The organism is Pseudomonas sp. SMSB3, from assembly GCF_052041965.1.
Taxonomy (GTDB): domain Bacteria; phylum Pseudomonadota; class Gammaproteobacteria; order Pseudomonadales; family Pseudomonadaceae; genus Aquipseudomonas.
Window position 1 is genome coordinate 395772 of record NZ_JBKGGV010000001.1, and the last position, 56673, is coordinate 452444.

Consider the following 56673-nt stretch of genomic DNA (forward strand, 5'->3'; position numbering starts at 1 on the left):
TCTGCCACCACCAGCCCGTCGGCGTTCTGATACACACCTTCAAGCATGACTTTTGCCGAGCTGGACGGGGCGAGTTCGGGTACTGCCGGACGCTCGGGCAAGGTCGGGTCGGCAAGGAACTGCGCTGCATCTGTCGCCAGCTGCGTGCGCCTGGCGCGAAACTCGGCCAGGGCGGCTTCGCGCTCAGGGTGGCCGATATCGACATGGGTGCCGCTGAGCACGTTGGAACTCGACGGGCTATTGGCCAGGCTGCTGAGGTCCGGGCGCAGAGCTTCGGGGATTTCGTAGGGCGAAAGTGGCAGCGGCGCCATTCGGCTGCTTGTCGAAGAGCGGCCCCAGACCTTCAGCCAACTCATCCCGCCGCCGTCGAGTTTGGGACGCGGCACCAACTGCCAGTTGCCCTCGCCGTCCAGGCGAATGATGTGGCAGTTATAGAAGGAGTAGGGGTTGGCGGGGTCGACGATCACCCAATGCTGCAATTCGGCGACGTAGCGCACCTGGTAGGGCAGCGAATCGACCAGTGCGTAGAACTTGCCTTGTTGGGCGTAGATGCCGGCCAGCCTGCCGCTGCCCGCCTGGGTGCTGAGCAGGACATTGGTTTCGAAGGGGGCCAGCAGACGCGAGGTCTGCGTCGGCCAGAACGGCTTCGGTACCCAGGCCTGGGTTTCACTGCGCGCGGTGGCGTCAGGTTCCAGGGGCGCAGGCTCCTGCGTGTCAGTGAAGGGGATTTCGCCGTCCGGCGGCGCCGGACGCGGGGTTTGCGAGGGTTCGGCAAGCTCGCCGGGCGCGCCCAGCAGGAACGTGGCGTTAAACAAGGTTCCGACCGCGGCGAGGATGGCGCCGGTGATGGCAGCTTTGCGCTGCGCGGTAGTCCGAGCATGCACCGCCTGGTCGATGTCCAACCCGACTTCGGCAAGCCCCGCCCCTACAGCCACCAGCGCCACGGGCCAATCAAGCGCAGCGAGCGGGCCGAACACCTGGTCGAAGGCACCCAGGTAGCCGATCCACAGTTGTTTGCGCAGGTCGGCATTGGACTGCAGGGCATGCTCGGCATCATCGCGCATGCGTTGCCGGGCCTGGTCGCGCAGCCAGGTGAACGGGTCTTCGTTCAAGGTCTGGTCGCGCAGGTTGAGCCCGGCATAAGTGTGTTTGCCCCAGCCCTCGTAAAGCAGGTCGGTAAGGGGGTCGAGCCCGACCAGGTCGCCACGTTGGCCGCGGTCTTTTAGGGCGAAGTGGCTGCTGAAACGGGCGCGGTTTTCATCGTAGTTGTTGTTGATCAGCACCCACCAGTACAGCTCGGTGCTGTCAGCGAACAGGTGCAGTGCATCTTCGGCGCCTGGGGTATAGAGCAGCTGTCGCCCGTCCTGCAGGACGATGCGCAGGATGTCGGTGGCCACATACCCGCCGATGTCGAAGGTGCACAGGCGCATGCCTAGCGGTGCGGTCACCGAAGCCTGCAACTGCGCCAGCGAAGGCGGCCACGGGGCCCCTGCGAGCAGCGCCTCGGCGACTTCGCCGCAGCATTTGGCAAGCGCGCTGCCAGGCGCCTGGTGTCGGACTTCCAGGACTTTACTCAAGAAGTTGACCTTGCTCAGCGTGCGAAAATCATCCGCATGGCTGGCCCAGAAGCTGTCCACCCGCTGGTTGTAATCGGTACAGAAGTCGATCTGCCAGAAATAGTCGAGCACATCGGCGGGCTTGAGCGCCACCTCGTTATGGGCGTCATAGCTGGCCGCGCCTGGCCCGTCCAGGTAAAAGCCGGTGAGGTAGCTGAGCAAGTCGGCGTTATCGGCGTCTTCGGCGTTGAAGCGGTGCAGGACCAGCTGCGGCAGTGTGAAGGATTGTATGGGCTGCTGGCTGTGGGCCCAGCCGCTGAACGTCGGGGCGCTGTGGGCATTGGCGAAACGGTGCAGGTAAACGCTGTCAGGCTCCAGGTGGCCGAGGCGGTGCTGACGCAGAATGTCCAACGCGACTTCCCGCGCCTGCTGGCGCATGTCCGGACAAGCAGTTACCAGGTCGTTGGCCAGTTGCTGCAAGGTGTGTCGGTCGCTTGGAGAGACCATCGATGTTTGGCTCATGGGGGCGTTGCCTTGGCGGTGAGGAGGGCGCCAGCGTAGGCAGCGCGCCGGGTCGGCGCGCTTCAACTATGTAGTGCCTGGCGGCCGTTGCGCCGTGCTGTGACAACACTTCACTTAATCTTTCGCATTTGCAGGTGTATCGTATTCGCCCTTCATCGCCAGCTAGCTGGCCGCTTGATTGCACAGCACACGAGGTACCCGCACCGATGTCCTTCACCCGTCGACAAATGCTCAAAGGCCTGACCGGGCTGGTAGTGGTGGGCCTGGGCGCCGGTGGCGCCGCGCGCTATTGGCTGGGCAAGGTCGAGGACGACAACGCTGGGCACGACTACGAGCTGATCGCCGCCCCGCTGGACGTCGAGCTGGTGCCCGGCTACAAGACCGAAGCCTGGGCCTTCGGTCCCTCGGCGCCCGGCACCGAATTGCGCGTGCGCCAGGGCACCTGGCTGCGGGTGCGCTTCATCAACCACCTGCCGGTGGAAACCACTATTCATTGGCACGGCATCCGTCTGCCGCTGGAAATGGACGGCGTGCCCTATGTATCGCAGTTGCCGGTCAAGCCGGGCGAGTACTTCGATTACAAGTTCCGCGTGCCGGATGCCGGCAGCTACTGGTATCACCCCCACGTCAGTAGCTCCGAGGAACTGGGGCGCGGCCTGGTCGGCCCGCTGATCGTCGAAGAGCGCGAGCCGACCGGTTTCGCCCATGAGCGCACCCTGAGCCTGAAAAACTGGCACGTGGACGAGCAGGGTCGCTGGCTGCCGTTCAGCATTCCCCGCGAGGCGGCGCGCAACGGCACCGCCGGGCGCCTGATCACCATCAACGGCCAGGCCGATGCGGTCACCGAATTGCCGGCGGGTCAGGTGGTGCGGGTGCGCCTGCTGAACCTCGACAACACCTGGACCTACCGCATCAACCTCAAGGGCAACTGCGAGGCGCGCATCTATGCGCTGGACGGCAACCCGGTGACCCCGCGGCTGCTGGAGGACGACTATTGGCTGGGTCCTGGCATGCGCGTTTGCCTGGCCATCCGCATTCCCCAGGCAGGCGAGGAGATTTCCTTGCGGGACGGCTTCGTGCGTTTGGGCACCCTGCGCTCGGTGGCCAGCAACCAAGCGCCCGGCCCTTGGCCACCTGCTCTGCCAGCCAACCCCATCGCCGAGCCTGATCTGGAAAACGCCGAGAAGCTGAACTTCAATTTCGAATGGGCGGCGAAGGTGTCGGTCACCACCGACCAAGACCGGCCACCGAGCCTCTGGCAGATCAATGGGCAAGCCTGGGACATTACTGACAAGACCTGCGCCGACCGGCCGATCGCCACGCTCAAGAAGGGCCAGAGCTACATCTTCGAACTCAAGAACATGACCCAATATCAGCATCCCATCCACCTGCACGGCATGAGTTTCAAGGTAATCGCCTCGAACCGCCATGACATCAAGGAACCGTGGTTCACCGACACCTACCTGCTGGGCAAGAATGAGCGCGCTCAGGTCGCATTGGTGGCGGATAACCCGGGTACCTGGATGTTCCACTGCCACGTCATCGACCACATGGAAACCGGCCTGATGGCCGCGATCGCGGTGGTCTGATGCGCCCGCAGATCGTCGATCGCAGCCGCGATCAGGAATTCATGCGCATGGCCCTGGCCCTGGCCGCCGAGGGCGCGGCCTTGGGTGAGGTACCGGTTGGGGCGGTGCTGGTGCAGAATGGGCAAGTGCTGGGGCAGGGCTTCAACCGGCCGATCATCGACAGCGACCCTAGCGCCCACGCGGAAATGGTGGCAATTCGCGCAGCGGCAAACGCCGTCGGCAATTATCGACTGCCGGGTAGCACGCTGTATGTGACCCTGGAACCGTGCAGTATGTGCGCAGGGTTGATCGTGCATGCGCGGGTGTCCAGGGTGGTATTCGGCGCTCTGGAACCCAAGGCGGGTATCGTGCAGAGCCAGGGGCAGTTTTTCGGGCAAGGATTTCTCAACCATCGGGTAATGGTCGAGGGCGGGGTGCTTGCCGAGGAATGCGGCCAGGTGCTCAGTGACTTCTTCAAGGCTCGACGCGCCAGCAAGTCCAGCAATGCCGCTGCCGACTGACGGCGCCATGCTCACATCGGCGGCGATTGCTCCGCCGGTTTGTCTTTGTTCACCCCAGGCACATGCAGGTTGCCTTCGGCGACCTCGCCTTCGAGCTGTGGCTGGGTCACCCAGGTGAGGATGTCGTAGTAACGGCGAATGTTGGCGACGAAGTGCACCGGCTCGCCACCACGCGCATAGCCATACTTGGTCTGCCGATACCACTGCTTCTGCGCCAGGCGTGGCAGCATCTTCTTCACGTCGAGCCATTTGTTGGGGTTGAGCTTTTCGCGCTTGGCCAAGGTCCGGGCGTCTTCCAGATGGCCTGAGCCAACGTTGTAGGCGGCCAGGGCGAACCAGGTGCGGTCCGGCTCCTGGATGCTGTCATCGAGCTCGGCCTTGATCTTCATGAAGTACTTGGCGCCGCCTTGAATGCTCTGCCGCGGATCCAGGCGGTTGGACACGCCCATGGCCTGCGCGGTGCGCTGGGTCAGCATCATCAGGCCGCGTACGCCGGTCTTGGAGGTGACCTCCGGCTGCCACATCGATTCCTGGTAGCCGATCGCAGCCAGCAGCCGCCAGTCCACCTGTTCGACCTTGGCGTAGCTCTTGAAGTGTTTTTCGTACTTGGGCAGGCGCTGCTGCAGATGCTGGGCGAAGGTGTAGGCACCGACATAGCCGAGCACATCCACATGCCCGTAGTAACGGTCCTTGAGGCGCTGCAAGGTGCCGTTTTTCTGCGACTTGTCGAGAAATTCGTTGATCTCGTTGAGCAGGCTGTTGTCTTCGCCAGCAGCCACCGCCCAACGTTGATCGCGGCTTTCGCCGAGGTCGAAGGCGACTCGGACGTTGGGGAAGTACACCTGGTTCATCGCCAGTTCGTTGGAGTCGACCAGGGTCAGGTCGATCTGGCCCTCATCGACCATGCGCAGCAGGTCGACCACCTCGACGGCGTCGGACTCTTCGTATTGCAGGGCGGGATACTGTTTTTTCAACTCGGCCAGTTGATCGGCGTGACTGCTGCCCTTGAGCACCATGATCTTCTTGCCGACCAGGCCCTTGGCCTCGGTTGGCCGCGGGCGGCCGTTGCGGTAGATGACCTGCGGCGTCACTTCCAGGTAGGGGTGCGAGTACTTGACCTGGGCCTGGCGCCGCGCACTGCTGACCAGCCCTGCGGCTGCCAGCACCGGGCCGGCGGGCTTGCCCAGCGAGCCGTACAGTTCATCGAGGTTGTCAGCGGTTTCGATCTGCAACTTGACGCCCAGATCGTCCGCAAAATGCTGCACCAGTTCGTATTCGAAGCCGGTTTCGCCGTTGCGGTCCTGGAAGTAGGTGGCCGGGCTGTTGCGGGTGACCACGCGCAGCACACCGTCCTCCTTCACGCGCTCGAGGGTGCTGGGTTTTTCAACGCAGGCACCGAGCAGCAGAAAGAGACCGGTTGCGAAAAGCCATTTGGCGCAACGCTGGCGCAAAGCAGTGTGGGCGAACATAGGGTGCAGTATACGCAAAGCACTGCCCAAGCCATATCTCTGAATACCTAGCTACAAGAAATGGCAGGTCAAGAGGCGGACGGCGTTTCCCGAAGTTTGCGCTGAGCCAATTGCCTTTTTTTTGACCTGCAAGTCCGGTTCTGCCGCCCGGCAGCCGTGGCGTAGAGCGGGTGCCGAAAGCTTGCGAATTAGGCTAGAATGCACGGCCTCTAAGCACACCCCTTCCTGAGGCTGTCCCGACGATGTTGATCCTGCGCGGCGCTCCTGCCCTTTCTGCCTTTCGCCACGGTAAATTACTCGAGCAACTGAGCCAGAAAGTTCCCGCTGTTACTGGTTTGTATGCCGAATTCGCCCACTTTGCCGACGTTGACGGCGAACTGACCGCCGACCAGCAGCAGGTGCTGGGCCGTCTGCTCAAATACGGCCCGAGCGTGCCGGTGCAGACGCCAACCGGTCGCCTGTTCCTGGTGGTGCCGCGCCTGGGTACCATCTCGCCATGGGCCAGCAAGGCCAGCGACATCGCCCACAATTGCGGGCTGCAGTCGATTCACCGCCTGGAGCGCGGTATCGCCTATTACGTTGCCGGTGACCTCAGCGAAGCTGACGCGGCGCAGGTCGCCGCCGAATTGCACGACCGCATGACCCAGCGCGTGCTCGCCGAGCTGGAGCAGGCAGCCGACCTGTTCAGCCACGCCCAGCCCAAGCCGATGACCTCGGTGGATATCCTCGCCGGTGGCCGCGCCGCCCTGGCCCAGGCCAACATAGACCTGGGCCTGGCCCTTGCCGAAGACGAAATCGACTACCTGGTCAACGCCTTCCAGGGCCTCAAGCGCAACCCGAACGACATCGAGCTGATGATGTTCGCCCAGGCCAACTCCGAGCACTGCCGCCACAAGATCTTCAACGCCAGTTGGGACATCGACGGCCAGGCCCAGGAAAAAAGCCTGTTCGGGATGATCAAGAACACCTACCAGATGCACAGCGAAGGCGTGTTGTCGGCTTACAAGGACAACGCTTCGGTGATCGTCGGTAATGTCGCCGGGCGCTTCTTCCCGAACCCTGAAACCCGTCAGTACGGCGCGGTGCAGGAGCCGGTGCATATCCTGATGAAGGTCGAAACCCACAACCACCCGACCGCCATCGCCCCGTTCTCCGGCGCCTCCACCGGCTCCGGCGGTGAGATTCGCGACGAAGGTGCCACCGGCCGTGGCGCCAAGCCCAAGGCTGGCCTGACTGGCTTCACCGTGTCCAACCTGCGTATCCCAGGCTTCGAACAGCCATGGGAGCAGGCTTACGGCAAGCCCGAGCGCATCGTCGACGCCCTCGACATCATGATCGAAGGCCCGCTCGGCGGCGCGGCGTTCAACAACGAATTCGGCCGCCCGGCGCTGACCGGCTACTTCCGTACCTTCGAGCAGTCCATCGAGACCCCGCACGGTGAAGAAGTACGCGGTTACCACAAGCCCATCATGCTCGCCGGCGGCATGGGCAACATCCGTGAAGACCATGTGCAGAAGGGCGAGATCACCGTCGGTGCCAAGCTGATCGTGCTCGGCGGCCCGGCCATGCTGATCGGCCTGGGCGGCGGCGCGGCCTCGTCGGTGGCCACCGGCGCCAGCTCGGCTGACCTGGACTTTGCCTCGGTACAGCGCGAAAACCCGGAAATGGAGCGCCGCTGCCAGGAGGTCATCGACCGCTGCTGGCAGCTGGGCGACGCCAACCCGATCGCTTTCATCCACGACGTGGGCGCTGGCGGTATTTCCAACGCCTTCCCGGAGCTGGTCAACGACGGCGGCCGCGGTGGCCGCTTCGAACTGCGCAATGTGCCCAACGACGAGCCGGGCATGGCTCCGCACGAAATCTGGAGCAATGAATCCCAGGAACGCTACGTGCTGGCCGTCAGCGCCGCCGACTTCGAGCGCTTCCAGGCCATCTGCGAGCGTGAGCGTTGCCCGTTCGCCGTGGTTGGCGAAGCCACCGAGGAGCCGCACCTGACCGTCAGCGACAGTCACTTCGGCAATACCCCGGTCGACATGCCGCTGGATGTGCTGTTGGGCAAGCCGCCGCGCATGCACCGCTCGGTCACGCGCGAAGCTGAATTGGGCGACGATTTCGACCCCAGCCAGCTGGACCTGGACAACGCCGTGCAGCGCGTCCTCAGCCACCCGGCAGTGGCCAGCAAGAGTTTCCTGATCACCATCGGCGACCGCACCATCACCGGCCTGGTCGCGCGCGACCAGATGGTCGGCCCTTGGCAGGTCCCGGTGGCTGACTGCGCGGTCACTGCCACCAGTTTCGACGTCTACACCGGCGAAGCCATGGCAATGGGCGAGCGCACCCCGCTGGCCTTGCTCGATGCCCCGGCTTCCGGGCGCATGGCGATCGGCGAGACCCTGACCAACCTCGCCGCCTCGCGTATCGACAAGCTGTCCGACATCAAGCTGTCGGCCAACTGGATGTCTGCCGCCGGTCACCCCGGTGAAGATGCCCGACTGTACGACACCGTCAAGGCGGTAGGCATGGAGCTGTGTCCGGAGCTGGGCATCACCATCCCGGTCGGCAAAGACTCGATGTCGATGAAGACCAAGTGGAGCGAGGAGGGCGTCGAGAAGAGCGTGACCTCGCCGCTGTCGTTGATCATCACCGGCTTTGCCCCGGTCACCGATATCCGCAAGACCCTGACCCCGCAGTTGCGCATGGACAAGGGCGAAACCGACCTGATCCTGGTCGACCTTGGCCGTGGCAAGAATCGCATGGGCGCCTCGATCCTGGCGCAGACCTACGGCAAGATCGCAGCGCAAGCCCCGGACGTCGACGACGCCGAAGACCTCAAGGCCTTCTTCGCCGTTATTCAGGGCTTGAACGAAGACGGCCACCTGCTGGCCTATCACGACCGCTCCGACGGTGGCCTGATCACTACCGTGCTGGAAATGGCCTTCGCCGGTCATTGCGGCCTCGATCTGCAACTCGACCCATTGACCGACGACAAGGCCGAAGTGCCGGCCATCCTGTTCAACGAAGAACTCGGTGCGGTCATCCAGGTGCGCCAGGACGCAACGCCCGACGTGCTGGCGCAATTCAGCGCCGCTGGCCTGGGCGAGGAGTGTGTGGCCGTCATCGGTAAGCCGGTCAACAACGCTGAAGTCTCGGTCAGCCTCAATGGCGAAGTGCTGTTCGACGACGACCGTCGCATGCTGCAGCGCCAGTGGGCGGAAACCAGCTACCAGATCCAGCGCCTGCGTGACAACGCCGACTGCGCCGATCAGGAATTCGACCTGCTGCTCGAAGAAGACAACCCGGGCCTTTCGGTCAAGCTCGGCTACGACGTCAACGACGACATCGCCGCGCCCTACATCAAGAAAGGCGTGCGCCCGCAAGTGGCGATCCTGCGGGAGCAGGGCGTCAATGGCCAGGTCGAGATGGCTGCCGCGTTCGATCGCGCAGGCTTCGCCGCCATCGACGTGCACATGAGCGATATCCTCGCGGGTCGTGTCGATTTCGAAGCCTTCAAAGGCCTGGTCGCCTGCGGTGGTTTCTCCTACGGTGACGTGCTCGGTGCCGGTGAAGGCTGGGCCAAGTCGGCGCTGTTCAACAGCCGCGCGCGCGATGCCTTCCAGGCCTTCTTCGAGCGCACCGACAGCTTCGCGCTGGGCGTGTGCAACGGTTGCCAGATGATGTCCAACCTGCACGAGCTGATTCCAGGCACCGAGTACTGGCCGCACTTCGTGCGCAACCGCTCGGAGCAGTTCGAAGCGCGTGTGGCGATGGTCGAGGTGCAGAAATCCAACTCGATCTTCCTCGACGGCATGGCCGGCTCGCGTATGCCGATCGCCATTGCCCACGGTGAGGGGCATGCCGAGTTCGCCAGCGAAGAGGCACTGCTGGAGGCCGATGTGTCCGGTTGCGTGGCGCTGCGTTATGTCGACAACCACGGCAGGGTCACCGAAGCGTATCCGGCCAACCCGAACGGTTCGCCGCGCGGGATCACCGGCCTGACCAGCCGCGATGGCCGAGTGACGATCATGATGCCGCACCCGGAGCGGGTGTTCCGCGCCGTGCAGAACTCCTGGCGTCCAGATGAATGGCAGGAAGATGCAGCGCTGATGCGCATGTTCCGCAACGCACGTGCCTGGGTGAACTGATCGCGTGTACAAGCTCGCCTTCTTCGTTCCGGCCAGCCATGTCGAAGTGGTCAAGGCCGCCGTATTCGCCGCGGGTGGTGGGCGTATCGGCGGCTACGATCACTGTGCTTGGCAGACCCTTGGCCAGGGCCAGTTCCGCCCGCTGGACGGCAGTCAGCCGTTTCTCGGGCAGGCCGGTCAGGTCGAGCGAGTCGAAGAATGGAAGGTTGAGCTGGTAGTAGCCGACGACCTGATCGCTCAGGTCGTCGCTGCGCTCAAATGCAGTCACCCGTATGAAACGCCGGCCTACGAGGTGTGGCGTTTGCACGCTATCTGAACTCGACAGTTGCCTGGTGACGTGTGCTGCGCCTGGAATTCAGCCAAACGGTAGCAAGTTTCTCAGCGCTTCATGCTGTTGGGTCAAGGAGGGCGAATCAGATTTGTCCATCTCCTTGAGTCGTTTTTTAGCGGCGTCGATGTAGGTCTGGCGGCGCTCGGCCAAACTTCCACTCGAACTTCCCGCCTCGATGTTGTGCGCGTTGGTCATCGCCCATGCCTGCACGATATCGTCCTGCCAATCAGACGCTGCGGGATGGATGAAAAAGCTCTTGGCCAAAGTCGCCGGGTCGCGGCTGGTGTCGCCCTGCCAGTACGCGTACATCGCGCGACCCACTTGCTCGACCGCATATTGCGACAAGTAGGCCGACAACTCATGGAACGGGTGAGTGTCGTGGTCCTTGGCCAACTGCGAGTGCGTCGGATGTACGTCGTCGTCGAAGTTGGGGTCTTTACCCAACAGCAATTGCAGATCATCAACCTGATCGCCTGCCCATTTCAGCAGTTGCTGGAAGACCAAGTCCACTAGATGGCTCACTGCTTTGAGCGGAAGGTTGGTGTAGTGATTGGCCAGGCTGATGGCGGTGTACCACGGCCGTGCAGCGGCGTCGTCGCGAAGTGCCAAATATCCTTCAAGCGCACTCAGCCAGTCTGTATTCTCATGCTCCTTGAGCAGGATCAACAACATGCGCTCGGCATCGCTGCGCTCGCCTGGCTTAACAGGCTTGAAGGCAAAGCCCTCGGCAGGGAACAGAAACTTGCCAACAGGTTCGAGCACGCTGGCCAGCACATCGGTCCCGGCGAAGAGGCCGGTGACCAAAGGCACCTTGTGCAGGCAGTCTTTCTCCTTGGTCCACACCAGCACATTACTGTGGCCAATCTTGCGTAGGCTGAGCTCGGCGAAATTGGAGTGGGCGAATAGATCTTCCAACACATGCAGCCCCTCGCCAAACGTGCGCATGCCCTCGGGTGTCGGCCCAGCATGGGCGGCATCGATCAGCTTCCGATACATGAAAGCCTGGGCACTGGCGCAATAGCGGTAAGTGGATGGCTCATAGTCCAGCGCCATCGTGGCATGCTCGGGCCCGACGATGGGCTCGAAGCTGGGATCGATCGAGGTCGGATCGACACTTGCATCCAACGTCAGCGGATTGTCGATATGCTCCGAGGGGCGATAGACGCCCAACATCTCTTCGCTGACGGTATAGGCGCTGCGGCCTTCCGGTGTTTCCTGAAGGCTGTTGAACTCCTTCAGGGCGAGCAAATCTACCAACGCGGTCAACGAGGCCCGGGATAGTTTGCTCGGAAAGTTCTTGGGCGCGTCTACGGCGCGCACTATCTTCGGATCGATCAGTTGCGAGTAATCACGTAGCCAGTTGCCAAAATAGATGGCTTTGCGCTGTTCTTCGGTAAAGCCCGCACTGCTCAACGCTTTTTCGATCGATTCATGCCCATAGGAGTTTGCAGCGCCATTGCCTCGTCCTGCCGAAAACATCATGGCTTCTCCTGATCGACCGCGACGTGAGCGGGAGTCGGTAGTTCAAGCGTGATGGTGTGCGACGCACCTTGGACTTCGATCACAGCGATCACCGTGCCGGTGTTGGTCAGGCGGTCGAACAGCGCCATTGTGCCGACATAGTTTTCGCAGGCTTCTGGCCAACGGCTTTCATCGAGCTGCGCATTGGCAAGGTAGGCAATATGACGGGCATAACATTTCAATAGCGCGAGCAGTAGCGTGAGGGTGGCGGACGCTTGGCTCTGCGCTTGTTCGACAGCAGCTGCGCTGATTTGGATAGTCTGCGTATCGCCATCGTAGCGCGCGATATCGTCCATTGCGTTGAGGATCTGATAGGTTGGGCTGCCGGCCGTATCGGCACACAATTCGGCGTGCAATTTCAGGTAGTCGGCGGAAGGGGATGGGCCATAAATGGCACGCAGCACGTTTTGGAAAAACGGTGCGTCGTGGCGCTTTGCAAAAGCAGCTAGTTGATCACTGGGGTGGCTGCATCGAACAGACGCTTGCACCAGCGCGTCGAGAGAGAGGGGCATGCTGTTACTCCACTGATGTTGGACGAAACAACAGCATGATCAGTGCGTCTGCTGGCAGGCATCCGGGATGCCTTCCTGCCGTGGTGAAAGCGCCCCCGGCGCGCTATGTCGTCGATCAACCGGTGCCGATTGCACCGCCGTCATCACGCTGGATGACCACCGTCGCGGCGCGCGGTCGCAGCGTCACCCCTGCGGGCGCGGCATCGGTAGCACGATCGGTTGCGGGCCAGTTGGCCGGATGCTGGATGTTCACGAACAGGGTCCGGTTGTCGGGCGTGAAGGTGATCCCGGTCACTTCGCAGCCATTCGGGCCGACGAAGAAGCGGCGTAACGCTGTCTGATTGTGCGCATTCAGCGGCAGCGGATTACCGCGCGCATCGACGAGGTCGGTTGGAATCACGGCCAGCAGTTGATCGTTGGTATAGTCAGCGACGCTTGGTTCGCTGTTGTCGGTTTCAAACCACAACACGCCCCGGCTATCGAAGCGCATGCCGTCGGGGCTGGCGAACTGGTTCAACTCGGTCAGCCCCGAGCGATTGATGTCGGCCGTCGCGCCAGCATTGGCTCCGAACACGAAGATGTCCCAGCGCAAGCTCAACTGATCGTCGCTGTCGTGCCAGCGAATGATATGGCCATGACGGTTCGGCCCGCGTGGGTTGGCGGCATCGACCTGGTGGGGCGTGCGCACGCTGTTGTTGGTCAAGGTGAGGTAGGCATCGCCATTGAGTGGGTTGACGGCAGTCCATTCTGGGCGATCCATGGGGGTAGCGCCCACGGCATCGGCCGCCCCGCGGGTGTTGAGGATGATGCCTGGCAGATCGCCGTACAGCTCGCCCAGCGTGCCGCCGCCAGTGGTCACACTGTCGACGTCGAGCAGCAGCCATGCGCCGCTGCCGTCGGCGTCAAAGCGGGCCACATACAAGTTGCCATGGTCCAGGTACTTGGCCCCGGTCTGCAGGCGGTCGGCCGGGTGAGCATCGGCGCTGTCCCACACGGCTTCGGACACCCATTTGTAGAGGTATTCGTTGTTCGAGTCATCGCCCATGTACCACACCAGCGGCTTGCCCGGCACTGCCAGGCCTGGGCAGCAGCCTTCGTGGCGCATGCGTCCCAGCGCCGTGCGCTTGGTCGCCAGGGTGCTGCTGTCGTAGGGGTCGATCTCGACGATGTAACCGTACGTGCTGGCCTCGTTGCGATAGTCGTCGGTGGCGCTGGCAGCGTGGGCCGTCACATCGAAACGGGCGAACTCATCGGCCACTTCGGTGCTGTCACCGGCTGCGCTTTCCCAGCCGAATTGGCCGCTGGAGTTGCCGACGCCGATGCGCCGCTGGTCATCGGGGCGCGAACCCTTGTTGACGAAGATGCCGGGCCAGTTCTCTTCGCAGGTCAGGTAAGTGCCCCATGGGGTGAAGCCGTTGCCACAGTTGTTGTTGGTGCCGCGGCAGTGGGTGCCGTCGGCTGAATAGCGCGTTCTGACGTGATCGGTACCGCGCAGCGGCCCACTTAGCGCCATGCGCGAAGCGCTGGTGAAACGGCGGTTGAGCGGGTCGTTGTCGACCACTTGCCAACGGCCATCGACCTTGCGCAACCGCACCACGCCAGCGCCATGGGCGTTGATCTCCTTGCGCACTTCTTCGGCGGGTCGCTTGCCGTTGGCATCCCGCGTCGGGCCATTGGGGTGCAGGGCGGCCTGATCGATGTACTCGAAGTTGATGGCCAGCAGGCCATCCTCGGAGCTCCCTTCGATAGGGAAAAAGTGCATGCCGTCGTGGTGCATGCCCATGGCGTTGGCCTGGTCGGTGGCGCTGTTGCTGCCGTCGGCTTGCCAAGGGCTGGCGGCGCTGTTCAAGGGCGTACCCCATGGCGCCAGTACATACGCGCTGTAGCCTGCGGCGACGACGCAGGCGTCGGTTCGCGAGCCGGGGATGGAGGTGAAATCCAAGGCCAGCTTCGTCTGCTTGGGCGTGTGAGGCGATGGTCCTGAGGGCGACTCAGAGGCGGCGGCGCTGCTGTCCAGGCAGCCGCCCAGACCGCTTGCAGCGATCATGGCGATGGCGGCGCCCAAGCTGCCGCGCAGCATGCTCCGGCGACTCAGGTAGGCATCCATCACGCTGGTCATCGGCAGGTTGCCGCTGTGGTTGCGGTCCAGGTTATCGCCAGTGTCTCGACTCATCAGGGTGTCCTTGGAATGCTGAGTAGAAGAGCCGCAACCATAGGGCTGAAATGTGACGTTCATTTGGCATTATTGTGAATGGCCCTGCAGACCTTGAATCTCAATGCCGCGCGCGTCCCGCGATCGCTCGATGTCGAGCGCGGGGCCACGCGCGGTAGTAGCGCTGGTCGGACGGGTGCGCGCGCGTTTACTCCCCCCGGCCTTGCACACTCGAAGCCCACTGCTCACTGCGGTTATGCCCGCTGGTGCGCAGCAAGCCAAGGTCGAGGGCATTTTCGCCACTGGCCGCGCCTTTGCCTTTGGCAATGTCGGCAATGGCGCTGCCCAGGTCGACCAGCGAGTTCGAGCCATCGACCGAAACATCACGGCGATAATCCGTGCCGCTCAGGGTTTCCCGGCGGGTGGCGGCGGCGTCCAGTGCCACCGTGCCCTGGGCCGATTGCAAGCGCGCGCCAACCAGATGCGCCTCGCCGCCGACGCTCAGGGCAATGCCATCACTGGCCTTGAGCAGTGTCTGCTGGGCGACGCTATCGCGCACCTGGTGCGAGACCTCAAGCTCCAAGGTCGGTGAGAACCCCGGGTCGGCCTTGCCCAAGGCTGAGCCGGCCTTTTCCTTGACCTTGCCGCCCAACGGCCCGGCTACCGCGGCGGCAGCATTGATATAGCCCTGCGGGTTACGCTCGTGACTCAGCCGCGCATCGCCTGCAACGGTCACCGTGTTGACATTGTCCTTGCGGCTGGCGACGCGCAGATCACCATCGATGGCGCCAGTGATGCGCCCGGCTTCAAGATTCGCCGCCTCGATACGGGTATCGCCCAGGCTCTGCAAGGCGATGTCGTCGGCGCGCAGGGTGCTGTTGTTCCAGGTGAGGTTGTCGCGCTTGTCCAGATCGACCTTGGCCCGGGCATGCAGGCCGCGCGTGTCGGTGCCGCCTTTGGCCATGTCGAAGCCTGCGCCGGCACTGATCTCCAGGTTGTCGACCCGCTGCTGACCCGACGAGCCCTCGATCAACATGCCACCGGCGCCGGCGTCGAGCTCGATACGCTCGGCCGACGCCTGCAGGCCTTGCAGGTGGACGGCGATGTCGTCGCGGGCAGCGCTGCTGACGGTCAGCGTGGCGCGGCTGTCGAACAGAGCATCGACCGCTTGTCGCGCTGCTTCGTCCTGCTTGCCGTGGGTGAAATGGCCGCCTAGTGCGCCACCTTTGGTCTCGCCCAGCTTGGCCGACAGCTCAAGGCCACCGCCCAGTTTGCTGCCGGAGGCCGTCTGGCTGTTGCTGGCAGCCAGGACCTGCACACGGGCTTGGCTGTGCAGCGCGATATCGCCTACCTGGGCTTCCCGGCTGCCAATGCGTGTGCCTTCGAGCACCAGGTCGCCGACGCTGCTCAGGCGTACGTCGCCCTTGGCATCGATTTGCGCGACCTGGGCGCTCTGTTGCGCGGCCTGCTGCTTCTCCTGATCCAGGTAGCCTCGACCGTCCAGCCCGGTGCCGGCAGGGCGGTTGCCGACCTTGGCCCAGGCGTTGCCGTCGAGCTGGCTGGCTTGTCGCTCGGTGCTGTCATTGGCCTGAGACAACGAGAGGGTCCCGCCACTGTGCACCACCACGTCCCCGGCACCGCCATCGAAGCGGGTGCCTTCATAGCGGCCATCGCTGCCCAATTGGATCTGGATCCCCTGTTGGCCATACAGACTGCCGGGCACTGCGGTGCTGCTGGCCGTTCGCTGATCCAGCGAGCCGCCTTTGCCGGTGGCGCGCACGTTGACGTCACTGCCCGTGCTGGTGTCGACGCGCAGATCGCCAGCGAAGGCCAAGCGGTCGATGCCATGGCCCTGAGTATTCTCGGCGGCGCGCATGCTGTGCTGGTCGGCTGCGATCTGCAACGTGCCGGCATTGGCCCGCCACGCGGTGCCCTGGTCGTCGATGCTGCTGGCCTGCACGTGCACCTGCGCACCACCCAGTTCGCTGACTTGGGCAATACCGCGGCGTTGGTTTTCCAGGCGCTTTAAGTGTTCGACCGTCATGTCGGCGCCGACGCTGGGCGCGACCATGGCATCTTCGGGCGCCGCCTGCTGGAAGCGGGCCGCTTCTTCGCCCATGACCAGCCGTTCGATCGGCCGGGTCACGTCGCGGTATTCGACGCTGGCGCCAAGGCTGGCGGACCAATCGCTGCGGACTTCTTCGCGCTCGTGGGTGTCCTGCACCGCGCGGTTCTCGATGCGTTTGGCATTGACCTGCAAAGCCTCGCCTGCGTTGACACGCGCCGCTTCGGTCAGCAACGCATCGGTGTCGATCGTCAGGTTGCCACTGGCCTGCACTTCGCTGCGCTGGACGCTGCTGTCACGCTCGGTCAGCTGGGTACTGTTGTGATGGCCCTCGAACAGGCTGCCCAGCCGATCGATACCGCCGGTCACGGTCAGGCCGCCGCCACTCTGGCTGGTACGAGTGACTGCCTCGCGTTCGTTGCGCGTCGCGCCCAGGGTCACCTGCTGGCCCTTGAGCGCCAGATCGCCAGCGCTGGCCTCAACCTTGGAACCGTCGATGCGCAGGTGCGCTTGGCTGGCGAGCGCCACCGTAGCGCCTTTGAGCACGCCGGCGGTGTGCGTGGTCTCGCGGACCTGCCCGTTCTGGTTCGTGACCTCATAACCGACGCTTGCCGCGTATTGCCGCGAGTCAGGCTTGCCATCTTGTGCCGATTGGGTCTGCTTGGCGCTGGCAGTCAAGCCTCGCTGATGATCGCTGCTCAGACGTTCAGTGACAGCCTGCGCGCTGCCTAGCGACACATCGCCCTTGGCCTCGACCTGCAGGTGCTTGCCGGCTTCGACCTTGGCGCCTTGGATGCGCAGCTCCTCGGCACTGGCCAAGCGCAGGTTGCTCGCCGAGGCAATGTCGCTGACCAGCAGCTGCTGTTGCGCCTGGGTGTTCTCGCGCTTGCTCGCGAACAGGCCGAACAGCTTGCTGTCGCTTTCGCGTGCGGTGGTGCGGCTGTTGGCGTGCTCGGCCTCGATGGTCAATGCGCCTTGCTTGCTGTACAGCACGGCGTCCTGCTGGCCATGCACGGTGCTGCCACTGATGGTGACCTGGTCTGCGCTGAGGTCCAATTTGCCACCGACGTTGATGCTGCTGCCGGTCAGGCTGTTGCCTTCGCTGTCGTGGCCCTTGCGGGCGCCGAAGAAGGTCCCGGAGAGCAGGTCGCCGCGATAGCTCGTGTCATCGCTGCGGTGCTGCAAGGACGTCGCGCCGACCTTCACCTGCTGGGCCTCGAGGGTCATGTCGCCGTCGCTGTGCAAGCGGCTGCCTTCGAGGTTCAGGGTGTCCTTGGCGCTGATGTTCATGCGCTCGGCCGTCAGGGTGCTGGGGCGGGCGAACTCGGTATAGCGTTCGGTATCTCGGTCGCCGCGCCACAGGTCCTTGCGGTGACGCAGCTGCTCGCTGACGTGCGCGCTGTCGACGCCCGCGACGATGTCGAGGTTGCCGCCGCTGGTCATGGTCAGCCCGGCACCGGCCCGCACGTCCGCGGCGCGCAGGCGCATATCGGCACCCGACTGCATTGCCAGGCTGTCGCTGGCCTGCAGTTGCACGCCGCGTTGCTGGCGCTCGGTCGTGGCGGTGTCGCGCGCGTAGGTTTCGCGGGTAATGAAAAGGAACTTCTTGCTCCAGTTGTCACGATCGTGGGCGATGTTTTCCCGGGTCTTGGCATCCAGGGTCAAGGCCTTGCCAGCCTTGACCTCGATGGTCCCAGCCCGGCCTTGCACGGCACTCATGCGCAGGTCGTCGGCAGCGCTGAGCTGCAAGGCGCCGTGGTCGCTGAGCAATTCGGCGGCGTCACCCGCGTCTCCTGCGATTTCCAGCGAGCCCGCCGAATGAATGGCGATGCCGTCGTCGGCCTTTAACTTCACCGCACCGGTGCGCACCCCGGCACCCTCGGCGGTGCTGACCACACGAATGCGCCCCGCCCGCATGGCGCCGAACAGGCTGGCATCGATGCTGGAAGCCGTGCCCGGCAAGTGCTCGAGGACCTGCCCGTCGGCGTGGGCGATGCGATTGCGCCCGGCGATCAGGTTCAGGTCATCCTTGGCGCTGAGCAACCCATGTTGGGTCACTTGCGGGGCGATCAGATCGAGTGCGCCCGCGGCGTTGCTCTGCCCGCCGTGCAACACGTGCAGGGCGCCAGTGGCGCTTAGGGTCGAGAAATGTCGCAACTGTTCTTCCTGCAGCTCCGGCGTGCCGACCACGAACCCGGCCCGGGTGGTGTTGATGAAACTGCCGCCGTTGAGCGTGATGCCATTAGGGTTGGCCAGAATGTAGTCGGCCGGGCGGCCGAAAATTTCCTGCGGGCCGGCGATCAGCGAGGCGTTGCTGCTGATGACTTCGTTGAGAATGGTCGAGGCCGCCTGGCCCTGGAACTGCGGATTGGCGGCCAGCGCCCCGGCCAGTTGCGAATGGCCGTCGTGCAAAGCGTTGTTGAGCACCACGCCGGCCTGGGCCACGTTGTAGTCATGGAACTGGTTGTGCGAGAGCCCGCTGGCGTTGGGCGGAACGATGTCGATCACCGGCACGCCGTGGTCGTTGTTGATCAGCGGGGTGCCCGCAGGGCCGGTGGCGGGCTCCAGGCCAGCCTCGGCGAACGCACCGGCAGGGGCAAGCAGGGCGAGGAAGATGGCCCAACGCAAGGTATCGGGGCGAACGGCCGGCAACGGCGAATGGTTGTGCATGGTGCGCTTCTCTTTGTTGTTGTGTGGATCAAATGCTCAAGGTGCAGTCGAGCACCCAGAAACCGGGTTCCAGGGCGGTGCGGGGTAGGTCGCTGGACCACAAGGCGCGCTGGTAGTCCAGGCGCAGGCGGGCCTGGGGCAGGGTGAGTTCGACGCCGATCGCGGCGCCGGCAAGGCGCTGTGAGGGTTTGTCTGCGGCCAGCTGAGCCCAGCCGAGATCCAGGCCAAGGTAGGGACGGATGTTCACGGCGCCGGTCCAGGTCGCCGGCAGCGGCCGGCTGAAGGTATTGCGCCAGGCCGCGCCATTGGCGCCGGAGTAGGTGCGCTGGCGGTAGCCGCGCACGGTCGAATCATCACTGAGCAGAAGCTGCTCGACCGCAGGCAAGGGTTGCTCGCTGTACTGCAGGGCCAGCTCGCTCTGCCAGCGCCAAGGGGCTTCGGCCGGCCCTTGGCGCAGGTGCAGAAGGTTGGCGCGGTACTTGCGAAAATCCGGACGCAGGCGCTCCACGCCCAGGGGCGCCTGGTCGGCGGCGAACCAATCCACACCCTGGGCAACGCCGATGTAGCCGTTCCAGAGCCCGCCTTCGAGCCACAGCAGGTTGAGGCCGGCCTCGATGCTGGTCAGGGTCGGGCTCTGCTGGGTGACCACGGCGCCGGCACTGCGGTTGACCAACTGCTTGCGGTCGAGCCTGAGGCTGGCGCTGAGCAGGCCCTGCTGGTTGCGCCACAACAGTCGCTCGGCGCTCAGGCCCTGGTAGCTGCTGTGGCCATCGCTGCGTTTGCGGCTGTGGGGCAGGGGGGCGCGATAGCGCAGCTGGCTGGCGTTTAGGGCAAAGGTCCAGGCGCCGTAGGGCACGCTGTAGTACAGGGTGACACCCTGACTTTGCCCGGGTGCGTACAGCACGCTGGATTGCAGCGATACCCGTAGATCGTCATTGATGCCCAATGGGCTGTCCACGCCCAGGCTCAGGGACATCCGGTGGCGGCCGGTCAAGTCGCTGCCACGGTTGTCGAAACGGCTGTCCAGATGCCAACGTGAGGCCACCGTGCGTGGTCGCAGCAGCACCCGTGTGCCGCCTGGCAGACTTCCAGGCAGCAAGTCCAGGCTGAGTTCATAGGCGCGCAGGCGGTTGAGCTGGTCCAGGCCTTGTTCCAGCTTGGGAAGATACAGCGGCTGGCCGAGCACGCCAGGAAACGCGCCACCGAGCGAGAGCGGCAGCGAAGGGTCGGCAAGGGCGATGGATTCGACGAAACCCTCGACGATGACGATGTCCAGGGGCGCTTGATCCTGGGGCTGCTGGCGCAAATAGGGGCGGCTGGTCGGCAAACCTGCCCGGACATACAGCTCGGTGATGCCGCGCAGCAGGCGATTGATGTCGCTGACGCCCATGCACGGCTGCATCCACTTGCGCAGCTGCGGCGCCAAGGCCCGATCGCTCACCAGCCGATTGCCAGCGACGCGCAGCCCCGACACCGCCCAGCACGGGCTATCCGGCGCCGCAGCGGAGGCCTGTGCGTGGGGCTGGGCCGTGGTTGGCCGCTGCCAGCGCTGTAGCCGTTGCTGTTGCTCGAACTGGCGCTGCGACTGCTGCTGGTCGCGCAGTTGCAGGCTGGCCGGATCGTCGGCCATGGCCCTGGCGCTACACAGCAGCGCCGCAAGGGCACAGGCGCGCAGCGCGCAGCAGGCCTGGTCGAAACGGCATGGCATTGAACACCCCGGCAATTGGCGTACGGATCACGTACTCGATTGCATGGATGCTAGGGAAATACCCACCTGTTTAGATGCAGGATTCGGCCTACACAGCGCGTAGGGCAAATGTGTATTTTGGGTATGAAAGGTCTTACAGCACAGCGTCGCTCGCGCGACTCGTCAAGGGCGAATCTCGATCAACGTGCCATCGCGCACCAGGCTCCACACCTCGCGCATGTCCGCGTTGCGCATGGCGATGCAGCCGTCGGTCCAATCGAGCGTATGGAAGTACCACTCCGGGTAATTTTCGTCGATCGGAGTGCCGTGGATCATGATCATGCTGCCGGCGCTCCAGCCCTCGCGAGTAGCACGGGCAGCGTCGCTGATGTTCGGATAGGTGATGTGCATGGCCAGGTTGAACCGGTCGCTCTGCTTGCGCCAGTCCAGCCAGTAGAAGCCTTCGGGGGTCTTCTTGTCGCCCTCGCGCTCCTTGGCGCCCTTGGGTTGCTTGCCCAGCGAGATGCGGTAGGTCTTCAACGGCTCGCCACGGCTGATCAACTGCAAGCGGCGTTCGGACTTGATGACCAGCACCTTGTCGATCAGCGGCTGCATGGCCGTCTGCGATTGCGACTGGAGCGGCGCCGCCGCTTGCGGCTTGCGAATGATCACTTCGGTGAAAGCCGCTTGGGTCAGCGTGGTGACGCAAAGGCAGCAAAGGGCGAACAACCAGCGCATGAAACAGTACCTGCAAGCTCAAGGGGTGGGCGCGACGTTCATCGGCGGCAGGTACTCATGGCCTATCGGGTAATGCTGCCTGACGCGGTCGCGATAGTAGCATTCTAGTGTGCGGGTGACGGTGCGAAAAGCCAGCTCGCCCCAGGGGATCTCATGCTCCTCGAACAAGCGCACTTCGAGGCTCTCGACCCCGACGGCGAAATCCCGATCGGCCAGCTCGGCGCGAAAGAAGACGTGCACCTGGTTGATGTGCGGCAGGTCGAACAGCTGATACAAGGCCATGTCGCCGACCTGGGCGCAGGCCTCTTCGACGGTCTCGCGGCGAGCGGCCTGATCCAGGGTTTCGGCGTTTTCCATGAAACCTGCCGGCAGCGTCCAGAAGCCACGGCGCGGCTCGATGGCGCGGCGGCACAGCAGCACCTGGCTACCCCAGGTCGGCAGTACCCCGGCGACGATGTTCGGATTCTGGTAATGAATGGTCTGGCAAGACTCGCAGACAAAGCGCAGGCGGCTGTCGCCTTCGGGGATTCGCTGGGTGACCGGGTGGCCGCAGGCGCTGCAGAATTTCATGCTGTTCTTCCCTCTGTTTCAGCTTATCTTGGCGTGCCCGGCAGGCTTGCCGCAAGCGCGCAGGGCTTGGGTGCCGCGCAGCTTTTGGTGCATCATGCACGGCAGGCCTTGGAAACGAGAGTGCGCGATGCTGGACGAGCTACTTCGCCGAATGAGCAATCATCAACCTGCTTCGTTGGAAACCGACCGACGGTTCCCCGAGGCAGCGGTACTCTTGCCCATCACCCGTCGCGAAGCGCCCGAGCTGGTCCTGACCCTGCGTGCCCAAGGCCTGTCGACCCATGGCGGCGAAGTGGCGTTCCCCGGAGGGCGTCGCGACCCCGAAGACCCGGACCTGGTGTTCACCGCCCTGCGCGAAGCCGAAGAGGAAATTGGCCTGCCGCCAGGCTTGGTCGAGGTGATCGGCCCGCTTAGCCCGTTGATTTCGCTGCATGGCCTGAAGGTAACGCCATTCGTCGGGCTGATCCCGGATTTCGTCGAGTACCGCGCCAATGACGCCGAGATTGCCGCGGTCTTCAGCGTACCGCTGGAATTCTTTCGCCAGGACCCGCGCGACCATACCCACCGCATCGATTACCAGGGCCGCAGCTGGTATGTGCCCAGCTACCGCTATGGTGAATACAAGATCTGGGGGCTGTCGGCGATCATGATCGTCGAGCTGGTCAACCTGTTGTACGACGCGCGAATCAGCCTGCATCATCCGCCTGAGCGCCACATCGAGAAATGAGCAGGGCCGACCCTGCCCTCTGCGTGAACCCTGAGGAGCAACCATGAAATACCGCCTGGGCGACCACCGCGTCGAATGCCATGCCACCAGTTGGGCCGCACCTAACGCGACCTTGATCGGCAAAGTCCGCCTGCAGGCGCGTGCCAGTGTGTGGTTCGGCGCCGTTCTGCGCGGCGACAACGAGCTGATCGACATCGGTGAAGACAGCAACGTCCAGGACGGCAGCGTCATGCACACCGACATGGGCTCGCCGCTGACCCTGGGCAGGGGCGTGACCATTGGCCACAACGCCATGCTGCACGGTTGCCAGGTCGGCGACTACAGCCTGATCGGCATCAACGCGGTGATCCTCAACGGCGCGCGCATCGGCAAGCACTGCATCATTGGCGCCAACGCGCTGATCCCAGAAGGCAAGGAAATCCCCGATGGCTCGCTGGTGATGGGGTCTCCCGGCAAGGTGGTGCGCGAGCTCACCGAGCAGCAGAAGCGCATGCTCGAAGCCAGTGCCGCGCACTATGTGCACAACGCCGAGCGTTATGCCCGCGAGCTGGTGGCGGACGATGAGTGAGGCTGTCCGGGAGCGGCCGGTAGCCTCGCCTTGCGTGAGCATCTGCGCGCTGGACGAGCAGGACGTGTGCACCGGCTGCCAGCGCAGCGTGGCCGAGATCGGCGCTTGGGGACGCATGGACAATGCTGAGCGCCGGCAGGTGCTCGAGCGCTGTCATCAGCGGGCGCTGGCCGCCGGGCTGATAATCGGCGCTTGAACCTCGCCGCGTGGCGAACGGGCTTGTCCGACTGGGGGGCTCGCCGTTAATCTAACGGGCTTGCCCACAGATCACTCGCCATGTTCTATCTCATTGCCTACATCAGCAGCGTCGTGCTGATCAACTACGCCTTCTCCAGCGCCCCGCACCTGGACATCATCTGGTCGTGCTGGGGTGGCCTGGTGTTCATCCTGCGCGACATGGTGCAGACCCGTTATGGTCACGGCGCGCTGGTCGCCATGCTGGTGGCCCTGGTGCTCTCGTATGTGACCTCGGAGCCGGCCATCGCCCTGGCCAGCGCCACGGCCTTCTTCGTTTCCGAGCTGATCGACTGGCTGGTGTTCACCATCACCCGCCGGCCATTGCGCGATCGCCTGTGGTTGAGCTCGGCGTTGAGCATTCCGGTGGACACGTTGATCTTCTTCGGCATGATCGGCGCCCTCACGCCGGTGGTAATCGGCACCGCCATGGCCTCTAAATTCGCCGGCGTCACCGCGGTCTGGCTGGCCATGGCATTTCGTGCGCGGCGGGCTGCCGTAGCGGGCTGATGGTGTAGAATAGCGGTCCTTTTTCAGCGGGTCATGCCGTGCCTGGCGTGGCCCCGGATGCCTTCGAGGACCTGAAATGACCCGTATCGGAACCCCATTGTCGCCAACCGCGACCCGTGTGCTGCTCTGCGGCTGTGGCGAGCTGGGCAAGGAAGTGGTGATCGAGCTGCAGCGCCTGGGCGTCGAGGTGATCGCCGTCGACCGCTACGCCAACGCCCCGGCCATGCAGGTGGCGCACCGCAGTCATGTGGTCAACATGCTCGATGGCGTCGCCTTGCGGGCTATCATCGAAGCGGAAAAACCGCACTACATCGTCCCCGAAATCGAAGCCATCGCCACCGCGACCCTGGTCGAACTGGAGAGCGAAGGCTTCACCGTGGTGCCTACCGCTCGCGCCACCCAGCTGACCATGAACCGCGAGGGCATCCGCCGCCTGGCGGCTGAAGAGCTGGACCTGCCGACCTCGCCCTACCACTTCGCCGACACCTTCGCGGCCTACGCCAAGGCGGTGGCCGATGTCGGCTATCCGTGCGTGGTCAAGCCGGTGATGAGCTCCTCGGGCAAGGGCCAGAGCCTGCTGCGCAGCGACGCCGACCTTCAGCAGTCGTGGGATTACGCCCAGGAAGGCGGTCGCGCCGGCAAGGGCCGGGTGATCATCGAGGGCTTCATCGATTTCGACTACGAGATCACCCTGCTGACCGTACGCCATGTCGGCGGCACCACGTTCCTCGAGCCCGTCGGCCACCGCCAGGAGAAGGGCGACTACCAAGAGTCCTGGCAGCCGCAGGCAATGAGCGCGAAAGCCTTGGCTGAATCGCAGCGGGTGGCCAAGGCGGTGACCGATGCCTTGGGCGGCCGCGGCCTGTTTGGCGTTGAATTGTTCGTCAAAGGCGACCAGGTATGGTTCAGCGAAGTCTCGCCTCGCCCGCATGACACGGGCCTGGTCACCCTGATTTCCCAGGACCTGTCGCAGTTCGCCCTGCACGCCCGCGCCATCCTCGGCCTGCCGATTCCAGTTGTGCGCCAGTTCGGGCCGTCGGCTTCGGCGGTGATTCTGCCCGAAGGCCAATCGCAGCAGACCAGCTTCGCCAATCTCGGCGCTGCGCTAAGCGAGCCAGACACCGCCATTCGCCTGTTCGGCAAGCCAGAAATAAACGGCACCCGGCGCATGGGTGTGTGCCTGGCGCGCGATGAGTCGGTGCAAGCCGCCCGCGCCAAGGCGACCCGTGCTTCGCAGGCGGTCAGGGTCGAGTTTTGAGCGTGAAGCGGCAAGTTGCAAGCAAGTGCCTGCGCTTGTAGCTTGCCGCTTGCCGCTCAAAGTTCCGTGTCGCGGGTCTCTTTCAGGCACAGCACTGCGATCAGGCTGATCACAGCCGCCGCCGAGACATAGCCGCCCACCCAGCTCAAGCCACCCATGCTCACCAGCTTCTGGGCGAAGAAAGGGGCGGCCGAGGCGCCGACGATGCCGCCCAGGTTGTACGCCGCCGATGCGCCGGTGTAGCGCACATGGGTCGGGAACAGCTCTGGCAGCAGCGCGCCCATTGGCGCGAACGTCACGCCCATCAGGAACAGCTCGATGGCCAGGAACAACGCCACCCCGGTGGTCGATCCGGATGTCAGCAGCGGCTCCATGAGAAAGCCCGAGGCCACCGCCAGCAACCCGCCGACGATCAGTACCGGCTTGCGTCCATAGCGGTCGCTGAGCCAGGCCGACAAGGGCGTCGCCAGGGCCATGAACACCACCGCAAAGCACAGCAGGCCGAGGAAGGTTTCGCGGCTGTAGCCCAACGTGCTTACGCCGTAGCTCAGCGAGAACACCGTCGAGATATAAAACAGCGCATAGCACACCACCATGGCCGCTGCGCCCAGCAGGGTCGGTAGCCAATATTTGGCGAACAGGTCGACCACCGGCATCTTCACCCGCTCGTGGCGGGCGACTGCCTTGGCGAATACCGGGCTTTCTTCAAGCTTCAGGCGCACATACAACCCGACCAACACCAACGCGGCGCTGAGCAGGAACGGGATGCGCCAGCCCCACTCACGAAATTGCTCGTCGCTCAGCGACAAGGCCAGGGTCAGGAACAGCCCGTTCGCCGCCAGGAAGCCGATCGAGGGGCCCAGCTGCGGGAACATGCCGAACCAGGCGCGCTTGCCTTGCGGGGCGTTTTCCGTGGCCAGCAGTGCAGCGCCGCCCCACTCGCCACCCAGGCCCAAGCCCTGGCCGAAGCGCAGCAGGCAGAGGATGATCGGCGCCCACACGCCGATGCTGTCGTAGCCAGGCAGCACACCGATCAGCGTGGTCGACACGCCCATCAGCAGCAGCGAAGCCACCAGGGTCGACTTGCGTCCGATGCGATCGCCAAAGTGACCGAACAGCGCCGAGCCCAGCGGGCGTGCCAGAAACGCGATGCCGAAAGTGAGGAAGGCTGCCAGCATCTGCGCGGTGCCCGACCCGGACGGGAAGAATACCGGGCCGATCACCAACGCGGCGGCGGTGGCATAGACATAGAAATCATAGAACTCGATGGCGGTGCCAATGAAACTGGCAGTGGCGACGCGCGCGGGCGAGTTGACCGGCGCGGTAGGCGCCTGGGCATAGGTGCTGCTGGTTGTCATCAGTAGGTCCCTAACAGTCTGGTTCGCTCCATGGCACTGCGCGCAGGCATAGCCTGGCTTGGCGCTGGAGCGTCTTGTTGTTGTGTCGCTGGACTGACGATAGCCCAAGGGGGATAGGGGCGGGGGCGGGGACTGTTCGGGGTGGTGAAGCAGCGCCGCGGGGCGTGTCAGTACAGCGGACTGGCCGTGTGACGCCGGGTGCGGGTAGCAGGCGGTACGGCGGGGCTGGGTAAGCGTGACCGGAGTATAGCTACCGGGTCACGGTCCACACCAGTACCTTGCTCGCGCAATTGTCCTCGGTTTCGAGGATTTCCAGGCGATAGCGGCCGATTTTCAGGCATACGGCGCTCGCAGGGATGCTCTCCAGGGCTTCGGTGACCAGGCCGTTGAGCGTTTTCGGGCCGCCGTCGCAGGGCAGGTGCCAGCCCAGGGTGCGGTTGATTTCGCGCAGCGAGGCATTGCCTTCGATGACGAAGGTGCCATCGGGTTGTGGCTGTACGTGCGGGTTGTCAAGGCTTTGCTCGTCCTCGAACTCGCCGACGATCTCTTCCAGGATGTCTTCGAGGGTGACGATGCCCAGCACTTCGCCATACTCGTCCACCACCACACCCAGGCGCCGCTGTTGTTTGTGGAAATTCAGCAGCTGCATCTGCAGTGGTGTGCTTTCCGGTACGAAATACGGCTCGTAGCAGGCGCCGCGCAGTTGCTCCAGGGTCAGTTCGGCCTTGGGCAACAGGTGGCTGATGAGCTTGGTGTTGAGTATCGCTTCGACCTGGTTGATGTCGTTATGGTAGACCGGCAGGCGGGTGTGGCGGCTGACGATCAACTGCTCGATGACCTGTTCGATCGGGTCGTCGAGGTTGATGCCATCGACTTCGTTGCGTGGCACCAGGATGTCATTGACGGTGATCTTGTCCAGCGACTGCAGGCCATCGAGCAGGCCCGGGCGTGGCGGCTCGGGGTCATCGTCGGCATCGAAGCTGTCATCTTCCTGTGGATGCAGGGCGACTGCCGCAGGCTGCGCGCGCAGCGGGCGCTGCAGCAGCTTGGCGACGCCGTCGAACAGGCAAGCGAAGGGTTGCACGATGGCCAGTGGAAACAGGCGCAGGCTCAGGCCCAGGTTGATGAAGGCGTGCGGGTTGCGGCGGGCTAGGCGTCGCGGCAGGAATTCGGTGAATACCAGCAGGGCTGCCACCGCGGCGCCAGACGCCAGCCAGAAGCCGTGCTCGCCGCCCTGGCGCTGGCCGACCAGGCAGGCCAGGCCCAATACCGCCAGTTTGCCCAGGCTGGCGCACAGCACCACGGCTTGCGCTGGCAGCCTGGGTTGGGGTTCATCGCTGCTGCGCGGCACGCCGTGCAGATACAGGCGCGCAGCATCGACCGCGCTGAACAGCGCCGCCCATACCAGCGCCAGCGCCAGGGTCCCGAGTAACGGTGCGTATGGCAGTGTATCCATGGCCTTCGATCAGATATGCAGGATGAATTCGCGGACCAGCTTGCTGCCGAAATAGGCCAGCATCAGCAGGCAGAATCCCGCCAGCGTCCAGCGGATCGCCTTGTGTCCGCGCCAGCCCAGGCGGGTGCGGCCCCACAACAGCACGCTGAAGACCACCCAGGCCACGCAGGCCAGCGAGGTCTTGTGCACCAGGTGCTGGGCGAACAGGTTTTCAAGGAACAACCAGCCTGAAATCAGCGACAGCGACAGCAGGCACCATCCCGCCCAGAGAAACCCGAACAGCAGGCTTTCCATGGTTTGCAGCGGCGGGAAGTTGCGGATCAGCCCTGAGGGGTGCTTGTGCTTGAGCTGGTGATCCTGCAGCAGCAGCAACAGCGACTGGAATACGGCGATGGTGAACAAGCCATAGGCAAGGATCGACAGCAGGATGTGCGCGAGAATACCCGGCTCTTCGTCGATCAGCGGCACCGTGCCGGCCGGGGCGAATTGCGCCAGCAGGGCGGTGATGGCGCCCAGCGGGAACAACAGCACCAGCAGGTTTTCCACCGGAATGCGCAGGCAGGCCAGCAGGGTGAGGGTGATCACGGCCACGGCGATCAGGCTGGCGGCGCTGAAGAAGTCCAGGCTCAGGCCCAGTGGGGTGATCAGTTGGAAGAACAGCGCGCCGCCCTGGGCGAGCACTGCAACCGCACCGAGCAGGCCCAGCAGGCGTTTGTCGGCCTTGCGGCCCTGGGCCAGATTGGCGCCTTGATACAGGGCCGCCGCCATGTACAGGCCGGCAGCGATCAGATTGGGGATGAGGCTTGGAGAAGAGACCATAAGTCCTGGGGTGCAGAGCCCATAAAGGAGTGGAGTTTGGCATAGAGCGCCGCGAGCGGCTAGCGGCTAGCCGCTCGCGCGTGGCTTGCCGAGCGGTTACCGCTCGCGGGCGGACTCGGCTATAATCGCCGCCTTGCTGTGCCTTGGGGGTGTGCATTTCCTCCCGCGGCGCCTGACAAACCTCGGCTTTACTGGGCCTGAAAGGATCACCATGTTCGAAAACCTGACCGACCGCCTGTCACAGACGCTGCGCCACGTCACCGGCAAGGCCAAGCTGACCGAAGACAACATCAAGGACACCCTGCGCGAAGTGCGCATGGCCCTGCTCGAGGCCGACGTTGCCCTGCCGGTGGTCAAGGATTTCGTCAATAGCGTTAAAGAGCGCGCCGTCGGCACCGAAGTGTCGCGCAGCCTGACCCCCGGCCAGGCCTTCGTCAAGATCGTCCAGGCCGAGCTGGAAAGCCTGATGGGCGCAGCCAACGAAGACCTCGCGCTGAACGCCGCACCGCCAGCCGTGGTGCTGATGGCGGGCCTGCAGGGTGCCGGTAAGACCACCACCGCCGGCAAGCTGGCGCGCTTTCTCAAAGAGCGCAAGAAAAAGAGCGTGATGGTGGTATCCGCCGACGTCTACCGTCCAGCGGCCATCAAACAGCTGGAAACGTTGGCCAACGACATCGGCGTGACCTTCTTCCCGTCCGACATCAGTCAGAAGCCGGTGGCCATCGCCGAGGCGGCGATCCGCGAAGCCAAGCTCAAGTTCATCGACGTGGTGATCGTCGACACTGCCGGTCGCCTGCACATCGATGCCGACATGATGGACGAGATCAAGGCCCTGCACGCCGCGGTCAAGCCGATCGAAACGCTGTTCGTGGTCGACGCCATGACCGGCCAGGACGCCGCCAACACCGCCAAGGCCTTCGGTGAAGCACTGCCGTTGACCGGCGTGGTGCTGACCAAGGTTGACGGTGATGCCCGTGGCGGTGCTGCGCTGTCGGTACGCGCGATCACCGGCAAGCCGATCAAGTTCATCGGTATGGGTGAGAAGAGCGAAGCCCTCGAACCGTTCCACCCCGACCGCGTCGCCTCGCGCATCCTCGGCATGGGTGATGTGCTCAGCCTGATCGAGCAGGCCGAGCAGACCATCGACAAGGCCAAGGCCGACAAACTGGCCAAGAAGCTCAAGAAGGGCAAAGGCTTCGATCTCGAAGACTTCCGCGACCAGTTGCAGCAAATGAAGAACATGGGTGGCCTCGGCGGCCTGATGGACAAGCTGCCGAGCATCGGTGGGGTCAACCTGTCGCAGATGGGCAATGCCCAGGGCGCGGCAGAGAAACAGTTCAAGCAGATGGAGGCGATCATCAACTCCATGACCCCGGCCGAACGCCGCGATCCCGACCTGATCAGCGGCTCGCGCAAGCGCCGCATCGCCCTGGGTTCCGGTACCCAGGTGCAGGACATCGGCCGGCTGATCAAGCAGCACAAGCAGATGCAGAAGATGATGAAGAAGTTCTCCACCAAAGGTGGCATGTCCAAGATGATGCGCGGCCTCGGTGGCATGCTGCCAGGCGGCGGCATGCCCAAGCTGTAAGCGCTATTCCGGGTGCCTGCCTGCTGTGCGGGCAGGCCCCAGAACCCCCGCCCCGGCGGGATAACCGCCGCCAAACGCGCGGCTCAACCGGCAAATCTGGACGCCACGGCAGGGCCATGGCGAAAAAGGCATTTGCAAATGTCCGTGTATTCCCCGAGAATATGCGGCCTTTTGGGCACCCATGTGCCTATTTGGCATTCAGATTCGCAGTACCGACTATAGGAACAATGTTCACATGGTAACCATTCGTCTTGCCCGTGGCGGCTCGAAAAAGCGCCCGTTCTACCACCTGACCGTGACCAACTCGCGTAACGCCCGTGACGGCCGTTTCGTTGAGCGCGTAGGTTTCTTCAACCCAATCGCTTCTGGCGCTGAAGTCAAGCTGTCGGTCAACCAAGAGCGCGTCACCTACTGGCTGAGCCAGGGTGCACAGCCGTCTGAGCGCGTTGCTCAGCTGCTGAAGGACGCTGCCAAGGCCGCTGCCTGAACAGTATGAACGCGACGCCAGAAAAGGCTGACGACCTCATCGTTGTCGGCAAGATTTTTTCGGTTCACGGCGTTCGCGGCGAGGTGAAGGTGTATTCCTTTACCGATCCGATTGAAAACCTGTTGGATTATCCACGCTGGACGCTTCGGCACGAAGGCACGGTAAAACAGGTCGAGCTGGTCAACGGTCGTGGCTCCCAAAAGGGCCTGGTCGTGAAGCTCAAAGGCCTCGAGGATCGCGACGAAGCCCGTCTTCTGAGCGGTTACGAAATCTGCATACCGCGGAGCCTTTTGCCCAACCTGGCCGCTGACGAGTACTACTGGTACCAGTTGGTAGGTCTGAAGGTCATCAACCAGGACGAACAGCTGTTCGGCAAGGTCGATCACCTGTTGGAGACCGGCGCGAACGATGTAATGGTGGTCAAGCCCTGCGCAGGCAGCCTGGATGATCGCGAGCGTTTGTTGCCCTATACGGCGCAGTGCGTGCTCGGTATCGACCTGGAGGCAGGCGTGATGCGAGTCGAATGGGACGCGGACTTCTAAACGATGGGTAACCTTCGCGTAGACGTCATCACGTTGTTCCCCGAGATGTTCTCGGCCATCACGGAGTACGGCATTACCAGCCGCGCGGTGAAACAAGGGTTGCTTCAGGTGACCTGCTGGAACCCGCGGGACTACACCACAGATCGCCACCATACCGTGGATGATCGGCCGTTTGGCGGTGGTCCGGGCATGGTGATGAAAATCAAGCCTCTGGAAGATGCCCTGGTTAGCGCCAGGCAGGCGACCGGAGCATCGGCGAAGGTGATCTACCTCTCGCCGCAAGGCCGCAAGCTGACTCAGCAGGCGGTCAAAGGCCTGGCCGAACAGGAATCGTTGATCCTGATCGCCGGTCGTTATGAAGGCATCGACGAGCGCTTTATCGAGGCTCATGTTGATGAGGAGTGGTCGATTGGCGACTATGTGCTTTCCGGTGGCGAGCTGCCGGCCATGGTACTGATCGATGCGGTTACACGGCTGCTGCCCGGAGCTTTAGGGCATGTGGACTCGGCGGAGGAAGACTCCTTCACCGACGGTCTGCTCGATTGCCCGCACTACACCCGGCCTGAGGTGTATGCGGATCAGCGTGTTCCCGACGTGTTGCTAAGTGGCAACCATGCACATATCCGGCGTTGGCGGATGAAGCAGTCCCTTGGTAGGACCTTCGAACGGCGCGCCGATCTTCTGGAAAGTCGCTCGCTTTCTGGAGAAGAGAAGAAGCTGCTCGAGGAATATCTCCGCGAGCGGGACGATAGTTAAACGTATCGATGGTGGATCACGTATCCATCTTAGGAGCACAGCATGACCAACAAAATCATCCAGCAGCTCGAAGCCGAGCAGATGAGCAAGGAAATCCCGACCTTCGCGCCAGGCGACACCGTTGTCGTTCAGGTTAAAGTGAAGGAAGGTGATCGTTCCCGTCTGCAGGCGTTCGAAGGCGTTGTCATCGCCAAGCGTAACCGCGGTCTGAACAGCGCCTTCACCGTGCGCAAGATCTCCAGCGGCGTAGGCGTTGAGCGTACCTTCCAGACCTACAGCCCGCAGATCGACAGCCTGGCCGTGAAACGTCGTGGTGACGTGCGTAAAGCCAAGCTGTACTACCTGCGCGACCTGTCCGGCAAAGCCGCTCGCATCAAGGAAAAACTGTCCTGAGTACAGTTTGCCCGGTGGCCGAGGCCGCCTAGCGAGAAAAAGCAGCCTTCGGGCTGCTTTTTTGCGTTTGAAAACCTGTTAAAAGTGACAGCCATGACCCCTCGAGACCTGGAAATTCAACGCCGCACCGCGTTGTCGGTAACGCGCGTGACCAAGGCGGTGTTCCCCAATACCACCAACCACCACAACACCTTGTTCGGCGGTACCGCACTGGCGTGGATGGATGAAGTGTCATTCATTGCGGCCACGCGCTTTTGCCGACTGCCGCTGGTGACCGTGTCCACCGACCGCATCGACTTCAAGCACCCGATACCCGCGGGCTCGATCGTCGAGCTGGTAGGTACGGTGGTGAAAGTCGGCAATACCAGTTTGCAGGTCGAGGTCGAGGTGTTGGTCGAGAACATGTACCTGGACGGGCGCGAGCGGGCCATCCATGGCGTGTTCAGCTTCGTCGCCATTGACGAAGACAAGCGCCCGGTGCCGGTGCTGCCACAGCGCTGAGCCAGACGCGGGCCTTGCCGAGCCGCGCCTGCGGTGCAAGGCCCGATTGATCACGACAACCCCAAGCCGCTGTGAAACACTACGCCCTCTCCAAGAACCAGCTGCCCCGAATGCCTGCCCTAGACCATCCTCTGATCGACCAATTCCTCGACGCCCTGTGGCTTGAAAAAGGCCTGTCCGACAACACCCGCATGTCCTATCGCAGCGACCTGGCCCTGTTCAACGGCTGGCTGGAGGAGCACGGGATAAGCTTGCCCGATGCCGGTCGCGAGCTGATTCTCGATCACCTCGCCTGGCGCCTGGAGCAAGGCTACAAGCCGCGCTCGACGGCCCGTTTTCTGTCCGGTCTGCGTGGCTTCTTTCGCTATCTGCTGCGCGAGAAGCTGATCGCCGTCGACCCCACCTTGCAGGTCGACATGCCACAGCTGGGTCGGCCGTTGCCCAAGTCATTGTCCGAGGCCGATGTCGACGCGCTGCTGCAAGCGCCGGAGCTGGGCGAGGCGATCGGCCAACGTGACCGCGCCATGCTCGAGGTCCTCTACGCCTGCGGCCTGCGGGTCACCGAGCTGGTCAGCCTGACGCTCGATCAGGTCAATCTGCGCCAGGGCGTAATGCGGGTCATGGGCAAAGGCGGCAAAGAGCGCCTGGTGCCGATGGGCGAGGAGGCCGTGGTGTGGCTGGAGCGCTACCTGCGTAATGGCCGCGCCGAACTGCTCAATGGTCGTCCCAGCGACGTGCTGTTCCCCAGTCAGCGAGGCGAGCAGATGACGCGCCAGACGTTCTGGCACCGTATCAAGCACCACGCGCGGGTCGCGGGGATCGACAAGCCGTTGTCGCCGCATACCCTGCGACACGCCTTCGCCACCCACCTGCTCAATCACGGCGCAGACCTGCGGGTGGTGCAGATGCTGCTCGGCCACAGCGACCTGTCGACCACGCAGATCTATACCCATGTGGCCAAGGCCCGCCTGCAGCAACTGCACGCCCAGCATCACCCACGTGGATGAATGTTTTTCATGTTCCGCCGACCGGTCCATGCCGAGCCCTTCATCGTCAGCGCGATGTGGTAGGCTTGGGCGGTTTGCACCAGGGCCCGTACGGTTGCCGCGTTTTTTCCGCAGGCAACACCCTCCGGCCCTGTTCGCCCTCAGGAGTTTCCCATGCGCGTGACCCAGTTGTTCGCCGCCGCCGCGTTGGCGCTGGCCAGTACCTTTGCCTTTGCCGCAGCCGACAGCACTGCCGGTGCCGAACAGGCGATCCGCAAGTCGTTGCAGAACCTGGAGCTCGACGTGCCGGTGGAAAGCGTGGCCAGCAGCCCGCTCAACGGCCTGTATGAAGTCAAGCTGCAAGGCGGGCGCGTGCTGTACGCCAGCGCTGACGGCCAATACGTGATGCAGGGCTATCTGTACCAGCTGCAGGATGGCAAGCCGGTCAACCTCACCGAGAAGACCGAGCGCGCCGGCGTTGCCAAGCTCATCAATGGCATTCCGGCAGCCGAAACCGTGGTTTACCCGGCCAAGGGCCAGACCAAGTCGCACATAACCGTCTTTACCGACACCACCTGCCCGTACTGCCACAAGCTGCACGCCGAAGTGCCTGAGCTCAACCGCCGCGGTATCGAAGTGCGCTACGTCGCCTTCCCGCGCCAGGGCCTGGGCTCGGCAGGTGACCAGCAGTTGCAGGCGGTATGGTGCTCCAGCGACCGCCGCGCAGCCATGGACAACATGGTCGAAGGCAAGGAAATCAAGGCCGCCAAGTGCGCCAACCCGGTTGGCAAGCAGTTCGAGCTGGGCCAGCAGATCGGGGTCAACGGCACGCCGGCCATCGTTCTGGAGAGCGGTCAGGTGATCCCGGGTTATCAGCCGGCGCCGCAGGTCGCCAAACTGGCCCTGGCCGGCGCTCAGCAAGCCGCCAAGTAATCAATTCAGTACGCCGTCGTCATGGGGTGACGGCATGTTTCACGGCCGGCGAAGGCGCCGTCCGTTCAATGGGGAGTTCACAGTGAAACCGGTCAAAGTAGGCATCTGTGGGTTAGGGACCGTCGGTGGCGGTACCTTCAATGTACTTCAGCGCAACGCCGAGGAGATTGCCCGCCGTGCCGGGCGCGGTATTGAAGTGGCCCAGATCGCCATGCGCTCGCCCAACCCGAACTGCCAGATTACCGGTACCCCCATTACCGCTGATGTGTTCGAAGTGGCGTGCAACCCAGAGATCGATATCGTCATCGAGCTGATCGGTGGCTACACCGTGGCCCGTGATCTGGTGCTCAAGGCCATCGACAACGGCAAGCATGTGGTCACCGCGAACAAGGCGCTGATCGCCGTGCATGGCAACGAGATCTTTGCCAAGGCTCGCGAGAAAGGCGTCATTGTCGCCTTCGAGGCCGCTGTCGCCGGTGGCATTCCGGTGATCAAGGCAATCCGCGAAGGCCTGTCGGCCAACCGCATCAACTGGCTGGCTGGCATCATCAACGGCACCGGCAATTTCATCCTCACCGAAATGCGTGAAAAGGGCCGCGCGTTCCCGGACGTGCTGGCCGAAGCCCAGGCCCTGGGTTATGCCGAAGCCGACCCGACCTTCGATGTCGAGGGCATCGACGCCGCGCACAAGCTGACCATCCTGGCATCCATCGCCTTTGGTATCCCGCTGCAGTTCGACAAGGCCTACACCGAGGGCATCACCCAGCTGACCACTGCCGATGTGAACTACGCCGAAGCCCTGGGCTATCGCATCAAGCACCTGGGCGTGGCTCGCCGCACTGCCGAGGGCATCGAGCTGCGCGTGCACCCGACCCTGATTCCCAGCGACCGCCTGATCGCCAACGTCAACGGCGTGATGAACGCGGTGATGGTCAACGGCGATGCAGCAGGTTCGACCTTGTACTACGGCGCGGGCGCCGGCATGGAGCCAACCGCTTCGTCGGTGGTTGCAGACCTGGTCGATGTGGTACGAGCCATGACGTCGGACCCTGAGAACCGCGTTCCCCACCTGGCCTTCCAGCCAGACTCGCTGTCGGCCCATCCGATCCTGCCGATCGAGGCGTGCGAAAGTGCCTATTACCTGCGCATTCAGGCCAAGGACCACCCTGGCGTGCTGGCGCAGGTGGCGAGCATCCTTTCCGAGCGCGGGATCAACATCGAGTCGATCATGCAGAAAGAAGCTGAGGAGCAGGATGGCCTGGTACCGATGATCCTGCTGACCCACCGTGTTGTCGAGCAAGGCATCGATGATGCGATCGTCGCTCTCGAGGCGCTGCAGGATGTGGTCGGCAAGGTCGTGCGCATCCGCGTCGAACAGCTTAACTAGCGGCAGGCTTCAAGCTGCAAGCTGCAACTAAAGGCAGCGCGCAGTCGAGGCTACGAACAGATTTCATTTAGCGGCAGGCAAGGAACCGCAGCCTCCGAGAGCAACGCCACCGGCTTGTTCCTGTAGCTTGCAGCCCGCAGCTTGCCGCTCAAACCAAAGGTTTGCACCCATGCGCTATATCAGTACCCGCGGCCAAGCACCGGCCCTGAATTTCGAAGACGTGCTGCTCACTGGCCTAGCCAGCGATGGCGGCCTGTATGTGCCTGAAAACCTGCCGCGCTTCACCCAGGAAGAAATCGCTTCCTGGGCCGGCCTGCCATACCACGAGCTGGCTTTCCGGGTGATGCGCCCGTTCGTCGAAGGCAGCATCGCCGATGCCGATTTCAAGAAGATTCTTGAAGAAACCTACGGCCAGTTCGCCCACGCCGCCGTCGCGCCGCTGCGCCAGCTCAACGGCAACGAGTGGGTGCTGGAGCTGTTCCATGGCCCGACCCTGGCCTTCAAGGACTTCGCCCTGCAGCTGCTCGGCCGCCTGCTCGACCATGTGCTGGCCAAGCGCAACGAGCGCGTGGTGATCATCGGTGCCACCAGCGGTGACACAGGTTCTGCGGCCATCGAAGGCTGCCGCAGCTGCGACAACGTCGACATCTTCATCCTGCACCCGCACCAGCGTGTGTCGGAGGTGCAGCGTCGGCAGATGACCACGCTGTTCGGTGACAACGTTCACAACATTGCCATCGAAGGTAACTTCGATGACTGCCAGGAGATGGTCAAGGCCAGCTTCGCCGACCAGTCGTTCCTCAAAGGCACGCGTCTGGTCGCGGTGAACTCGATCAACTGGGCGCGGATCATGGCCCAGATCGTCTACTACTTCCATGCCGCCCTGCAGCTCGGTGGCCCGGCGCGCTCGGTGGCATTCTCGGTGCCGACCGGCAACTTCGGCGACATCTTTGCCGGCTACCTGGCGCGCAACATGGGCTTGCCGGTCAGCCAGCTGATCGTCGCGACCAACCGCAACGACATCCTGCACCGCTTCATGAGCGGCAATCAGTACGTCAAGGAAACCCTGCACGCGACCCTGTCGCCGTCGATGGACATCATGGTGTCGTCCAACTTCGAGCGCCTGCTGTTCGACCTGCACGGTCGCAACGGCGCGGCCCTGGCCGAGCTGATGGCCAGCTTCAAGCAAGGCGGTGGCTTCAGTGTCGAACAAGACCGTTGGACCGAGGCGCGCAAGCTCTTCGATTCGCTGGCGGTGAGCGATGAGCAGACCTGCGAAACCATCGCCGAAGTCTTTGCGGCCACCGGTGAAGTGCTCGACCCGCACACCGCGATCGGCGTCAAGGCCGCCCGCGAATGCCGGCGCAGCCTCGATACACCGATGGTGGTGCTGGGTACCGCGCATCCGGTGAAGTTCCCTGAGGCGGTCGAAAAAGCCGGGGTGGGCAAGGCCCTCGAGCTGCCGGCGCACTTGAGCGATCTGTTCAGCCGCGAGGAGCGTTGCACCGTGTTGGCCAACGACCTCAAAGCGGTGCAGGCCTTCGTCAGCCAACATGGCAACCGCGGCAAGCCATTGTAAGCCGCAGGACCACCCCTGCAGGTGCATTGGCGCCCGCAGGGGCACGCGGGTGACGAGGGGGCTGCAAAGGCCTCGTCAGTCGTTTACCGCGCCATCTTCAGAAATGTCCTATATGAGTGCCTAGGCAACCTGCCTAGAGTGGCCGGTCCTTCCCCCCAAGGAGCGGTGCATGCGCCAGCCCTACGTACTGATCTGTCAGGCACGCCCATCCCACCAGATACTCCTGCACCAGGCGTGTAACGCCCTGGGGCTGTTCAATGTGCGCGTGGTCAATGGGCTTGTCGAGCTCGACAGCTGCCTGGCGCATGGGGCTCGCGCCGACGTGCTGATCATCGATCACGCCGAAGCCGATGGCCCGGCGCTGCTGGCGCGGGCAGCGGGCAGTCGTGCCGTGGTGTTCGTTGGTCGCGCCGGTGAGCAAGACCTCGCCGATGAAGCCCGGCGCCTTGGCTTGTGGGTGCTGGCCGACTTGCCATGGCCATTGCCGATCGAGCCGTGGCGCGCCGCGCTGCAACGTATCAAAACTGTCACATCGGCCACGCATGCTGGCTGAAACACTGATGGCGCAACGAACTTTCCGTTGCGCTTGTTGGTCAGTTCATTCATATCCCACTACAAGACAAAGCGAGTGATCCGGATGGAAAGAATCTGCAGACTGCTCAACGATGCGCTCAGCCCTTATCAGGCCAGCCTGGACGTCGAGGATGCCAACGGCAACCGTCAGTTGACCGTGTACAACACCCTGGGTGTCGCGGCCTTGCGCCGCACGGTAAGCCAGTACCAGCTACAGGAACAACGCTTGCTCATCGATCTGGTCGACGGCCTGCATCGTGACCTGCAGATCGTCGAAGGGCGCTTGCAGCCGTGTGTGATCGCGGCCCTGCAACAGCGTCAGCAACCCCAGGGAACCTTTGCTTGAGGGCTTGCTCTTAAACAGTAGGGGCAGCCTGCCAGCGCACCGCTCCGGCACTGGCAGGCTGTCACCGAGAGTCCATGATGACTTTCGATTGGCCCCGGGCGTCCTCCCCAGCGTCCGGGGTTTCTTTTGTCTGCTGTTCACGACCGTCGACGAGCCTCCCGCTGTCCTGCAGATCGGCAGCACGCATTTGCGGGTCAGCCAGTACGCGTACAGGACCGGCAAGCTGTTACAGCGCAAGGCCGGCAGCAATTCTGCAGCCCGCGCGCACGGTTCACTCGCACAATGGCATGCTCGTCCCCGGCCATCTGTGCAATTAGCGACGGCAGCACTTGGTCAATGACCCCTGTCCCAGGCTGGCCCCGCGCCGCAGCTTCAGACAGTGCCCGCCTGGCGCAGGCTGGCGATGGCTGCCGGGTCATAGCCCAGGGAGGCCAGCACCTGGTCGGTATGTTCACCCAGGCTTGGCCCGACCCACTCGGCCGAGCCTGGGGTTTGCGACAGCTTGGGCACGATGCCGGGCATCTTGAACGGCTTGCCGTCGGGCAAACGCGCGTGCAGGAACATTTCGCGCGCCAGGTACTGCGGGTCGCTGAACATGTCTTCGGCCGAATAGATGCGGCTGGCCGGTACTTCAGCGTCGGTGAGCACCTGCATCAGTTGCTCCAGCGCCAGGCCATTGGCCCAGCGGTCGATGACCCCATACAGCTCGTCACGGCGGGCGTCACGGCCATCGTTGCTGGCCAGGGCAGGGTCGTCGGCCAGGTCGTTGCGGCCGATGGCCTGCATGAGCCGCTTGAAAATGGCATCGCCATTGGCACCGATCTGCACATGCTTGCCATCAGCGCTGGTATGGATGGAGGAGGGCGTGATACCCGGCATGATATTGCCGGTGCGTTCACGAATGAAGCCGAACACATCGAACTCCGGAACCATGCTTTCCATCATCGCGAAGATCGCTTCGTACAGCGCCACGTCCACGACCTGGCCCTGGCCGCCGTTGACTTCGCGATGACGCAGAGCCATCAGCGCGCCGATCACGCCCCACAGCGCCGCGATCGAGTCGCCGATGGAGATGCCCGTACGCACCGGCGGGCGATCGTCGAAACCGGTGATGTAGCGCAGTCCGCCCATGGATTCGCCCACCGCACCGAAGCCCGGCTGGTCCTTCATCGGCCCAGTCTGACCAAAGCCGGACAGGCGCACCATGACCAGGCGCGGATTCAGCGCGTGCAGCACGTCCCAGCCCAGGCCAAGTTTTTCCAGCACGCCAGGGCGGAAGTTCTCGATGAGGATATCGGCTTCGCTGAGCAGGCGCTTGAGCACCTCGCGCCCTTCAGGGTGCTTGAGGTTAAGGGTGAGCGATTGCTTATTGCGCGCCTGCACGAACCACCACAGCGAGGTCCCCTGGTACATCTTGCGCCATTTGCGCAGCGGGTCACCGCCGTCCGGCGATTCGACTTTGATCACTTCGGCACCGAACTCGGCGCAGATGCGCGCGGCGAACGGCCCGGCGATCAGGGTGCCGAGCTCGATGACTTTGAGGCCGGCGAGGGGTTTGCTCGGGGTAGACATGTGGCATCCGTGGCAGCGGGTCAGAGGCGTGGTTTTAGCACAGGTGCGCAGCGGCCGAAACGGGTGCGGCGCACGCGTGGGCAGGATCGGGTAGACTAAGCCACTTTTCTTTCCCCACGAAGCCCCTTCGACCATGGCCCAGCCGTCCACGACCTACAAATTCGAACTCAACCTGACCGACCTCGATCGCGGCGTGTACGAAAACGTCCGCCAGACCATCGCCCGTCATCCTTCGGAAACCGAGGAGCGCATGGCCGTGCGCCTGCTGGCCTACGCCCTGTGGTACAACGAGAACCTGGCGTTCGGTCGTGGTCTGTCTGATGTCGATGAAGCTGCATTGTGGGAAAAGAGCCTGGACGACCGCGTTCTGCACTGGATCGAAGTGGGCCAGCCGGACGCCGACCGCCTGACCTGGTGCTCGCGCCGCACCGAGCGCACCAGCCTGTTGACCTACGGCAGCCTGCGGGTGTGGGAGGGCAAGGTGCTGAGTGCGGTCAAGGGTCTGAAGAACCTGAGCATCGCCGCCGTGCCGCAAGAGGTGCTGGAAGTACTGGCCAGCGAGATGCCGCGCACCATCAAGTGGGATGTGATGATCAGCGAAGGCACCGTCTTCGTTACCGACGACCGCGGCCAGCATGAAGTGCAGCTGCAATGGCTGCTCGGTGAGCGTGGCTGAACCCACTGATTTTTGACTGCTGAAGACCCCATGCGTATCGAACCTCGCCCGCTGCCTGAAACCCTGCCATTACTGGGTAACCTGCCCCCGCTGCTGACCCGTCTGTATGCCGCCCGCGGCGTGCAGTCCGAGGCCGAGTTGGACAAGAGTCTGGCCCGGCTGCTGCCTTACCAGCAGCTCAAGGGCATCGAGGCGGCCGTGGACCTGCTGGTCACGGCGCTGGACCTGCGCCAGCGCATCCTGATCGTCGGTGACTTCGACGCCGATGGCGCGACGGCCAGTAGCGTCGGCGTGCTGGGCTTGCGGCTGTTGGGCGCAGCCCATGTCGACTACCTGGTGCCCAACCGCTTCGAATACGGCTACGGCTTGACCCCGGAAATCGTCCAGGTGGCGCTTGAGCGCCAGCCTGATCTGCTGGTGACCGTGGACAATGGCATCTCCAGCGTCGAAGGCGTCGCCGCCGCCAAGGCCGCTGGGCTCAAGGTGCTGGTGACCGACCACCATTTGCCAGGCCAGCAATTGCCCGAGGCCGACGCCATCGTCAACCCCAACCAGCCAGGGTGCGCATTCGCCAGCAAGTCGCTGGCCGGCGTCGGCGTCATTTTCTACGTATTGATGGCCTTGCGCGCACGTCTGCGCAACCTGGGGCGCTATGTCGATCGGCCACAGCCGAACATCGGTGAGCTGCTCGACCTGGTGGCCTTGGGCAGCGTGGCTGACGTGGTGCCGCTGGATGCGAACAACCGCATCCTGGTGCACCAGGGCCTGGAGCGCATCCGCGCCGGCCGTGCCCGGCCCGGCTTGAAGGCGATCCTGGAAGTGGCGCGGCGCGACCACCGACGTATCACCTCCACCGACCTGGGCTTCATCCTCGGCCCGCGGCTCAACGCTGCTGGCCGGCTCGACGACATGAGCCTGGGCATCGAATGCCTGCTCTGCGAAGACCCGGCGCTGGCCCAGGACATGGCCCAGCAGCTCGATGACCTGAACCAGGACCGCAAATCGATCGAGCAGGGCATGCAGCGCGAGGCCTTGGCCCAGCTCAAGGACTTGCCGGTCGAGTCGATGCCCTACGGCCTGTGTCTGTTCGATGCCGAATGGCATCAAGGCGTGATCGGGATTCTCGCCTCGCGCTTGAAGGAGCGTTACCACCGCCCGACCATCGCGTTTGCCGACGCAGGTGATGGCATGCTCAAAGGGTCGGCGCGTTCGGTACCCGGCTTTCATATCCGCGATGCGCTCGATGCCGTCGCCGCCCGCCATCCGCAGTTGATCAGCAAGTTCGGCGGCCATGCCATGGCGGCGGGGCTGTCCTTGCCCGAAGGCAATTTCCCGGCGTTCGCCGAGGCCTTCGATGAGGAGGTTCGGCGCCAGCTGCGCGAGGAAGACCTCACCGGCCGGCTGCTGTCAGACGGTAACCTGGCTGTCGAAGAGTTCCACCTGGACCTGGCCAAGGCCTTGCGTCACGCCGGGCCTTGGGGCCAGCACTTCCCCGAGCCGCTGTTCCACGGCGTTTTCCAGTTGGTCGAGCAGCGTGTGGTGGGGGAGCGGCACTTGAAGGTGGTGCTCAAGAGCGAGTGCGGTTCTGTGCGCCTGGATGGCATCGCCTTCGGCATTGATCGCGAGGTCTGGCCCAATCCTACGGTGCGTTGGGTGGAGTTGGCCTACAAGCTGGATGTGAACGAGTTTCGGGGCAACGAGAGTGTGCAATTGATGATTGCGCATATGGAGCCGCGCTGAAGTGGTGGGGTGTCACAGATGTGCAGAGCGGCGAATCTGAATGCTGGGGCGCGCTGTGCACGCCCTTTGTGCCCGGTCAGGCGCCAAGTCACGGGCGTCCTACAAAAGCCGATCCCGTTCAGGCTGATCTCCGAGCCTTGCAATACCGTCTTGGTAGCTCCTGTCTCATTCAAACAGCGCTCGCAATCCCCGGCGCTGCACATGCCCGGCCGTGCAATCACCGAATGGCGAGTTAGTTTGGATCAATGCACGGCTGCTGACTTCCGCCGATTCAGGCAATGGATAGCGCCAGCCCCTACAAAGCAAAGTGCACCGAGAGTGCTGAACCAGAATAGGGCCTTCAGCACTTTTCGATCATTCACGCTGTTAATATGTTCTTGAAGTAACGAGTTCGAAAGTTCGATAGTACCTGCTAGCAAGCGCCTGACAGTTATTCCAGTTGGTGTATGTTGAATTTCTACAAATAGCGGAGTTGATTTATCGATGTTATAAAAGTCATAGGTAGACCTATAAAGATAGATGTAGCGCTTCGTGCGGCGTGCGCCTGGCACTTGGAAGTAGATACTTGTTTCGTAGATCCGGTCATCGTACTTCCACGCATTCATTTCGGAAGCCAGCGTTGCTGGGAGTCTTATCGATGGCAAGTTGGCGGGCTCAGTGGGTGTGCTCAGAAAAGCTAGAAAGGAGGGTGCTATGCAAGTGAAAACCGACCCGGCTAATAATAAGCTCCTCACTTGCTCTAGAGGAGACAGGCTGCGCATCAACTCGATCCAGGCTGGCCATGAAAACATTTATCCCTCTCCAGATTCAGTGGTAGTTTACTTATACTTATCTTGTTGAGGGGCAGAGCAGCAAGCGTACTTGTCCTGACCGCTGCCAAATACAGTAGTTAAAGAGGGTGTCGGGCCAGAGTTGGGTCTTCCGTTAAGACTTTCAACTGAGCCGGTTATAGACACTCCGTCGTCCTGATGGGGTGGATCATTGAAGGGGACTTGCGGTGCTGTGGATAAGGGTGGAGGCAGACTGCCTTGTACCCTCTTCTGCTCATTTAGGAAGTCTAAAAGTGGCTTTGTGTTAATAGTTATCTCCGTTGTGTCAGGATGCCAATTAAGGACATGGATAAGCCCACCCAAATTAGTACTAGTCGTTTCCGTATTGGTCAGAAGCATTGACGGAGTAAAGACGGGAGTGAGATTTTCTTTGGTGGAATCGTTATTTATCAAAGTTCGAAAATAGGTTGCAACTTTTCTTGAATATTATTGGCTAGGTCGGAATTGTATGTGCCAAATAAACTCGAGCCCAATGCGATGGCAGTGAAGCCCGCTGCGGTCCATGGGGCGCTTGTCAATAACGCAAAACTTGCTAAAACTCCGGCTACGTTGCCAATCAGACTCATGTAATCGCCGAGTTCGGGCGTTTTACCATCTTTATAATCTGCAGTGATTTTCAAGAAGGTCACTGTGCCGGCAAGGGTGTTCGTGACAATATTGATAAAGGGGCTGCCCCCGCCGTCATCATTCCAACCGAGAGGACAGAGGCGATAGCTGTACTTGTCTGGGCACCCTGTACAACGAGCGAAAAGCCGTCCTTGTTAGTTTTGAATTGGTCGTGGATAGCTGAAGCGGCCCCGGCCTGAAATCCTGGTTTTCCGACCCTGTCAACTATAGCGACGAAGATTTCAACTCGGTTAGTCATTGTGGTGTCCCTCTGTGATCGTCTTGAACGCGATGGTGACGCGAAGCTGGTCACACTCGATAGATGTAGATTTGGCTCGGTGCGGGATTTGTCCATCAAAGACAACGATGCGCCCTGGCCTTGGTATGACTGCAGCAATAATGTCACTCTTTGTTTCATTAAAAAATATAAGCTCACCTCCCCAGTTAACGGCCCAATAGTCGTTGCAGAAGATGACCAGGGTTTTTCCTGGTTCGCTTGCTAAGTTATCTCTGTGGATGGGGGCGTCCTGTCCTGAAGTTTGCCCGTTAGCGTAAACGCCTACTAGTTTTGTGTGAGGCATGTATCGGCTGCTGGCCCGGGTCCAGATATCCGCTAGGAAGCCCCAGTTTGTGTGCGCGGCAAGTTCGGCCTCGCAGCAGCCGCCAAGCTCACGATTTGTTCCCGCAATAAAAAAGTGCCAGCATGGCCGAGAAAATGGGGTTGAGTTAACCGGCCAATCGTATCTCCAACGGGCTTTGGATAACGCATGGTTGATTCGAAACTGCTCCTCCTCAGTAATAAAGTGGTCGATCGTGCTGGGGTGTTCGCTTTTGAGTTGAGTGGCCATAAGTATGCTTATCATGCAAGAGGTGTAGGCTGATGCATGCCAGGATAATGTTGTAAGATCGGTGCGGCACTGACAATAGATGTTTGACGCGGTAACTGCTGTCAGATAATCATATCGCTAGTTGTAGTCCGCCTCTCGTGTAGCTGTAGGAAAAGTCGTTATTATAAGTCAGGTGTGAGCATTTATAAAAAATCTCTGCGGATGTGCACCTCTGACTTACGTTTAATCGCGAAAAATAATTCACTGGACAGTTGCCTGCTAGTCAACTGATGGGGCTCTTGGGTTTTGTTGGTCTGGTCTGGCTACACGTCTCGCCATTTAAGAACGTCCATATTGTGGTTTGCATATGAAGCCTGCGCGCTATGAATGGGCCTGGTGGGGAAATTGCCCATCAGCTTCTGATGTTGGCGAAGTGATGCCTATCACCGGCTGGGTGAATGCAGATGGGGCAAGCTTGCTGATGCAGGCCACGCTAGCGATGGAGAAGCAACATATTTTCATATTGCGATCGCTGGTCCCGCTGGCAAGTCAGGCCCAACTGCCGTTACTCATCCGTGCTTTGAGCGAGTCGCTGAATTAAAGAACCGCGATCATCGGTTTTTCTTTTGTACGCCTTAGGATGGCGCCTTGCGAGCATACCCTTTCGAGTCCTGAGGCTGCTCGTGAGTGCGCGGGCACGGGGATCTCGCTCGGTGCGGAAGAAGGATAGATCTGCTTCAGCCCTTGTTTCGCTGAAAAGCCTGACGAGCAGCGCTTGCGCAATGATCAGACGTGAAGCAGCCCGGGGCATTTCTACCCCCAAGCCCTGTTTGGCCAGTTTTGGCAGACCCCCTCATCTGTTGTTTCACCGCAATGCAATCCCTCGGAACCATCCCCCCCACCAATCTGGTCTAGTCTGATGAATGACCGGTACCGGGCCAGGGATGTGCAATTGAGTGCCCGGGCCGGATCGCCATTGGAGTTCCTCGGAGGTGTCCTCATGAGCATGCTGCTCGAGCCTTACACCCTGCGTCAGCTGACGCTGCCCAATCGCATCGCCGTATCGCCGATGTGCCAATATTCCGCAGTCGATGGCCTGGCCAACGACTGGCACCTTGTTCATCTAGGCAGCCGCGCCGTGGGTGGCGCAGGGCTGGTCATCACCGAAGCCGTTGCGGTGACTGCCGACGGTCGTATCACCGCCGAAGACCTGGGCCTGTGGGACGACGCTCAGATCGCGCCGTTGCAGCGCATTACCCGCTTCATCACCGCCCAAGGTGCGGTGCCGGGTATCCAGCTGGCCCACGCCGGGCGCAAGGCCAGTACCTACCGGCCGTGGCTGGGCAAGCACGGCAGCGTGAAGGTCGAGGAGGGCGGCTGGCAACCGGTGGGCCCGTCGCCAATCGCTTTCGACCCGCAACACACTCCGCCGCGAGCGTTGCACGCCAGTGAAATACAGGATGTCGTCGAAGCCTTCGTCGCCTCGGCCAAACGGGCGCTGGAGGCGGGCTTCAAGGTGGTCGAGGTTCACGCCGCCCATGGCTACCTGCTGCATCAGTTTCTCTCGCCACTGAGCAACCAGCGCCAGGACGAATACGGCAGCTGCTTTGAAAACCGCATTCGCCTGACCCTGCAAGTGGTCGAGGCCGTCCGTGAGGTGTGGCCTGCCGAGTTGCCGCTGTTCGTGCGGGTATCGGCCACCGATTGGGTAGAGGACGGCTGGAATCCGGATGAGACCGTGGAACTGGCCCGCCGCCTGCGGGCATTGGGCGTGGATCTGATCGACGTGTCGTCGGGCGGTACCTCAGCCAATGCCGAAATTCCGACCGGGCCAGGCTATCAGACGCGTTTTGCCGAGCGTGTGCGCAAAGAGGCGGAAATCGCCACCGGCACCGTTGGCATGATCACCGAACCCGCCCAGGCCGAGCACATTCTGCGCACCGGCCAGGCCGATGTCATCCTCCTGGCCCGCGAGCTGTTGCGCGACCCCTATTGGCCACTGCACGCCGACGATGACCTGGGCGGTCACAAGGCCACCTGGCCTGCCCAGTATCAACGCGCCACCAGCCGTGCAAGCCCGATTCACGAGTCGGATCTGCGAGATTGAGTCAGTACCAAGGCGCTCCCCCCCCGTAGGAGCGAGCGCAGCTCGCGATGCGCCGCGCAAGCGGCGCTCGATCCCCAAGGCACCCGCTCCCCAAGGCGCTCGATCCCCACTGCACCGCCCCCCCCCAGGCGCTGCCCCCAGCCCTAACCCCACCCACCACACCTCAATGCTTGATCATCACATGCCGCACGCAGGTGTAATCCTCCAACCCATACATCGACATATCCTTGCCATACCCCGACTGCTTCTGTCCGCCATGGGGCATCTCGCTGACCAGCATGAAATGCGTGTTGACCCATGTACAGCCATATTGCAGCCGCGCAGCCAGGCGATGGGCGCGGCCGGTGTCGCGCGTCCACACCGATGAAGCCAGCCCGTACTCGGAGTCATTGGCCCATCCCAAAGCCTGCTCCTCGGTGTTGAAGCGAGTCACCGAGACCACCGGCCCGAACACCTCGTTGCGCACGATCTCGTCATCCTGCAAGGCGTCGGCCAACACCGTGGGCTCGAAGAAGAAGCCGTCTCCGGCAATCGCCTTGCCGCCGGTGACCAGGCGGATATGCGCCTGGGCGATGGCGCGTTCGACCAGCCCGGCGACCTTGTCGCGGTGCTGGGCGCTGATCAGCGGACCGAGTTCGGTATCGGCGCTGTCCTGTGGCCCGGCCTTGAGAGTGGATACCGCCGCGCCCAGGCGCTCGACGAAGTCATCGTAGATGCCCGCCTGCACGTACAGGCGGCAGGCGGCCGTGCAGTCCTGCCCGGCGTTGTAGAAACCGAAGGTGCGGATGCCTTCGATCGCGGCGTCGATGTCGGCATCGTCGAACACCAGCACCGGGGCCTTGCCGCCCAGTTCCATGTGCATGCGCTTCACGCTGTGGGCGGTGGCGCCGATGATATGAGCACCGGTTGGAATCGACCCCGTCAGCGACACCATGCGCACCTTGGCGTGGCTGACCAATGGGTTGCCGACCGTCTGCCCGCGGCCGAACAGAATGTTGAGCACGCCAGGTGGCAGCAGATCCTTGGCCAGCTCTCCCAGGCGCAGGGCGGTCATGGGCGTCAGCTCCGACGGTTTGATCACCACGGTATTGCCCGCCGCCAGCGCTGGGGCGATTTTCCACGCCAGCATCATCAGCGGGTAGTTCCATGGCGCGATCGAGGCCACCACGCCGAGCGGGTCGCGGCGGGTCATCGAGGTATGCCCCGGCAGGTACTCGCCGGCTGCCGAGCCGCCCAGGCAGCGGGCGGCCCCGGCAAAAAAGCGGAACACGTCGGCGATGGCCGGAATCTCGTCATTCAGCGCGGCCGCCAGGGGTTTGCCGCAGTTCTGCGATTCGAGCCGGGCCAGCTCTTCGGCGTTGGCTTCAATTGCGTCGGCCAAGGCCAGCAGGGCCGCTGCGCGGTCCTTGGGGCTGCATTGCGACCAGCGGGCGAAAGCCTGGTCGGCGGCGCGTACGGCAGTATCGACCTGGGCCTCGCTGGCTTCGTTGATCTGCGCCAGGGCACTGCCTTCGGCCGGATTGAGCACGGTCCAGGCGGGGCCTTCGCCGGCGACCAGGTGTCCGTTGATCAGCATGTGGGTTTGCATGAAAGGCTCCTTGTTCAGGTCATTTGCCGCCGCCGGCAACGCTTTCGCCACCACGGCTCAGGTAATAGGCGCCAAGAATCGGCAGCATGGTCACCAGCATCACCAGCATGGCGACCACGTTGGTCACGGGTACGTCGCGTGGCCGGCTGAGCTGGTTGAGCAGCCAGATCGGCAACGTCCGCTCGTTGCCGGCGGTGAAGGTGGTGACGATGATCTCGTCGAACGACAACGCGAAGGCCAACATACCGCCGGCCAGCAGCGCCGAGCCCAGGTTGGGCAGGACGATATAGCGGAAGGTCTGCCAGCCATTGGCGCCCAGGTCCATGGACGCCTCGATCAGGCTCTGTGAAGTGCGGCGCAAGCGCGCGATCACGTTGTTGTAGACGATCACCACGCAGAACGTGGCGTGCCCGACCACGATGGTGAACACCCCAGGCTCAATGCCGAGACGCTTGAATGCCGACAGCAGCGCAAGGCCGGTGATGATGCCGGGCAGGGCGATGGGCAGAATCAACAGCAGCGAAATGCTTTCCTTGGCAAAGAACGTGCGCCGGTACAGCGCCGCCGAGGCCAATGTCCCAAGCACCAGGGCAATGAGCGTGGCCAGGCATGCAACCTGCAGCGACAGCTTGATGGCCTCGAGCACATCGGCACGCCCCAGGGCCACGGCGAACCATTTCAAGGTCAGGCCCTTGGGCGGAAAGCTGAAGGCTGCGTCTTCGGTATTGAAGGCATACAAGACGATGATCAGGATCGGGAAGTGCAAGAACACCAACCCTCCCCAGGCTGCCAGGCGTAGGCCCATGGACGCTTTGTCAGAGTGCATCGAAGGCTCCCAGGCGCTTGACGATGGCCAGGTAGACGGCAATCAACACGATCGGCACCAGGGTGAACGCCGCCGCCATCGGCATATTGCCGATCGCCCCCTGTTGCGCGTACACCATGCTGCCGATGAAGTAGCCTGGCGGGCCGATCAGTTGCGGCACGATGAAGTCGCCCAGGGTCAGGGAAAAGGTGAAGATCGAGCCGGCCGCGATGCCGGGTATCGCCAACGGTAACGTCACCAGGCGGAAGGTCTGCCCAGGTTTGGCACCGAGGTCCGCCGAGGCCTGCAGCAACGACGGCGGCAGGCGCTCGAGCGCCGCCTGAATCGGCAGGATCATGAACGGCAGCCAGATATAGACGAACACCAGAAAGCGCCCCAGGTGCGACGTCGACAAGGTACTGCCGCCCGCGCCCGGCACGCTCAGGACCGCCTGCAGCAACGGCTCCAGATGCAGGTGCTGAACGAACCACTGGGCTACACCGCCCTTGGCCAGCAGCAGAGTCCAGGCATAGGTCTTGACGATGTAGCTCGCCCACATCGGCAGCATCACGGCGATATAGAAAAACGCCTTGCTCCTGCCGCTGGTGTAGCGCGCCATGTAATAGGCGATAGGGAACGCCAGCACCGCGCTGGCCAGCGAGACCGCCACGGCCATCAGCAAGGTACGCACGATGATGTCGAAATTCGCGGGGTTGAACAGCGCGGCGAAGTTACCCAGGGTCAGGGTCGGGGTAACCGCCATGGTGAAGTCGTCGAAGGTGTAGAAGCCCTGCCAGATCAGGTTGAGCAATGAGCCAAGGTAGATGGCGCCGAACCAGGTCAGTGGCGGTATCAGCAACAACGCCAGGTAAAGGTTGGGGCGTCGGTACAACTGATCGCTGAGCGAACGCATGTCAGCGCACCTCGGCCAGGACGGTTTCCGCGAGCGCGATCATGGCTTCGCGCGGCCAGTGCAGCGCTACCTCTTGGCCGCTTTGCCAGGGCTGCGCCTGGTCTTGCCAGCGATCGTTGGCATGGCTGACGGCCAGCAGCTGGCCGCTGTCGAGTAGCACCTCATAGCGCGTGGCGCTGCCTTGGTACTGGATATCGCGTAGCCGGCCGCGGACCGTCACTGCTGCGCCCAGCGCGGGCGATTGAGCCAGACGAATGTGCTCCGGCCGGATGGCGAAGGGCCCCTGACTGCCGCTGAGCCGGTGAGCCAGTTCGCCGCGGATGACATTGGCGCTGCCGACGAATTCGGCGACGAACGTGGTGGCAGGTTTCAGGTACAGATTGCGCGGTGAATCGACCTGCTCGATGCGCCCGCGGTTGAACACCGCGACCCGGTCCGACATCGACAATGCTTCGGTCTGGTCGTGGGTGACGAAGATGAAGGTGATGCCCAGTTGGCGCTGCAGCTTCTTCAACTCCCCCTGCATCTGCTCACGCAGCTTCAGGTCCAGCGCGCCCAGCGGCTCGTCGAGCAACAGTACCCGCGGGCGGTTGACCAGCGCCCGCGCCAGCGCCACCCGCTGGCGCTGGCCACCGGACAACTGCACCGGTTTGCGCTCGCCGAAACCGGCCAGGGCGACCATGGTCAGTGCCTCATCGGCGCGGGCATGCCGCTCTGCCTTGGCCACGCCCTTGACCTTCAAGCCGTAGGCGATGTTGTCGCGCACGTTCATGTGCGGAAACAGCGCGTAGTCCTGAAACACCGTGTTGACGTCGCGCTGGTACGGCGGCACGCCGGCGGCTTCGAGACCGTGGATACGAATCGAGCCGCCGTCAGGTTGCTCGAAGCCTGCGATCAGGCGCAGGCATGTGGTCTTGCCCGAGCCTGAAGGGCCGAGCATGGAGAAGAACTCACCCTCCTGGATGTCGAGACTGACCTGATCGACTGCCTTGACCTCGCCGAAGCTGCGACAAACCTGAGTGAACTGCACGGCTGGCGACATGCGCGGCTCCTGGACATTCAATGTGATCGGCTTCAGCGACCGCCCATGATCGCGATGTAGTCCTGGGTCCACCGGCTGTAGGGCACGAACTTGCCGCCCTGCGCCTGTGGGGTTTTCCAGAAGGCGATCTTGTCGAAGTTGTCGAAACCGTTGGTCCTGCACCCTTCGGCGCCCAACAGTTCACTGGCGCTGCACGCCGCTGGCACCGCTGGCAGCGAGCCGAACCAGGCGGCGACGTCACCTTGCACCTTGGGCTGCAGCGACCAGTCCATCCATTTATAGGCGCAATTGGGGTGCTTGGCCTCGCTGTGCAGCATGGTGGTGTCGGCCCAGCCGGTGGCGCCTTCCTTGGGCACGGTCGAGGCTACCGGTTGGTTTTCGGCCTTGAGGCCATTGACCATGTAGCCCCATGAGCTGCTGGCGACTATCCCCTCGTTCTTCACATCGCTCATCTGCACCGTGGCGTCGTGCCAATAACGGTGGATCAGCGGGTGCTGCTGGCGCAGCAGGGCGAGCACGGCCTGGTACTGGGCTTCATCGAGCTGGTACGGGTCCTTGATGCCCAGTTCGGGCTTGGCCGATTTCAGGTACAGGGCCGCGTCGGCAATGTAGATCGGCCCGTCGTAAGCCTGGACGCGACCTTTGTTCGGTTTGCCGTCGGGCAGGTCTTGCGGTTCGAACACCACGCTCCAGCTGCTCGGCGGCTGCTTGAAGGTGTCGGTGTTGTACAGCAGCACGTTCGGACCCCACTGGTAAGGGGTGCCGTACACCTGCTTGTCGACCACGTACCAGTCGCCATTCTGCAGGCGCGGATCGATGTGCTTCCAGTTGGCGAGCAGGGCGGTATTGATCGGCTGTACCCGCTTGCCGGCGATCAGGCGCAGCGAGGCGTCGCCGGAAGCGGTCACCAGGTCGTAGCCACCCTTGGTCATCAGGCTGACCATCTCATCGGAGGTGGCGGCGGTCTTGACGCTGACCTTGCAGCCGGTTTCCTTCTCGAAACCGCTGACCCAGTCGTAGGCCTTGTCGCTTTCCCCGCGTTCGATATATCCCGGCCAGGCGACGATATCCAGGCGCCCCTCACCGGCGCCGATGGCGTGCGGCAATTCGGCGGCCTGCAGGCTGGTGCTGGCCAGCAAGGCGCTGGTGATGGCGCCGAACAACGCGGTCTTGTGCTCTGACATGGTGTTCCCTCTTGATGGAGATCGAGCCGAGGCAGTTTCAAGCAAGCGATAAAGCGATGGGCCGCTACGAATGGTTGGCGATAACGAGTCTAGTCGGGAATTGGCGCGTCCATGCAACATCCCGAAGCAAATCCCTGGGTGGCGAGGCCCAGGGCAGGGCTTACTCTGGGTTTCTCTTTCATACCGCGGAGATGTGCGCATGAACACTCGGGGCCTGCTCGATCAATTGCTCAAGTCTGGTCAGGAACTGCTCAACAAAAACGCTGGCTCGGGTAGCTCGTCATCGCCTGTCGGTGCCTTGGGCGGGCTGCTCTCCGGAGGCGGCAAAGGGGCGCTGGGCGCCGGCGCATTGGGCCTGCTGCTGGGCAACAAGAAGGCCCGCAAGTACGGCGGCAAGGTGCTGACCTACGGCGGCTTGGCGGCACTGGGCGTGCTGGCCTACAAAGCCTATGGCAACTGGCAGGCCAATCAGGGCACAGGGCAGCGTGGCGACCCCCAAACCCTCGACCGCCTGCCACCGGCCGAAGCCGAGCAGCACAGCCAGGCGGTACTGCAGGCGTTGGTGGCCGCGGCCAAGTCCGATGGCCATATCGATGAGCGTGAGCGCGCCTTGATCGAAGGCGAGTTCACCCGCTTGGACAGCGACCGTGACTTGCAGCAGTGGCTGCACCAGGAACTGAACAAACCGCTGGACCCGGCCGAGGTGGCCCGCGCGGCGCACACGCCGGAAATGGCCGCCGAGATGTACCTGGCCAGCACCATGATGGTCGATCAGGAAAACTTCATGGAACGTGCCTACCTCGACGAACTGGCCCGGCAACTGCGGCTTGATCCGGCCTTGCGCCAGGAACTGGAAAGCCAAGTGCGCCTGGCTGCGAGTCAATGACGACGGGCTAGTAGCATTCGGCCGCAAAAGCGTAGGAAGCCTGGGCTATACTTCGGCGGTTTTTTCCCGCTCGTTGAGAATTCCTGAGGGCTGAATGTGAAGAACTGGACCTTGCGCCAACGGATCCTGGCAAGTTTTGCCGTGATCATCGCCATCATGCTGCTGATGATCGTGGCCGCTTATTCGCGGCTGCTGGCGATCGAAACAGCCGAGCAGGCGGTAGGTACAGACAGCATTCCGGGCTTGTACAGCAGCTCGATGATCCGCAGCGCCTGGGTCGACAGCTACGTCACCAGCCAACAACTGGTGGGGCTGTCCGACCGACGCGAGATCACCCCGGCGGACATCGAGCTGTTCAAGAGCTTCAACGACCGGCTCAAGCAACACATGGCCAGTTACCAGGCCACCATTCAGGATGCCGAAGACCAGGCGCGCTTCGATGCCTTCATCCAGATGCAAGCCAACTACGTCAAGATCGTCGACCAGGTGTTGGAGACCTACCGCCAGCACGACTATGCGCAAGCGCAGCGACTGATCGCCGACGTGCTGACCCCGGCCTGGGTCGAGGGGCGCAAGCACCTCAACGCAGTGATCGAGCACAACCGGGAGTCGGCCGACGCCGCCACCCACGAAATCGTCAGCGCCGTGGGCACCGCCAAGGGCAGCATGATGGTGTCGCTACTGCTGGCGATCGTTGCGGCGGGCATTTGCGGGCTGCTGCTGATGCGCGCCATCACCGCGCCTGTGCAGCGCGTGGTGCATGCCCTCGACAAACTGCGCTCGGGCGATTTGAGCATGCGCCTGAGCCTGGACCGCAAGGATGAATTCGGCGCCATCGAAAGCGGCTTCAATGAAATGGCCGAGGCCCTGGCCAACCTGGTAGCCCAGGCGCAGCGCTCCTCGGTGCAGGTGACCACGTCGGTCACCGAGATTGCCGCCACCTCCAAGCAACAGCAGGCCACGGCCACCGAGACTGCGGCCACTACCACTGAAATCGGTGCCACGTCGCGGGAAATCGCTGCCACCTCGCGCGACCTGGTGCGCACCATGACCGAGGTCACCAGCGCGGCCGACCAGGCTTCGAGCCTGGCAGGCTCCGGTCAGCAGGGGCTGGCGCGCATGGAGGACACCATGCACCAGGTGATGGGCGCGGCCGACCTGGTCAACGCCAAGCTGGGTATCCTCAACGAGAAGGCCAGCAACATCACCCAGATGGTCGTCACCATCGTCAAGGTGGCCGACCAAACCAACCTGCTCTCGCTCAACGCTGCCATCGAAGCGGAAAAAGCCGGGGAATATGGCCGCGGCTTCGCCGTGGTCGCCACCGAGGTGCGGCGCCTGGCCGACCAGACGGCCGTGGCCACCTACGACATCGAGCAGATGGTCCGGGAAATCCAGTCGGCCGTCTCGGCTGGGGTCATGGGCATGGACAAGTTCTCCGAAGAAGTGCGCCGTGGCATGTTCGAAGTGCAGCAGGTGGGCGAACAACTGAGCCAGATCATTCATCAGGTGCAGGCCCTGGCACCGCGTGTGCTGATGGTCAACGAGGGTATGCAGGCCCAGGCCACCGGCGCCGAACAGATCAACCAGGCCCTGGCCCAGCTCAGCGATGCCAGCACCCAGACGGTGGAGTCGCTGCGCCAGGCCAGCTTTGCCATTGACGAGTTGAGCCAGGTGGCCGCCGGCCTGCGCGGCGGCGTTTCGCGCTTCAAAGTCTGATCGCCATGACCGACCTGCTCACCGACCCGCCCGCCCCGGGCAGCGCCCAGGGCACCCTGTACCTGCAGTTTCGTCTCGATCAGCAGCGCTTCGCGCTGGATGTCGGCGAGGTGATCGAGGTGTTGGCCCGGCGTGCGCTCAAGCCCATCGCCCAGGCACCGGCATGGGTCGCAGGCATCCTCGCCCATCGTGGCGTGCTGGTGCCGGTAGTCGATCTCAGCACCTTGTGCTGTGGCCGCCCGGCCGCCGCGCGCACCAGCACGCGTCTGGTGTTGGTGCGCTACCAGCGCCAGCATGTGCTTGGCCTGATCCTCGAACAAGCGACCGACACTCTGCGCTGCAGGCCGGAGGAATTCCAACCCTACGGCCTGGACAATGCCGATGCGCGTTACCTGGGGCCCGTACGTCAGGACGCGCTGGGTTTGCTGCAGCGTATTGAAGTCGAGCAGCTGCTGCCCGCTGCCGTGCAAGCGTTGTTGTTTCCCGGCCACGGCGCGCAGGTGGCGTCATGAGCGAACAACGGTTTTTCCGTTTTTTGCAGCAGCGTATCGGTCTGGACGTAGAGTCGGTGGGCGCCTCGATGGTCGAGCGTGCGCTGCGCCAGCGTCGCCTGGCAGCCGGCGCCGCCGATATGGATGACTATTGGGTGCAGTTGCAGCAATCGGCGCACGAGCAGCAGGCGTTGATCGAAGCGGTGATCGTGCCGGAAACGTGGTTCTTCCGCTATCCGGAAACCTTCACCGCGCTGCTGGGCCTGGCCCAGAAGCGTGTGGCCGAACTGGCCGGGCAGCGCCCCCTGCGTCTGCTTAGCCTGCCATGCTCCACCGGTGAAGAGCCTTACTCGCTGGCCATGGCGCTGCTCGATGGCGGTCTCGCCCCGAGCGATTTTCACATCGACGGTATCGACATCAGTCCCAGTTCCATCGGCAAGGGGGTGCAGGGCGTGTATAGCCGCAATTCGTTTCGCGGCGCCGAACTGGGCTTTCGTGAGCGGCATTTTCGCGAATGCCAGGAAGGCCACCAGCTCGATGAGCGCGTGCGCCGCCAAGTGCATCTGCAAGTGGGCAACGTGCTCGATCCGGCCCTTGCCAGCCGCAATGGCCTGTACGACTTCGTGTTCTGTCGCAACTTGTTGATCTATTTCGACGTGCCG

The 56673-nt window shown here is 63.0% G+C and carries 49 protein-coding genes (2 of these 49 running past the window's edge); 29 read left to right on the top strand and 20 right to left on the bottom strand.

The window, feature by feature from the left end; genetic code table 11:
• A protein-coding gene (locus ACLEJW_RS01815; protein WP_440776902.1) for a dermonecrotic toxin domain-containing protein crosses the window boundary here: on the bottom strand, positions 1 to 2078 show its 5' portion. It extends 871 nt beyond the left edge of the window; the window shows 2078 of its 2949 coding nt (coding positions 1-2078); its start codon is at positions 2076 to 2078; its stop codon lies beyond the left edge, outside the window.
• 206 nt (positions 2079 to 2284) lie between these two features.
• Here ACLEJW_RS01815 and ACLEJW_RS01820 point away from each other — a divergent pair, with 206 nt between their 5' ends.
• Positions 2285 to 3667, top strand: a complete 1383-nt coding sequence (locus ACLEJW_RS01820) for a multicopper oxidase family protein (protein ID WP_145185433.1) — start codon at positions 2285 to 2287, stop codon at positions 3665 to 3667.
• Entirely contained in the window at positions 3667 to 4167 is a 501-nt protein-coding gene (gene tadA / locus ACLEJW_RS01825; RefSeq protein ID WP_440776903.1) for a tRNA adenosine(34) deaminase TadA, read from the top strand. Before ACLEJW_RS01820 ends, tadA begins: the two co-directional genes overlap by 1 nt.
• Positions 4168 to 4178: 11 nt before the next feature.
• Here tadA and mltF read toward each other — a convergent pair whose 3' ends face one another.
• Complete coding sequence (gene mltF / locus ACLEJW_RS01830; RefSeq protein WP_145185439.1) at positions 4179 to 5636, bottom strand: membrane-bound lytic murein transglycosylase MltF; 1458 nt, start codon at positions 5634 to 5636, stop codon at positions 4179 to 4181.
• A gap of 242 nt (positions 5637 to 5878) precedes the next feature.
• Here mltF and purL point away from each other — a divergent pair, with 242 nt between their 5' ends.
• Positions 5879 to 9778 carry a phosphoribosylformylglycinamidine synthase gene (gene purL / locus ACLEJW_RS01835; protein WP_145185442.1) on the top strand — a complete coding sequence of 1300 codons (3900 nt, stop codon included), beginning with the start codon at positions 5879 to 5881 and terminating at the stop codon, positions 9776 to 9778.
• A 4-nt stretch (positions 9779 to 9782) separates the two neighbouring features.
• On the top strand, positions 9783 to 10094 hold the full coding sequence (locus ACLEJW_RS01840; protein ID WP_313298409.1) for a YqfO family protein: 312 nt from the start codon (positions 9783 to 9785) through the stop codon (positions 10092 to 10094).
• A gap of 39 nt (positions 10095 to 10133) precedes the next feature.
• Here ACLEJW_RS01840 and ACLEJW_RS01845 read toward each other — a convergent pair whose 3' ends face one another.
• The 7 genes from ACLEJW_RS01845 to ACLEJW_RS01875 form a co-directional block, all read right to left on the bottom strand.
• On the bottom strand, positions 10134 to 11591 hold the full coding sequence (locus ACLEJW_RS01845) for an HET-C-related protein (protein WP_440776904.1): 1458 nt from the start codon (positions 11589 to 11591) through the stop codon (positions 10134 to 10136).
• A complete protein-coding gene (locus ACLEJW_RS01850; protein ID WP_313298403.1) occupies positions 11588 to 12142 on the bottom strand; it encodes a hypothetical protein in 555 nt (184 codons plus the stop codon). The genes ACLEJW_RS01845 and ACLEJW_RS01850 overlap by 4 nt, the downstream gene beginning before the upstream one ends.
• Before the next feature lie 115 nt (positions 12143 to 12257).
• Positions 12258 to 14315: a PhoX family protein gene (locus tag ACLEJW_RS01855; RefSeq protein ID WP_440776905.1), complete on the bottom strand. Its 2058-nt coding sequence runs from the start codon at positions 14313 to 14315 to the stop codon at positions 12258 to 12260.
• A gap of 187 nt (positions 14316 to 14502) precedes the next feature.
• Positions 14503 to 19029, bottom strand: coding sequence for a hemagglutinin repeat-containing protein (locus ACLEJW_RS01860; RefSeq protein WP_440776906.1), 4527 nt, complete (start codon positions 19027 to 19029; stop codon positions 14503 to 14505).
• A gap of 28 nt (positions 19030 to 19057) precedes the next feature.
• Complete coding sequence (locus ACLEJW_RS01865; protein ID WP_440776907.1) at positions 19058 to 20737, bottom strand: ShlB/FhaC/HecB family hemolysin secretion/activation protein; 1680 nt, start codon at positions 20735 to 20737, stop codon at positions 19058 to 19060.
• Positions 20738 to 20899: 162 nt separating this feature from the next.
• Positions 20900 to 21454: a L,D-transpeptidase family protein gene (locus tag ACLEJW_RS01870; RefSeq protein ID WP_313298391.1), complete on the bottom strand. Its 555-nt coding sequence runs from the start codon at positions 21452 to 21454 to the stop codon at positions 20900 to 20902.
• An 18-nt stretch (positions 21455 to 21472) separates the two neighbouring features.
• A complete protein-coding gene (locus tag ACLEJW_RS01875; RefSeq protein WP_440776908.1) occupies positions 21473 to 22024 on the bottom strand; it encodes an NUDIX hydrolase in 552 nt (183 codons plus the stop codon).
• A 127-nt stretch (positions 22025 to 22151) separates the two neighbouring features.
• Here ACLEJW_RS01875 and ACLEJW_RS01880 point away from each other — a divergent pair, with 127 nt between their 5' ends.
• The 5 genes from ACLEJW_RS01880 (at position 22152) to purT (ending at position 25321) form a co-directional block, all read left to right on the top strand.
• Complete coding sequence (locus ACLEJW_RS01880; RefSeq protein WP_440776909.1) at positions 22152 to 22751, top strand: CoA pyrophosphatase; 600 nt, start codon at positions 22152 to 22154, stop codon at positions 22749 to 22751.
• Between the two features lie 43 nt (positions 22752 to 22794).
• Positions 22795 to 23319, top strand: coding sequence for a gamma carbonic anhydrase family protein (locus ACLEJW_RS01885; protein WP_145185473.1), 525 nt, complete (start codon positions 22795 to 22797; stop codon positions 23317 to 23319).
• On the top strand, positions 23312 to 23515 hold the full coding sequence (locus tag ACLEJW_RS01890) for a DUF1289 domain-containing protein (RefSeq protein ID WP_313298383.1): 204 nt from the start codon (positions 23312 to 23314) through the stop codon (positions 23513 to 23515). The genes ACLEJW_RS01885 and ACLEJW_RS01890 overlap by 8 nt, the downstream gene beginning before the upstream one ends.
• Positions 23516 to 23595: 80 nt before the next feature.
• Entirely contained in the window at positions 23596 to 24063 is a 468-nt protein-coding gene (locus tag ACLEJW_RS01895) for a VUT family protein (RefSeq protein ID WP_313298380.1), read from the top strand.
• Between the two features lie 76 nt (positions 24064 to 24139).
• Positions 24140 to 25321, top strand: a complete 1182-nt coding sequence (gene purT, locus ACLEJW_RS01900) for a formate-dependent phosphoribosylglycinamide formyltransferase (RefSeq protein ID WP_440776910.1) — start codon at positions 24140 to 24142, stop codon at positions 25319 to 25321.
• A gap of 56 nt (positions 25322 to 25377) precedes the next feature.
• Here purT and ACLEJW_RS01905 read toward each other — a convergent pair whose 3' ends face one another.
• The 3 genes from ACLEJW_RS01905 to ACLEJW_RS01915 form a co-directional block, all read right to left on the bottom strand.
• Positions 25378 to 26679, bottom strand: coding sequence for an MFS transporter (locus ACLEJW_RS01905; protein WP_145185485.1), 1302 nt, complete (start codon positions 26677 to 26679; stop codon positions 25378 to 25380).
• Between the two features lie 250 nt (positions 26680 to 26929).
• Positions 26930 to 28135, bottom strand: a complete 1206-nt coding sequence (locus ACLEJW_RS01910; protein ID WP_145185488.1) for a transporter associated domain-containing protein — start codon at positions 28133 to 28135, stop codon at positions 26930 to 26932.
• Positions 28136 to 28144: 9 nt separating this feature from the next.
• The gene (locus ACLEJW_RS01915) at positions 28145 to 28954 is read right to left on the bottom strand and encodes a cytochrome C assembly family protein (RefSeq protein ID WP_145185491.1); all 810 of its coding nucleotides are present in this window, start codon (positions 28952 to 28954) and stop codon (positions 28145 to 28147) included.
• A 211-nt stretch (positions 28955 to 29165) separates the two neighbouring features.
• Here ACLEJW_RS01915 and ffh point away from each other — a divergent pair, with 211 nt between their 5' ends.
• The 12 genes from ffh (at position 29166) to ACLEJW_RS01975 (ending at position 39025) form a co-directional block, all read left to right on the top strand.
• On the top strand, positions 29166 to 30542 hold the full coding sequence (gene ffh, locus ACLEJW_RS01920) for a signal recognition particle protein (protein ID WP_145185494.1): 1377 nt from the start codon (positions 29166 to 29168) through the stop codon (positions 30540 to 30542).
• A gap of 235 nt (positions 30543 to 30777) precedes the next feature.
• Positions 30778 to 31029, top strand: a complete 252-nt coding sequence (rpsP, locus tag ACLEJW_RS01925; RefSeq protein ID WP_008094480.1) for a 30S ribosomal protein S16 — start codon at positions 30778 to 30780, stop codon at positions 31027 to 31029.
• A gap of 5 nt (positions 31030 to 31034) precedes the next feature.
• The gene (gene rimM, locus ACLEJW_RS01930; protein ID WP_145185497.1) at positions 31035 to 31571 is read left to right on the top strand and encodes a ribosome maturation factor RimM; all 537 of its coding nucleotides are present in this window, start codon (positions 31035 to 31037) and stop codon (positions 31569 to 31571) included.
• Positions 31572 to 31574: 3 nt separating this feature from the next.
• A complete protein-coding gene (gene trmD / locus ACLEJW_RS01935; protein WP_008094486.1) occupies positions 31575 to 32327 on the top strand; it encodes a tRNA (guanosine(37)-N1)-methyltransferase TrmD in 753 nt (250 codons plus the stop codon).
• A gap of 42 nt (positions 32328 to 32369) precedes the next feature.
• Positions 32370 to 32720 (top strand): 50S ribosomal protein L19, encoded by a 351-nt coding sequence (rplS, locus tag ACLEJW_RS01940; RefSeq protein ID WP_011535315.1) that lies wholly within the window; start codon positions 32370 to 32372, stop codon positions 32718 to 32720.
• Positions 32721 to 32813: 93 nt separating this feature from the next.
• Positions 32814 to 33221 (top strand): acyl-CoA thioesterase, encoded by a 408-nt coding sequence (locus ACLEJW_RS01945; RefSeq protein WP_145185500.1) that lies wholly within the window; start codon positions 32814 to 32816, stop codon positions 33219 to 33221.
• A gap of 110 nt (positions 33222 to 33331) precedes the next feature.
• Positions 33332 to 34228: a site-specific tyrosine recombinase XerD gene (gene xerD, locus ACLEJW_RS01950; RefSeq protein WP_440776911.1), complete on the top strand. Its 897-nt coding sequence runs from the start codon at positions 33332 to 33334 to the stop codon at positions 34226 to 34228.
• 153 nt (positions 34229 to 34381) lie between these two features.
• A complete protein-coding gene (locus ACLEJW_RS01955; protein ID WP_313298357.1) occupies positions 34382 to 35140 on the top strand; it encodes a DsbC family protein in 759 nt (252 codons plus the stop codon).
• Between the two features lie 82 nt (positions 35141 to 35222).
• Positions 35223 to 36527, top strand: a complete 1305-nt coding sequence (locus ACLEJW_RS01960; RefSeq protein ID WP_145185509.1) for a homoserine dehydrogenase — start codon at positions 35223 to 35225, stop codon at positions 36525 to 36527.
• A gap of 169 nt (positions 36528 to 36696) precedes the next feature.
• Positions 36697 to 38106, top strand: a complete 1410-nt coding sequence (gene thrC / locus ACLEJW_RS01965) for a threonine synthase (protein ID WP_313298351.1) — start codon at positions 36697 to 36699, stop codon at positions 38104 to 38106.
• 169 nt (positions 38107 to 38275) lie between these two features.
• Complete coding sequence (locus ACLEJW_RS01970; RefSeq protein ID WP_145185515.1) at positions 38276 to 38659, top strand: histidine kinase; 384 nt, start codon at positions 38276 to 38278, stop codon at positions 38657 to 38659.
• Between the two features lie 84 nt (positions 38660 to 38743).
• Positions 38744 to 39025, top strand: coding sequence for a DUF3509 domain-containing protein (locus tag ACLEJW_RS01975; RefSeq protein ID WP_145185518.1), 282 nt, complete (start codon positions 38744 to 38746; stop codon positions 39023 to 39025).
• A gap of 372 nt (positions 39026 to 39397) precedes the next feature.
• On the opposite strand, the gene ACLEJW_RS01980 is transcribed toward ACLEJW_RS01975, so the two are convergent.
• Complete coding sequence (locus ACLEJW_RS01980; RefSeq protein WP_313456004.1) at positions 39398 to 40597, bottom strand: CaiB/BaiF CoA transferase family protein; 1200 nt, start codon at positions 40595 to 40597, stop codon at positions 39398 to 39400.
• Between the two features lie 133 nt (positions 40598 to 40730).
• Here ACLEJW_RS01980 and ACLEJW_RS01985 point away from each other — a divergent pair, with 133 nt between their 5' ends.
• Positions 40731 to 41273: a YaeQ family protein gene (locus ACLEJW_RS01985; RefSeq protein WP_440776912.1), complete on the top strand. Its 543-nt coding sequence runs from the start codon at positions 40731 to 40733 to the stop codon at positions 41271 to 41273.
• 30 nt (positions 41274 to 41303) lie between these two features.
• Complete coding sequence (recJ, locus tag ACLEJW_RS01990) at positions 41304 to 43013, top strand: single-stranded-DNA-specific exonuclease RecJ (RefSeq protein WP_313456000.1); 1710 nt, start codon at positions 41304 to 41306, stop codon at positions 43011 to 43013.
• A gap of 1219 nt (positions 43014 to 44232) precedes the next feature.
• On the opposite strand, the gene ACLEJW_RS01995 is transcribed toward recJ, so the two are convergent.
• A complete protein-coding gene (locus ACLEJW_RS01995; protein WP_313455998.1) occupies positions 44233 to 44463 on the bottom strand; it encodes a hypothetical protein in 231 nt (76 codons plus the stop codon).
• A 237-nt stretch (positions 44464 to 44700) separates the two neighbouring features.
• Entirely contained in the window at positions 44701 to 45297 is a 597-nt protein-coding gene (locus ACLEJW_RS02000) for a 2OG-Fe(II) oxygenase (RefSeq protein WP_440776913.1), read from the bottom strand.
• A 346-nt stretch (positions 45298 to 45643) separates the two neighbouring features.
• On the opposite strand from ACLEJW_RS02000, the gene ACLEJW_RS02005 reads away from it, so the two are divergent.
• Positions 45644 to 45877 carry a hypothetical protein gene (locus tag ACLEJW_RS02005; protein ID WP_313298331.1) on the top strand — a complete coding sequence of 78 codons (234 nt, stop codon included), beginning with the start codon at positions 45644 to 45646 and terminating at the stop codon, positions 45875 to 45877.
• A 399-nt stretch (positions 45878 to 46276) separates the two neighbouring features.
• The gene (locus ACLEJW_RS02010; protein WP_313298328.1) at positions 46277 to 47383 is read left to right on the top strand and encodes an NADH:flavin oxidoreductase/NADH oxidase; all 1107 of its coding nucleotides are present in this window, start codon (positions 46277 to 46279) and stop codon (positions 47381 to 47383) included.
• 163 nt (positions 47384 to 47546) lie between these two features.
• On the opposite strand, the gene ACLEJW_RS02015 is transcribed toward ACLEJW_RS02010, so the two are convergent.
• Genes ACLEJW_RS02015 through ydcS form a run of 5 tightly spaced genes read right to left on the bottom strand, consistent with a single transcriptional unit; the run spans position 47547 to position 52915 of the window.
• Positions 47547 to 48971 carry a gamma-aminobutyraldehyde dehydrogenase gene (locus tag ACLEJW_RS02015; RefSeq protein WP_440776914.1) on the bottom strand — a complete coding sequence of 475 codons (1425 nt, stop codon included), beginning with the start codon at positions 48969 to 48971 and terminating at the stop codon, positions 47547 to 47549.
• Between the two features lie 19 nt (positions 48972 to 48990).
• On the bottom strand, positions 48991 to 49797 hold the full coding sequence (locus ACLEJW_RS02020; protein WP_440776915.1) for an ABC transporter permease: 807 nt from the start codon (positions 49795 to 49797) through the stop codon (positions 48991 to 48993).
• Entirely contained in the window at positions 49787 to 50689 is a 903-nt protein-coding gene (locus tag ACLEJW_RS02025; protein ID WP_440776916.1) for an ABC transporter permease, read from the bottom strand. Before ACLEJW_RS02025 ends, ACLEJW_RS02020 begins: the two co-directional genes overlap by 11 nt.
• Before the next feature lies 1 nt (position 50690).
• A complete protein-coding gene (locus ACLEJW_RS02030; protein ID WP_440776917.1) occupies positions 50691 to 51731 on the bottom strand; it encodes an ABC transporter ATP-binding protein in 1041 nt (346 codons plus the stop codon).
• 32 nt (positions 51732 to 51763) lie between these two features.
• Positions 51764 to 52915 (bottom strand): putative ABC transporter substrate-binding protein YdcS, encoded by a 1152-nt coding sequence (gene ydcS, locus ACLEJW_RS02035; protein ID WP_313298314.1) that lies wholly within the window; start codon positions 52913 to 52915, stop codon positions 51764 to 51766.
• Positions 52916 to 53114: 199 nt separating this feature from the next.
• Between ydcS and ACLEJW_RS02040 the strand changes: the two genes are divergently transcribed.
• The 4 genes from ACLEJW_RS02040 to ACLEJW_RS02055 all read left to right on the top strand — a co-directional run.
• The gene (locus ACLEJW_RS02040) at positions 53115 to 53801 is read left to right on the top strand and encodes a tellurite resistance TerB family protein (protein ID WP_313298311.1); all 687 of its coding nucleotides are present in this window, start codon (positions 53115 to 53117) and stop codon (positions 53799 to 53801) included.
• 96 nt (positions 53802 to 53897) lie between these two features.
• Positions 53898 to 55520, top strand: a complete 1623-nt coding sequence (locus ACLEJW_RS02045; protein WP_440776918.1) for a methyl-accepting chemotaxis protein — start codon at positions 53898 to 53900, stop codon at positions 55518 to 55520.
• A 5-nt stretch (positions 55521 to 55525) separates the two neighbouring features.
• Positions 55526 to 56032, top strand: coding sequence for a chemotaxis protein CheW (locus ACLEJW_RS02050; RefSeq protein WP_145185552.1), 507 nt, complete (start codon positions 55526 to 55528; stop codon positions 56030 to 56032).
• A protein-coding gene (locus ACLEJW_RS02055; RefSeq protein WP_440776919.1) for a CheR family methyltransferase crosses the window boundary here: on the top strand, positions 56029 to 56673 show its 5' portion. 606 nt of this gene lie beyond the right edge of the window; the window shows 645 of its 1251 coding nt (coding positions 1-645); it begins with the start codon at positions 56029 to 56031; the stop codon falls past the right edge of the window. Before ACLEJW_RS02050 ends, ACLEJW_RS02055 begins: the two co-directional genes overlap by 4 nt.

What these genes read in the sequence shown, in the direction of transcription:
- mltF (WP_145185439.1), bottom strand. Translation starts at nt 5,636, where the DNA reads ATGTTCGCCCACACTGCTTTGCGCCAGCGTTGCGCCAAATGGCTTTTC.
- ACLEJW_RS02015 (WP_440776914.1), bottom strand. Translation starts at nt 48,971, where the DNA reads ATGCAAACCCACATGCTGATCAACGGACACCTGGTCGCCGGCGAAGGC.
- ACLEJW_RS01845 (WP_440776904.1), bottom strand. Translation starts at nt 11,591, where the DNA reads ATGATGTTTTCGGCAGGACGAGGCAATGGCGCTGCAAACTCCTATGGG.
- purL (WP_145185442.1), top strand. Translation starts at nt 5,879, where the DNA reads ATGTTGATCCTGCGCGGCGCTCCTGCCCTTTCTGCCTTTCGCCACGGT.
- tadA (WP_440776903.1), top strand. Translation starts at nt 3,667, where the DNA reads ATGCGCCCGCAGATCGTCGATCGCAGCCGCGATCAGGAATTCATGCGC.
- ACLEJW_RS01885 (WP_145185473.1), top strand. Translation starts at nt 22,795, where the DNA reads ATGAAATACCGCCTGGGCGACCACCGCGTCGAATGCCATGCCACCAGT.
- recJ (WP_313456000.1), top strand. Translation starts at nt 41,304, where the DNA reads ATGCGTATCGAACCTCGCCCGCTGCCTGAAACCCTGCCATTACTGGGT.
- ACLEJW_RS02030 (WP_440776917.1), bottom strand. Translation starts at nt 51,731, where the DNA reads ATGTCGCCAGCCGTGCAGTTCACTCAGGTTTGTCGCAGCTTCGGCGAG.
- ACLEJW_RS01820 (WP_145185433.1), top strand. Translation starts at nt 2,285, where the DNA reads ATGTCCTTCACCCGTCGACAAATGCTCAAAGGCCTGACCGGGCTGGTA.
- ACLEJW_RS02050 (WP_145185552.1), top strand. Translation starts at nt 55,526, where the DNA reads ATGACCGACCTGCTCACCGACCCGCCCGCCCCGGGCAGCGCCCAGGGC.
- ydcS (WP_313298314.1), bottom strand. Translation starts at nt 52,915, where the DNA reads ATGTCAGAGCACAAGACCGCGTTGTTCGGCGCCATCACCAGCGCCTTG.
- ffh (WP_145185494.1), top strand. Translation starts at nt 29,166, where the DNA reads ATGTTCGAAAACCTGACCGACCGCCTGTCACAGACGCTGCGCCACGTC.
- ACLEJW_RS01980 (WP_313456004.1), bottom strand. Translation starts at nt 40,597, where the DNA reads ATGTCTACCCCGAGCAAACCCCTCGCCGGCCTCAAAGTCATCGAGCTC.
- ACLEJW_RS02000 (WP_440776913.1), bottom strand. Translation starts at nt 45,297, where the DNA reads ATGGCCACTCAACTCAAAAGCGAACACCCCAGCACGATCGACCACTTT.
- ACLEJW_RS01890 (WP_313298383.1), top strand. Translation starts at nt 23,312, where the DNA reads ATGAGTGAGGCTGTCCGGGAGCGGCCGGTAGCCTCGCCTTGCGTGAGC.
- ACLEJW_RS01985 (WP_440776912.1), top strand. Translation starts at nt 40,731, where the DNA reads ATGGCCCAGCCGTCCACGACCTACAAATTCGAACTCAACCTGACCGAC.
- ACLEJW_RS02040 (WP_313298311.1), top strand. Translation starts at nt 53,115, where the DNA reads ATGAACACTCGGGGCCTGCTCGATCAATTGCTCAAGTCTGGTCAGGAA.
- ACLEJW_RS02005 (WP_313298331.1), top strand. Translation starts at nt 45,644, where the DNA reads ATGAAGCCTGCGCGCTATGAATGGGCCTGGTGGGGAAATTGCCCATCA.
- ACLEJW_RS01955 (WP_313298357.1), top strand. Translation starts at nt 34,382, where the DNA reads ATGCGCGTGACCCAGTTGTTCGCCGCCGCCGCGTTGGCGCTGGCCAGT.
- ACLEJW_RS01910 (WP_145185488.1), bottom strand. Translation starts at nt 28,135, where the DNA reads ATGGATACACTGCCATACGCACCGTTACTCGGGACCCTGGCGCTGGCG.
- ACLEJW_RS02010 (WP_313298328.1), top strand. Translation starts at nt 46,277, where the DNA reads ATGAGCATGCTGCTCGAGCCTTACACCCTGCGTCAGCTGACGCTGCCC.
- trmD (WP_008094486.1), top strand. Translation starts at nt 31,575, where the DNA reads ATGGGTAACCTTCGCGTAGACGTCATCACGTTGTTCCCCGAGATGTTC.
- rimM (WP_145185497.1), top strand. Translation starts at nt 31,035, where the DNA reads ATGAACGCGACGCCAGAAAAGGCTGACGACCTCATCGTTGTCGGCAAG.
- ACLEJW_RS01970 (WP_145185515.1), top strand. Translation starts at nt 38,276, where the DNA reads ATGCGCCAGCCCTACGTACTGATCTGTCAGGCACGCCCATCCCACCAG.
- ACLEJW_RS02025 (WP_440776916.1), bottom strand. Translation starts at nt 50,689, where the DNA reads ATGCGTTCGCTCAGCGATCAGTTGTACCGACGCCCCAACCTTTACCTG.
- ACLEJW_RS01905 (WP_145185485.1), bottom strand. Translation starts at nt 26,679, where the DNA reads ATGACAACCAGCAGCACCTATGCCCAGGCGCCTACCGCGCCGGTCAAC.
- ACLEJW_RS01855 (WP_440776905.1), bottom strand. Translation starts at nt 14,315, where the DNA reads ATGAGTCGAGACACTGGCGATAACCTGGACCGCAACCACAGCGGCAAC.
- rpsP (WP_008094480.1), top strand. Translation starts at nt 30,778, where the DNA reads ATGGTAACCATTCGTCTTGCCCGTGGCGGCTCGAAAAAGCGCCCGTTC.
- ACLEJW_RS01880 (WP_440776909.1), top strand. Translation starts at nt 22,152, where the DNA reads ATGCTGGACGAGCTACTTCGCCGAATGAGCAATCATCAACCTGCTTCG.
- ACLEJW_RS01915 (WP_145185491.1), bottom strand. Translation starts at nt 28,954, where the DNA reads ATGGTCTCTTCTCCAAGCCTCATCCCCAATCTGATCGCTGCCGGCCTG.
- ACLEJW_RS01865 (WP_440776907.1), bottom strand. Translation starts at nt 20,737, where the DNA reads ATGCCATGCCGTTTCGACCAGGCCTGCTGCGCGCTGCGCGCCTGTGCC.
- ACLEJW_RS01850 (WP_313298403.1), bottom strand. Translation starts at nt 12,142, where the DNA reads ATGCCCCTCTCTCTCGACGCGCTGGTGCAAGCGTCTGTTCGATGCAGC.
- ACLEJW_RS01975 (WP_145185518.1), top strand. Translation starts at nt 38,744, where the DNA reads ATGGAAAGAATCTGCAGACTGCTCAACGATGCGCTCAGCCCTTATCAG.
- thrC (WP_313298351.1), top strand. Translation starts at nt 36,697, where the DNA reads ATGCGCTATATCAGTACCCGCGGCCAAGCACCGGCCCTGAATTTCGAA.
- ACLEJW_RS01895 (WP_313298380.1), top strand. Translation starts at nt 23,596, where the DNA reads ATGTTCTATCTCATTGCCTACATCAGCAGCGTCGTGCTGATCAACTAC.
- ACLEJW_RS02020 (WP_440776915.1), bottom strand. Translation starts at nt 49,797, where the DNA reads ATGCACTCTGACAAAGCGTCCATGGGCCTACGCCTGGCAGCCTGGGGA.
- purT (WP_440776910.1), top strand. Translation starts at nt 24,140, where the DNA reads ATGACCCGTATCGGAACCCCATTGTCGCCAACCGCGACCCGTGTGCTG.
- xerD (WP_440776911.1), top strand. Translation starts at nt 33,332, where the DNA reads ATGCCTGCCCTAGACCATCCTCTGATCGACCAATTCCTCGACGCCCTG.
- rplS (WP_011535315.1), top strand. Translation starts at nt 32,370, where the DNA reads ATGACCAACAAAATCATCCAGCAGCTCGAAGCCGAGCAGATGAGCAAG.
- ACLEJW_RS01870 (WP_313298391.1), bottom strand. Translation starts at nt 21,454, where the DNA reads ATGCGCTGGTTGTTCGCCCTTTGCTGCCTTTGCGTCACCACGCTGACC.
- ACLEJW_RS01860 (WP_440776906.1), bottom strand. Translation starts at nt 19,029, where the DNA reads ATGCACAACCATTCGCCGTTGCCGGCCGTTCGCCCCGATACCTTGCGT.
- ACLEJW_RS01945 (WP_145185500.1), top strand. Translation starts at nt 32,814, where the DNA reads ATGACCCCTCGAGACCTGGAAATTCAACGCCGCACCGCGTTGTCGGTA.
- ACLEJW_RS01875 (WP_440776908.1), bottom strand. Translation starts at nt 22,024, where the DNA reads ATGAAATTCTGCAGCGCCTGCGGCCACCCGGTCACCCAGCGAATCCCC.